This window comes from Alteromonas sp. C1M14, assembly GCF_018860965.1.
GTDB lineage: Bacteria > Pseudomonadota > Gammaproteobacteria > Enterobacterales > Alteromonadaceae > Alteromonas.
This window is the reverse complement of the sequence record NZ_JAHKQF010000002.1, coordinates 230,686-288,356: the sequence shown is the minus strand read 5'-3', so window position 1 is coordinate 288,356 and position 57,671 is coordinate 230,686. Positions and strand designations below refer to the sequence as shown.

Annotated in this window: 55 protein-coding genes (2 of these 55 only partly in view); 36 read left to right on the top strand and 19 right to left on the bottom strand. The window is 45.3% G+C overall.

Going from position 1 to position 57,671, the window contains the following annotated elements:
* Together KO501_RS01820 and KO501_RS01815 are read left to right on the top strand one after the other, a co-directional pair.
* Positions 1–645: the 3' portion of a Nif3-like dinuclear metal center hexameric protein gene (locus KO501_RS01820; protein WP_216027932.1), read on the top strand. Its footprint begins 117 nt before the window's first position; only the last 645 of its 762 coding nucleotides appear in the window; its start codon lies off the left edge, out of view; it ends in the stop codon at positions 643–645.
* 1 nt (position 646) lies between these two features.
* The gene (locus tag KO501_RS01815; protein ID WP_216027931.1) at positions 647–1,402 is read left to right on the top strand and encodes a methyltransferase domain-containing protein; all 756 of its coding nucleotides are present in this window, start codon (positions 647–649) and stop codon (positions 1,400–1,402) included.
* 23 nt (positions 1,403–1,425) lie between these two features.
* Here KO501_RS01815 and KO501_RS01810 read toward each other — a convergent pair whose 3' ends face one another.
* Positions 1,426–2,433: a 2-hydroxyacid dehydrogenase gene (locus tag KO501_RS01810; protein ID WP_252728057.1), complete on the bottom strand. Its 1,008-nt coding sequence runs from the start codon at positions 2,431–2,433 to the stop codon at positions 1,426–1,428.
* A gap of 100 nt (positions 2,434–2,533) precedes the next feature.
* Between KO501_RS01810 and KO501_RS01805 the strand changes: the two genes are divergently transcribed.
* A complete protein-coding gene (locus tag KO501_RS01805) occupies positions 2,534–3,394 on the top strand; it encodes an NAD(P)-dependent oxidoreductase (RefSeq protein ID WP_216027930.1) in 861 nt (286 codons plus the stop codon).
* A 4-nt stretch (positions 3,395–3,398) separates the two neighbouring features.
* Here KO501_RS01805 and KO501_RS01800 read toward each other — a convergent pair whose 3' ends face one another.
* Complete coding sequence (locus KO501_RS01800; RefSeq protein WP_216027929.1) at positions 3,399–5,069, bottom strand: response regulator; 1,671 nt, start codon at positions 5,067–5,069, stop codon at positions 3,399–3,401.
* Between the two features lie 249 nt (positions 5,070–5,318).
* Between KO501_RS01800 and KO501_RS01795 the strand changes: the two genes are divergently transcribed.
* The 3 genes from KO501_RS01795 to KO501_RS01785 all read left to right on the top strand — a co-directional run bounded on the left by KO501_RS01795 (position 5,319) and on the right by KO501_RS01785 (position 8,531).
* The gene (locus tag KO501_RS01795) at positions 5,319–6,473 is read left to right on the top strand and encodes an acyl-CoA dehydrogenase family protein (RefSeq protein ID WP_216027928.1); all 1,155 of its coding nucleotides are present in this window, start codon (positions 5,319–5,321) and stop codon (positions 6,471–6,473) included.
* Positions 6,474–6,516: 43 nt separating this feature from the next.
* Positions 6,517–7,638, top strand: coding sequence for an enoyl-CoA hydratase/isomerase family protein (locus KO501_RS01790; protein WP_216027927.1), 1,122 nt, complete (start codon positions 6,517–6,519; stop codon positions 7,636–7,638).
* A gap of 65 nt (positions 7,639–7,703) precedes the next feature.
* Positions 7,704–8,531 carry a putative RNA methyltransferase gene (locus tag KO501_RS01785; protein WP_216027926.1) on the top strand — a complete coding sequence of 276 codons (828 nt, stop codon included), beginning with the start codon at positions 7,704–7,706 and terminating at the stop codon, positions 8,529–8,531.
* Between the two features lie 3 nt (positions 8,532–8,534).
* Here the strand turns inward: KO501_RS01785 and KO501_RS01780 are convergent, their stop codons facing one another.
* Both KO501_RS01780 and KO501_RS01775 read right to left on the bottom strand, forming a co-directional pair.
* Positions 8,535–10,058, bottom strand: coding sequence for a DUF3413 domain-containing protein (locus tag KO501_RS01780; protein ID WP_216027925.1), 1,524 nt, complete (start codon positions 10,056–10,058; stop codon positions 8,535–8,537).
* A 9-nt stretch (positions 10,059–10,067) separates the two neighbouring features.
* On the bottom strand, positions 10,068–10,283 hold the full coding sequence (locus tag KO501_RS01775) for a DUF1414 domain-containing protein (protein WP_216027924.1): 216 nt from the start codon (positions 10,281–10,283) through the stop codon (positions 10,068–10,070).
* Positions 10,284–10,436: 153 nt separating this feature from the next.
* Here KO501_RS01775 and yejK point away from each other — a divergent pair, with 153 nt between their 5' ends.
* From yejK to KO501_RS01760, 3 genes are all read left to right on the top strand, one after another.
* The gene (yejK, locus tag KO501_RS01770) at positions 10,437–11,492 is read left to right on the top strand and encodes a nucleoid-associated protein YejK (RefSeq protein WP_216027923.1); all 1,056 of its coding nucleotides are present in this window, start codon (positions 10,437–10,439) and stop codon (positions 11,490–11,492) included.
* A 92-nt stretch (positions 11,493–11,584) separates the two neighbouring features.
* Entirely contained in the window at positions 11,585–12,460 is an 876-nt protein-coding gene (locus tag KO501_RS01765) for a 6-carboxytetrahydropterin synthase (RefSeq protein ID WP_216027922.1), read from the top strand.
* Positions 12,451–13,269, top strand: coding sequence for a M23 family metallopeptidase (locus KO501_RS01760; RefSeq protein WP_354667795.1), 819 nt, complete (start codon positions 12,451–12,453; stop codon positions 13,267–13,269). The genes KO501_RS01765 and KO501_RS01760 overlap by 10 nt, the downstream gene beginning before the upstream one ends.
* Before the next feature lie 59 nt (positions 13,270–13,328).
* Here the strand turns inward: KO501_RS01760 and KO501_RS01755 are convergent, their stop codons facing one another.
* A complete protein-coding gene (locus KO501_RS01755) occupies positions 13,329–15,107 on the bottom strand; it encodes a PDZ domain-containing protein (RefSeq protein WP_216027921.1) in 1,779 nt (592 codons plus the stop codon).
* A gap of 114 nt (positions 15,108–15,221) precedes the next feature.
* Between KO501_RS01755 and KO501_RS01750 the strand changes: the two genes are divergently transcribed.
* From KO501_RS01750 to KO501_RS01735, 4 genes are all read left to right on the top strand, one after another.
* Positions 15,222–15,911 carry a PilZ domain-containing protein gene (locus KO501_RS01750; RefSeq protein ID WP_216027920.1) on the top strand — a complete coding sequence of 230 codons (690 nt, stop codon included), beginning with the start codon at positions 15,222–15,224 and terminating at the stop codon, positions 15,909–15,911.
* A 46-nt stretch (positions 15,912–15,957) separates the two neighbouring features.
* The gene (locus KO501_RS01745) at positions 15,958–16,419 is read left to right on the top strand and encodes an Mpo1-like protein (protein WP_216027919.1); all 462 of its coding nucleotides are present in this window, start codon (positions 15,958–15,960) and stop codon (positions 16,417–16,419) included.
* Between the two features lie 116 nt (positions 16,420–16,535).
* Positions 16,536–17,609: a histidine kinase gene (locus KO501_RS01740; RefSeq protein WP_216027918.1), complete on the top strand. Its 1,074-nt coding sequence runs from the start codon at positions 16,536–16,538 to the stop codon at positions 17,607–17,609.
* Between the two features lies 1 nt (position 17,610).
* A complete protein-coding gene (locus tag KO501_RS01735) occupies positions 17,611–18,438 on the top strand; it encodes a LytTR family DNA-binding domain-containing protein (RefSeq protein WP_216027917.1) in 828 nt (275 codons plus the stop codon).
* A gap of 45 nt (positions 18,439–18,483) precedes the next feature.
* Here the strand turns inward: KO501_RS01735 and KO501_RS01730 are convergent, their stop codons facing one another.
* Entirely contained in the window at positions 18,484–19,482 is a 999-nt protein-coding gene (locus KO501_RS01730) for an ATP-dependent 6-phosphofructokinase (RefSeq protein WP_216027916.1), read from the bottom strand.
* A gap of 234 nt (positions 19,483–19,716) precedes the next feature.
* Between KO501_RS01730 and KO501_RS01725 the strand changes: the two genes are divergently transcribed.
* The gene (locus KO501_RS01725) at positions 19,717–20,562 is read left to right on the top strand and encodes a DUF6279 family lipoprotein (RefSeq protein ID WP_216027915.1); all 846 of its coding nucleotides are present in this window, start codon (positions 19,717–19,719) and stop codon (positions 20,560–20,562) included.
* Positions 20,563–20,598: 36 nt separating this feature from the next.
* On the opposite strand, the gene KO501_RS01720 is transcribed toward KO501_RS01725, so the two are convergent.
* Positions 20,599–21,126, bottom strand: coding sequence for a DUF1993 domain-containing protein (locus KO501_RS01720; protein ID WP_216027914.1), 528 nt, complete (start codon positions 21,124–21,126; stop codon positions 20,599–20,601).
* Between the two features lie 90 nt (positions 21,127–21,216).
* Complete coding sequence (locus KO501_RS01715; RefSeq protein ID WP_216027913.1) at positions 21,217–22,854, bottom strand: response regulator; 1,638 nt, start codon at positions 22,852–22,854, stop codon at positions 21,217–21,219.
* 122 nt (positions 22,855–22,976) lie between these two features.
* On the opposite strand from KO501_RS01715, the gene KO501_RS01710 reads away from it, so the two are divergent.
* The 3 genes from KO501_RS01710 to KO501_RS01700 all read left to right on the top strand — a co-directional run bounded on the left by KO501_RS01710 (position 22,977) and on the right by KO501_RS01700 (position 24,882).
* Positions 22,977–23,489 carry a VC2046/SO_2500 family protein gene (locus KO501_RS01710; RefSeq protein ID WP_216027912.1) on the top strand — a complete coding sequence of 171 codons (513 nt, stop codon included), beginning with the start codon at positions 22,977–22,979 and terminating at the stop codon, positions 23,487–23,489.
* 91 nt (positions 23,490–23,580) lie between these two features.
* Entirely contained in the window at positions 23,581–24,579 is a 999-nt protein-coding gene (locus KO501_RS01705; protein WP_216027911.1) for a rhodanese-related sulfurtransferase, read from the top strand.
* A gap of 60 nt (positions 24,580–24,639) precedes the next feature.
* Positions 24,640–24,882, top strand: a complete 243-nt coding sequence (locus KO501_RS01700; RefSeq protein WP_332932983.1) for an EF-hand domain-containing protein — start codon at positions 24,640–24,642, stop codon at positions 24,880–24,882.
* 54 nt (positions 24,883–24,936) lie between these two features.
* On the opposite strand, the gene KO501_RS01695 is transcribed toward KO501_RS01700, so the two are convergent.
* The 3 genes from KO501_RS01695 to KO501_RS01685 all read right to left on the bottom strand — a co-directional run bounded on the left by KO501_RS01695 (position 24,937) and on the right by KO501_RS01685 (position 27,739).
* Positions 24,937–26,262: a DEAD/DEAH box helicase gene (locus KO501_RS01695; protein ID WP_216027909.1), complete on the bottom strand. Its 1,326-nt coding sequence runs from the start codon at positions 26,260–26,262 to the stop codon at positions 24,937–24,939.
* A gap of 110 nt (positions 26,263–26,372) precedes the next feature.
* Entirely contained in the window at positions 26,373–27,029 is a 657-nt protein-coding gene (locus KO501_RS01690) for a CoA transferase subunit B (RefSeq protein ID WP_216027908.1), read from the bottom strand.
* A 2-nt stretch (positions 27,030–27,031) separates the two neighbouring features.
* Positions 27,032–27,739 carry a CoA transferase subunit A gene (locus KO501_RS01685; RefSeq protein ID WP_216027907.1) on the bottom strand — a complete coding sequence of 236 codons (708 nt, stop codon included), beginning with the start codon at positions 27,737–27,739 and terminating at the stop codon, positions 27,032–27,034.
* A 104-nt stretch (positions 27,740–27,843) separates the two neighbouring features.
* Here KO501_RS01685 and KO501_RS01680 point away from each other — a divergent pair, with 104 nt between their 5' ends.
* The gene (locus KO501_RS01680; RefSeq protein ID WP_216027906.1) at positions 27,844–28,731 is read left to right on the top strand and encodes a LysR family transcriptional regulator; all 888 of its coding nucleotides are present in this window, start codon (positions 27,844–27,846) and stop codon (positions 28,729–28,731) included.
* 76 nt (positions 28,732–28,807) lie between these two features.
* On the opposite strand, the gene KO501_RS01675 is transcribed toward KO501_RS01680, so the two are convergent.
* Together KO501_RS01675 and KO501_RS01670 are read right to left on the bottom strand one after the other, a co-directional pair.
* Positions 28,808–29,569, bottom strand: a complete 762-nt coding sequence (locus tag KO501_RS01675; protein ID WP_216027905.1) for a hypothetical protein — start codon at positions 29,567–29,569, stop codon at positions 28,808–28,810.
* A 56-nt stretch (positions 29,570–29,625) separates the two neighbouring features.
* Positions 29,626–30,324 (bottom strand): HAMP domain-containing sensor histidine kinase, encoded by a 699-nt coding sequence (locus KO501_RS01670; protein WP_216027904.1) that lies wholly within the window; start codon positions 30,322–30,324, stop codon positions 29,626–29,628.
* A 203-nt stretch (positions 30,325–30,527) separates the two neighbouring features.
* Between KO501_RS01670 and cysB the strand changes: the two genes are divergently transcribed.
* On the top strand, positions 30,528–31,502 hold the full coding sequence (gene cysB, locus KO501_RS01665) for an HTH-type transcriptional regulator CysB (RefSeq protein ID WP_216027903.1): 975 nt from the start codon (positions 30,528–30,530) through the stop codon (positions 31,500–31,502).
* A 15-nt stretch (positions 31,503–31,517) separates the two neighbouring features.
* Here the strand turns inward: cysB and KO501_RS01660 are convergent, their stop codons facing one another.
* The 3 genes from KO501_RS01660 to pabB all read right to left on the bottom strand — a co-directional run bounded on the left by KO501_RS01660 (position 31,518) and on the right by pabB (position 35,151).
* Positions 31,518–32,891 (bottom strand): L-serine ammonia-lyase, encoded by a 1,374-nt coding sequence (locus KO501_RS01660; RefSeq protein WP_216027902.1) that lies wholly within the window; start codon positions 32,889–32,891, stop codon positions 31,518–31,520.
* Positions 32,892–33,166: 275 nt separating this feature from the next.
* Positions 33,167–33,754, bottom strand: coding sequence for a CoA pyrophosphatase (locus tag KO501_RS01655; protein ID WP_216027901.1), 588 nt, complete (start codon positions 33,752–33,754; stop codon positions 33,167–33,169).
* Positions 33,751–35,151, bottom strand: coding sequence for an aminodeoxychorismate synthase component I (pabB, locus tag KO501_RS01650; RefSeq protein WP_216027900.1), 1,401 nt, complete (start codon positions 35,149–35,151; stop codon positions 33,751–33,753). Before pabB ends, KO501_RS01655 begins: the two co-directional genes overlap by 4 nt.
* Positions 35,152–35,310: 159 nt before the next feature.
* Between pabB and KO501_RS01645 the strand changes: the two genes are divergently transcribed.
* Positions 35,311–36,840, top strand: a complete 1,530-nt coding sequence (locus KO501_RS01645; protein WP_216027899.1) for a fumarate hydratase — start codon at positions 35,311–35,313, stop codon at positions 36,838–36,840.
* 126 nt (positions 36,841–36,966) lie between these two features.
* Here the strand turns inward: KO501_RS01645 and KO501_RS01640 are convergent, their stop codons facing one another.
* Positions 36,967–38,157 (bottom strand): divalent metal cation transporter, encoded by a 1,191-nt coding sequence (locus KO501_RS01640; RefSeq protein ID WP_252728086.1) that lies wholly within the window; start codon positions 38,155–38,157, stop codon positions 36,967–36,969.
* Between the two features lie 403 nt (positions 38,158–38,560).
* On the opposite strand from KO501_RS01640, the gene KO501_RS01635 reads away from it, so the two are divergent.
* The 7 genes from KO501_RS01635 (at position 38,561) to KO501_RS01605 (ending at position 47,482) form a co-directional block, all read left to right on the top strand.
* Complete coding sequence (locus KO501_RS01635; protein ID WP_216027897.1) at positions 38,561–39,745, top strand: thiamine pyrophosphate-dependent dehydrogenase E1 component subunit alpha; 1,185 nt, start codon at positions 38,561–38,563, stop codon at positions 39,743–39,745.
* The gene (locus KO501_RS01630) at positions 39,745–40,722 is read left to right on the top strand and encodes a transketolase C-terminal domain-containing protein (protein WP_216027896.1); all 978 of its coding nucleotides are present in this window, start codon (positions 39,745–39,747) and stop codon (positions 40,720–40,722) included. Before KO501_RS01635 ends, KO501_RS01630 begins: the two co-directional genes overlap by 1 nt.
* Before the next feature lie 11 nt (positions 40,723–40,733).
* Entirely contained in the window at positions 40,734–42,290 is a 1,557-nt protein-coding gene (locus tag KO501_RS01625; RefSeq protein ID WP_216027895.1) for a dihydrolipoyllysine-residue acetyltransferase, read from the top strand.
* A gap of 68 nt (positions 42,291–42,358) precedes the next feature.
* The gene (rlmJ, locus tag KO501_RS01620; RefSeq protein ID WP_252728055.1) at positions 42,359–43,231 is read left to right on the top strand and encodes a 23S rRNA (adenine(2030)-N(6))-methyltransferase RlmJ; all 873 of its coding nucleotides are present in this window, start codon (positions 42,359–42,361) and stop codon (positions 43,229–43,231) included.
* Positions 43,228–45,078, top strand: coding sequence for a phosphotransferase (locus KO501_RS01615; protein WP_216027894.1), 1,851 nt, complete (start codon positions 43,228–43,230; stop codon positions 45,076–45,078). The genes rlmJ and KO501_RS01615 overlap by 4 nt, the downstream gene beginning before the upstream one ends.
* Before the next feature lies 1 nt (position 45,079).
* Positions 45,080–45,943, top strand: a complete 864-nt coding sequence (locus KO501_RS01610) for an acyl-CoA thioesterase II (RefSeq protein ID WP_216027893.1) — start codon at positions 45,080–45,082, stop codon at positions 45,941–45,943.
* Between the two features lie 417 nt (positions 45,944–46,360).
* Positions 46,361–47,482, top strand: a complete 1,122-nt coding sequence (locus KO501_RS01605) for an alanine--glyoxylate aminotransferase family protein (RefSeq protein WP_216027892.1) — start codon at positions 46,361–46,363, stop codon at positions 47,480–47,482.
* Positions 47,483–47,522: 40 nt separating this feature from the next.
* Here the strand turns inward: KO501_RS01605 and KO501_RS01600 are convergent, their stop codons facing one another.
* Positions 47,523–48,248: a DUF3307 domain-containing protein gene (locus tag KO501_RS01600; RefSeq protein ID WP_216027891.1), complete on the bottom strand. Its 726-nt coding sequence runs from the start codon at positions 48,246–48,248 to the stop codon at positions 47,523–47,525.
* 8 nt (positions 48,249–48,256) lie between these two features.
* Positions 48,257–48,877, bottom strand: a complete 621-nt coding sequence (locus KO501_RS01595) for a hypothetical protein (RefSeq protein ID WP_216027890.1) — start codon at positions 48,875–48,877, stop codon at positions 48,257–48,259.
* Positions 48,878–49,087: 210 nt separating this feature from the next.
* Here KO501_RS01595 and KO501_RS01590 point away from each other — a divergent pair, with 210 nt between their 5' ends.
* The 9 genes from KO501_RS01590 to pepN all read left to right on the top strand — a co-directional run.
* Entirely contained in the window at positions 49,088–50,317 is a 1,230-nt protein-coding gene (locus KO501_RS01590) for a nucleoside recognition domain-containing protein (RefSeq protein WP_216027889.1), read from the top strand.
* Between the two features lie 80 nt (positions 50,318–50,397).
* Positions 50,398–51,090, top strand: coding sequence for an SIMPL domain-containing protein (locus KO501_RS01585; RefSeq protein WP_252728054.1), 693 nt, complete (start codon positions 50,398–50,400; stop codon positions 51,088–51,090).
* 19 nt (positions 51,091–51,109) lie between these two features.
* Positions 51,110–51,565, top strand: a complete 456-nt coding sequence (locus KO501_RS01580) for a GAF domain-containing protein (protein WP_289847276.1) — start codon at positions 51,110–51,112, stop codon at positions 51,563–51,565.
* On the top strand, positions 51,562–51,852 hold the full coding sequence (locus KO501_RS01575) for a hypothetical protein (protein ID WP_216027887.1): 291 nt from the start codon (positions 51,562–51,564) through the stop codon (positions 51,850–51,852). Before KO501_RS01580 ends, KO501_RS01575 begins: the two co-directional genes overlap by 4 nt.
* A 17-nt stretch (positions 51,853–51,869) precedes the next feature.
* Complete coding sequence (proQ, locus tag KO501_RS01570) at positions 51,870–52,529, top strand: RNA chaperone ProQ (RefSeq protein WP_216027886.1); 660 nt, start codon at positions 51,870–51,872, stop codon at positions 52,527–52,529.
* Position 52,530: 1 nt separating this feature from the next.
* Positions 52,531–54,570 (top strand): carboxy terminal-processing peptidase, encoded by a 2,040-nt coding sequence (prc, locus tag KO501_RS01565; protein WP_216027885.1) that lies wholly within the window; start codon positions 52,531–52,533, stop codon positions 54,568–54,570.
* Positions 54,571–54,657: 87 nt separating this feature from the next.
* Positions 54,658–55,992: a sodium-dependent transporter gene (locus KO501_RS01560; RefSeq protein WP_216027884.1), complete on the top strand. Its 1,335-nt coding sequence runs from the start codon at positions 54,658–54,660 to the stop codon at positions 55,990–55,992.
* A 13-nt stretch (positions 55,993–56,005) separates the two neighbouring features.
* Positions 56,006–57,481, top strand: a complete 1,476-nt coding sequence (gene nhaC, locus KO501_RS01555) for a Na+/H+ antiporter NhaC (RefSeq protein WP_216027883.1) — start codon at positions 56,006–56,008, stop codon at positions 57,479–57,481.
* Between the two features lie 22 nt (positions 57,482–57,503).
* Positions 57,504–57,671, top strand: the 5' end (the start) of a protein-coding gene (pepN, locus tag KO501_RS01550) for an aminopeptidase N (RefSeq protein ID WP_216027882.1). The gene runs 2,433 nt beyond the window's last position; 168 of the gene's 2,601 nt are visible here — the first part of the coding sequence; the start codon lies at positions 57,504–57,506; its stop codon lies beyond the right edge, outside the window.

Here is a 57,671-nt window from a genome sequence, read left to right as displayed (position 1 = left end):
CTTGTCACTGGGGTGACAGCGTCCCAAGCCCTTATTGATCGTGCAATAAGTGAAAACGCTGACGCTCTATTGGTCCATCATGGGTATTTTTGGAAAGGGGAAAACCCCGCTTTAGTAGGGATAAAAGCCCAGCGTATTCGGCAGCTATTGGGCAACAATATTAACTTAATTGCTTATCATCTTCCTATTGATGTTCACCCTAAACAAGGCAATAACGTGCAATTGGGGGAGTTACTTGGCTTTAAAAATCTCGCGCCGCTACCTTCTCTTAAACCCAATGGCATTGTCTATAGCGCTGACACCGCTAAACCGGTAAGGGCAGGAGAATTACACGCCCATATTGCAACGCAGCTGGGGCGCGCCGTGTTGCACGAAGGTGATAAAAACGCCATTGTTAAAACGGTGGCGTGGTGCACCGGCGGTGGCCAAGGCTATATCGAACAAGCGGCGCAAGCGGGCGTTGATGCCTTTATAACCGGTGAGGTCTCAGAACAGACCATTCATATTGCCAGAGAAATGAACATCCATTTTTATGCTGCAGGGCACCATGCCACAGAGCGATATGGGGTTAAAGCAGTGGGCGAATGGGTGGGGTCGAAATTGCCTGTAACCGTTCAATTTATTGATATTGATAACCCAGCCTAAAATGAAAGAAACCGACCAGATTTTTGATGGCATTGCCGATAAGTTTGTTAAAAATATTTATGGCACCACAAAAGGCAAACTTCGACATCTACTGTTACTTGAAGCCCTCAAAGAAACGGTCGCCACTGCATCGCCCTTGAACATTGCGGATGTAGGAGGGGGCAGTGGGATCATGACCAAAGCCATGGCTGAAGAAGGTCACCATGTTACTTTATTTGATGCGTCCGAAGATATTCTCACCATTGCCCGTGAGTACCTTCAAAATGTACCTAACGTCACCATTACACCGGGTGAAATACAGGCATTAACGACCTTGTCTTCTTTTGATTTATTAATTTGCCATGCAGTACTGGAGTGGTTGGCCGCCCCCTTAGAGGCAATTTCATTATTCTATGACCAGATGCAACCGGGTAGTTACTTAAGTTTAAGTTTCTTTAACAAGGATGCAGCCCTATTTTCTAACGCGCTTTATGGCAATTTTGATTATATCGCCAAGGGGATGAAGGTTAAAAATCAAGTACGACTAAATCCAACTAATCCACTCAAACCCAAGGCGGTTATTGAGCATGCCCAAGGGGCAGGGTTTGTCGTTGAGAAAATGGCGGGCATACGGTGCTTTCATGATTACATGAAAGATAAGTCGTTCGATGATCAGCAGTTTAAGCAACTGGTCGAACTAGAACGACGTTATATGTTCCAAGCGCCTTATTACTGGCTGGGCAAGTACTTCTACTTATTGTTAAAGAAACCGGGTTAGTCCCATGGTAATTGCCTGTCCTATTACGGGTTAGGTAAGACTAAAAACGTACTTTGGCTGGCCGTGCCATCATGCCATTGTTTAATATTTAACAGCGTGGTCGTCGCAATTTGGGCGAGGGCTTCTTTTGTAAAAAAACCTTGATGACCGGTAATCAGGACATTGTGAAAAGACGATAATCGCTCAAACACATCATCTTGAATAATTTCAAAAGAATGATCCTTAAAAAACAGTTCAGATTCCATCTCATACACATCTAAACCAAGGTAGCCAATTTTGTGGGTTTTAAGCCCGGTAATCAGTGCTTGGGTATCCACTAGTCCGCCGCGAGAGGTGTTGATTAGCATTACCCCTTTTTGCATCTGCGCGATGGCGTCAGCGTCGATGAGGTGATAGCTATCATTATTTAGTGGACAATGTAACGAGATGATATGAGATTGGCTTAACAAAGCCGCCATATCTACGTATTTTACGCCCGCATCTATGAGTTCTTGATTAGGGTAGGGATCTACACATAACACGTGACAGCCAAAACCCAGTAAAATTTTTGCTGTGGCTTGGCCAATTTGTCCTGTTCCCACTATGCCCACGGTTTTACCCGCCATATTAAAGCCTAATAATCCATCCAGATTAAAATTGCCATCACGCACCCGATTGTAAGCTTTATGCATACGACGATTTAACGTGAGCATCAGGGCAACGGCATGCTCGGCAACCGCTTCAGGCCCGTATGAGGGAACATGGGAAATCGCGATATTGTGTTTTTTAGCCGCCTCGATATCTACGTTATTGTAACCTGCACAACGCATGGCTATATGGGACACGCCTTGTGCGGCAAGCTTGGCAATGACGTCTTCGCTGATATCGTCATTCACAAAGGCACATACCGCATCTAACCCCTGACAAACAGGCACTGTTTGCAGGTTGAGGTGAGCAGAAAAATAACTTAGCTCAACCTCTTCATTTGCTTGCTCGCCTATCGAGCTTTCATCATAGGGATTACTACTAAACACACCGATTTTAATAGCCATGGTAATTCCTTTTTGACGTCGATAAATAGACCAATTAAAAGAGATACTTTGATAAGATAGCAGATATTTGATGTCTTTAATGTGATTTGAAAGGAAGAAGATGAAACCAACGAATGTGGCGTTTCTTGGACTCGGCGTTATGGGCTTTCCCATGGCAGGCCATCTGCAAAAAGCAGGGTACAGTGTTACGGTTTATAATCGCAGTCATGAAAAAGCCTTGCGATGGCATAACACGTATCAAGGACAACACGCATCAACCATCGAATCTGCGGTAAAGACTGCAGACGTGGTATTCATGTGTGTTGGAAACGATAATGACGTGTTAGATGTGGCGAAAAAAGCATTACCTGCCATGAAGCCCGGTGCGGTGCTAGTGGATCACACCACCGCGTCGGCCACCGTAGCGAGACAACTACAACAAGAGGCGACGCAACAAAAGATAGACTTTCTTGATGCCCCTGTCTCTGGTGGTGAAGCGGGGGCTGTTAATGGGCAATTGACTATTATGGTAGGCGGAGAGGCTGCCGTGTTTGACGCCATCAAACCGGTGATGGATGCCTATGCCCGACATAGTCAACGATTAGGGCCCACAGGAAGTGGCCAATTAGCAAAAATGATGAATCAAATTTGTATTGCCGGTATTGTCCAAGGCTTGGCGGAAGCTTTGCATTTTGGTGAGCAAGCCGGCCTTGACTGTAACGCTGTTATTGATGTTATTTCCAAAGGCGCGGCACAATCATGGCAAATGGAAAATCGCGCCACCACGATGATCAACGGCGAATACGACTTTGGCTTTGCGGTGGATTGGATGCGCAAAGATTTAGCGATTGCGTTGGATGAAGGGCGCAGAAATGGCTCTACGTTGGCCTTAACTGCGTTGGTGGATCAGTATTATGCTGATGTACAAAAATCTGGCGGCGGGCGCTGGGATACGTCGAGTCTGTTAACGCGCTTGTCGTGATGCCTCAAATTTGATTACCGCTTGCGGTTACTTTTTGGAAGAAAGCACGGTTTATTGGTGTAACAGATAAAAAGTAATCTGTGTCTTTCTCTGCTAATGCAATGAGATGATCTAAGCGGGCTTGATTTCTTGCGCTAAGGTCACAGGACTGTATTTTTTTAATTAATGTAGCGACGGTAAACGTGCGGTAACTCGGGTGGCGAGACTCAAGCATACATTGCAATAAATTTAGGCCAAAAGCTGAGGTGGTGAACATCAGTCGGTATGCTTGATAAAAGTAATACATGGCTTGCACATATTGCCCTGTCACAAACAATTTGGTGCCGGTTTCATTCAGGTCAATGGCTCGGTCCTCTGCCACTCCCATGGTTTTCTCTGCCACGGTTAAGCGATTTTCATTCATAGTTTGGGCAGACAAGTCCATGTCGTTTTGATTACGTTCATGGGCCATGGCGAGTAGTTCTTTTGCCTTTGATTTTCGGCCCATACCGTTAAATGTTTTTGCTGCTATGATCAAAGTGGCAGGGTCGGTGCGAAGAAGCATTTCCATGTGATCCTGAGCTAAATAATGTTCAGCTCTGTCGCTGTCTCCTTCAAGCACCGACGCGTAACTTAATAAATAATCTTTCTTTTGCAGCAGTTGTTGATCTGCTTGCCCTCTACCGGCAATACCGACGAGTCGTTTGGCTTGATTTAAACTTTCCCATCGATTGGCTTTAGGTTGATGCTCTGCAATGGACAAATAAAATTCAGCGAGTTCGAAGGTAAATTCATTAAATCGTTCCCGAGCACTGCGATTATAATCGCGCTTCTTTTGCAGTAACTCGAGCCCATCCACAATTTTATTTTGTTTTTGATACGTCAGCGATTTTAGGCGAGCTGCCGGTACCGATAAATCACTGATTTTGATGTGATCAAGATAAAACTCCGCTTGGGACCAGGCTTCTTGTTCAAAGCAAAGGCATGCTAACCATTCAAAAGCTTTGTCTCTGGCTAGGTTGTTATTAACCAATTCTGTGAGTTCGTTTTTACAGTGGGACCAATTTCCAGCTAAGTATTCACATTTGATTTTACCCCATTGTGCCCACAGCACGCCGGCGGCATTTTGCAATACGGAATCATAAAGCTGCTGCGCTTGACGAATCTTGCCATTATCAAATAATAACCGGGCATGGAGTTTTAATACGTCACTTTTAATCTTCGATGGCATGGCTTTTTTGGATAACGCCTCCACCATCGTTAACGCTTCGCTTGGCTGTTGGTTGTCTAACACCGTGAGCACTTCACCCACAAATTGGCGATAATGTAAGTAGTGAGCGATGTTCTTTCGTAATGTGGCAATATTGTAGGGTTTGATGATCAGAAGATCAGGTTGAATATCGATAATTTTGCCAATGGTTTGAGGAAGGCGATCTGCGGTAATAAAAATAATACCTGTGCTAGGACGAATATACTGCCCCTGTCTTAGCAACTTTATCCACTCAACACCATTTTTATCCTGACCAAGATGAAAATCCATGAAAATGATTTCAAAATGCTGTCTTCGCAGGGCAGCCTTTAGCTCGTTTCCGTTACTAAAACTGCTGATTTCAAAGTCACCGGCAGGCAACAAATGACTACGAAGGGCACTTCGGGCAGTGGCGTTATCTTCAACAATTGCTAAACGGTAGGGCATGCAATACACCGATAAATAAAATGCAAATAAGCATTTAAATGACTATTTGTATTGATAATAGCATAACAGTGGTTTTTCTTTTCGTCACCTAGGTAAGGTCACTCCCATTGTCTTATCCAGATATAAACAAGTATTTTACATTTAGACTCGTCTTGCTTTATAGTTTACGTTAACGTAAACGTATTGGCGGATAAGGCGTGAAGGTTTGGTGTGTATATTTCGCTCAATAGACATTTATCGGAGGCTAAATTGAATTTTTCATTGAATGAAGATCAGACAGCTTATGTAGACACGGCCCGACAATTTGCACTACATGCATTCGCTCCTAATGCTGCAAAGTGGGATAAAACTCATTACTTTCCTATTGAGGCTATTCGGCAAGCCGGCGAGTTAGGCTTTTGTGGTTTATATTCTCCGGTCGAGGCGGGTGGGTTAGGGTTAAGTCGACTAGATGCATCGCTCATATTTGAACAATTAGCGATGGGGTGTACTACCACTACCGCCATGCTCACCATTCACAACATGGCCACTTGGATGATTTCCACCTGGGGCAGCACTGAAGTGAAAGATAGATGGTGCCAAGATTTGGTTACCGGGCAAAAATTAGCGTCTTATTGTTTAACCGAACCAGGGGCGGGTTCTGATGCTGCATCATTAAAAACAACAGCACAAATTGAAGGCGATGGGTATAGGTTAAATGGCAGTAAAGTCTTTATCTCTGGTGCGGGTAGTACCGACGTGCTGGTCGTGATGGCCCGTACTGGCGGCGCAGGTGCCAAAGGGATCAGCGCATTTGCTATTCCAGCCGACGCAAATGGCATTAGCTACGGAAAATTAGAAGAAAAAATGGGCTGGAACGCCCAACCCACACGCATGATAACCTTTGACGATGTAAAGGTAGAAAAAGCATGGCGTCTTGGCGACGAAGGAGAGGGCTTTACTTTGGCCATGAAAGGTTTAGATGGCGGACGGGTGAACATTGCTACCTGCTCAATTGGAACGGCACAATTTGCTCTTGAAATGGCGCAAAAATACATGCAGGAACGGGAGCAATTTGGTACGCCGTTGGCGTCATTTCAGGGGTTACAGTTTAAATTAGCAGATATGGCCACCGAATTGGTTGCTGCACGCCAATTGGTGCGTTTAGCTGCCAGTAAATTAGATGATAATGACGCTGATAAAACCACTTATTGTGCGATGGCAAAACGATTTGCAACGGATGTTGGATTTCGGGTTTGCAATGATGCATTACAAATTTTTGGTGGCTATGGCTATATTAAGGAGTTTTCTCTAGAGCGGCATGTGCGAGATGTACGAGTACACCAGATTCTAGAAGGCAGCAACGAAATTATGCGGGTCATTATCGCTAAACGTATACTTAGGTCTACTACGGCACTGTTATAACACCGGTAGCAAAAAGAACGCCTTTACATTATGAGGAATACGGATGGAAAGTCAGTCAACCCCTAAAATCATCATTAGTGAACATGAGACAGCGTGTGGCAAGCGGTTTGGACAGTTAACATTGAATAACCCGTCATCCCTTAATGCCTTAGATTTGGATATGGCCGTGATCATGAGCGATACCCTAAAACGTTGGCAGACTCGGGAGGAGATGCTTTTTGTGGTAATCGATAGTGTGGGAGGCAAAGCGTTTTGTGCCGGCGGAGATATTGTGTCTATGTATAAGGCCATGTCAGATCAGGTATCAGGAACCCCGAAGTTTATTGAGCAATTTTTCTCGGTAGAATACGAATTAGATTATCTGTTACATACATACCCTATGCCTGTTGTTGTTTGGGGGCAGGGGATTGTGATGGGCGGAGGGATGGGGATTTTTGCCGGCGGGAGCCATCGAGTAACAACCGAAACCACACGCATTGCAATGCCAGAAATCACCATCGGGCTTTTCCCGGATGTGGGAGGGAGTTATTTTTTACCCCGTTTACCTGATAACGTGGGGTTGTTCTTGGGCCTCACCGCGGCGCAATTAAACGGTTGGGAGGCCCAGTCTCTTGGATTGGCTGATTTTGTTTGTGCGTCTGATAGCATTACGCCACTGTTAAGACAATGGCAGGACGCAAGGTGGTCAAAGGATGTGGCGGTGCAAATTTCTCAAAGCTTACATGACTGCTGCGGTGTGCCTACATCTGCAAAAAATCGTGTTGCACCTTGGCGTTCGCTTATCAACAAAGCCTGTAATGGCGACTCAATAGTCGAAGTCGCCAATGGCATACTCGCCATTGATGCTGGAGACTGTGAGTGGATGGTTCGGGCACAATCGACGTTAGCTGCCGGCTCCCCCCTTACTGCTAATGTGTTTTTTAAGCAATATCATATTGGTAAACAATTACCTTTACATGCTTGTTTTCAAATGGAACTGGATCTTGCCTGTCGCAGCAGCGTTTATGGAGAACTACAAGAAGGGATCCGGGCATTACTTATCGAAAAAGACAAATCCCCTAAATGGCGTTTTAGTGCCATCGATAAGGTGCCTGATGAGGTAATATCCCATTTTTTCACCTCGCCTTGGTCAACGTCGGCCCATCCATTAGCGCATCTTGGTTAAATGACACTTGATTGTTATTGGTCTTTTGGTACATTGCCGGCTTTCATCCCTATAGAGTCCTAAATATGTGGTTATGTCCGCTGTGTAAATCGCCATTGTCTGAGGATGGACCTTGGTGTTGTGACAAAGGTCACAGTTTTGATGTATCCCGCAGCGGTTACGTTAATTTATTGCCGGTACAAAAAAAGAAAAGCAAGCAACCCGGTGACAATAAAGACATGATTGCCGCGCGACAGCAGTTCCATCAGCGTGCAGGGTTTCTTCCGTTAATGGAAAATATGGGGGCCTTAATCGATGCCCATGTGTCTGCACGTTCAGTAACACTTTTTGATGCTGGCTGTGGTGAAGGAACATATCTTTCCTCTTTACAGTCGCAGTTGCAAAAAAAAGGGACAACCGTACAAGCGGCCGGGAGTGATATCTCTAAAGCCGCCATCGATATAGCCTCTAAGCAGTATAAAAATGCCCAATTCGTGGTGGCAAGTAGTTTCGATCTTCCTGTTGCAACAGCATCTATCGATATTTTACTGCAGGTGTTTGCACCGGGCGACGATAAAACCTTGGCACGGGTTTTAAAAGATGATGGGATGTTGCTGCATGTGGCGCCCGGGCCTGATCATTTAATGGCGTTAAAAAAAGAGGCTTATGCGACCCCGCGGCCCCACCAATTACCTGAGGAAACTCGAACAGGATTAACCCTAGTACAGCGAGAAAGATTAGCCTTCCCCATTAATTTGACGGACCCAGAAATGACGATGGCGTTGGTGAATATGACCCCGTTTACGTGGAAGTTTAATGACGAACAACGTAATCGACTAGTACAGGATATGAAGACGGTACATGCAGACTTTATTCTCTCCGTTTGGAAAAAATCGTCTGCTGTACCGGTGTAACGGTTATTTTGATTTTGAAAAGTGCGTGAGGTGTTTAATGGCTCTACTTAGTAGATCCACATTAAGCGGTTCGTTGCTACGCTCTTTTGTGGTGGCGTCGGTGATTTCATAGCTACCATTGCTTAGCACTTCGATGATTTTATTTTCATGGGCAACAATCACTTTTTCCCCGGATGTACTGACTAACCAGTTACGTTGGGGCGACAGTAAATTCTGCCCGGTGGAATAGAATCGTGCCGGTGCATGACAACCGAGGGCATTGAGAACCGTTGGGGCGAGATCTTCTGTACTAGCTAGGTCACCCTGTATGTTCAATGAGGTATAGAGTTTACCCATATGCGTGCCACCTTCAGGATCAAAGCCTGTGGCAATGATGATGTCGCTGTCAGCAAACTCAGGTTTTTGCAAAAACTCAGTAATTTCACCGGCAGAAAGAAATCCAATATGTAATCCTTCATGGGTGTTGCTTAGAGGCTGCTTATAGCCACTGAGTACCTTGGAGGGGAGATTCTCGTCTAGATGAACAGATACCGGCATGCCTAGTCCCACGGGCAATGCTAATAAAACGGGACGTTTATTCTTTAGCGTATCTTGATAAATTTCAGGCACACCAAACAGCGTAGTCATGATCAATGCATCAAGGGACGACGCGGTGGTAATATAGTCATCGAGTTCCCGTAAATCAAATTGGGCGATAGGCGGCAGCGGCGCGGTATCTGTTTGCACAATTAACACCAGCGTTTGCTCTGTATCCACTGCACAGTACACAGGTTCTGTGGGGTAGGATACTTGATGGATTTGCGGGTCGAATTGCAATTGCTCCCGTTCTCGGTAGCGATCAAGATCCAGTAAACCATAACGAGACATGGTGGTTTTCGCTGTGGCAGGATAAGAAAGCGGGAACATATTGTCTTGCTTAATAATGGGCTGATAGAGTTCGGCATCTGCCCATACATGAATGGCATGACTGGCCACAAAACAGGTAAGGAAAAACGACGTAACTGGGGTGCCAATTTTGTGTTGTTGTAATCGCTCCACCCGTTTCCATATGGCGTTAGCCAATACAAGTTGGAAGCCCATCCAAACAATAAACAAGACTAAAAGGTACATCCATTGCTGCACCCCAAATTCACTTATTTGAGTATGAGCTTCATTTTTAAGCAAGTTGGCGGAACTAAAGCTTAAATGGAAACCTGTGCGATTAAATAACAGTGCGTCAAAAGCCATTAGGGCGAGCCCAATGGCGGCAATAGACGAACCTGCAACTTTAATAAGCGTGGGCTTGGTGGCCAAATAACATAACGGCAGGACAAAAATTACAAAGCCGGAAAATGTCATAAAACCGATATGGCCAAACCAGTTAAACACCATGTAGAGTGTGCCTAACGCGGTATCCGGAGATGGCGAAGAAAAAATAAATACCGTTGCGATAACCATGGCAATGGCAATATTGGCTAATGCAAACCAATGCCCCCAATTTACCAACCGTGTTACCCGCTGACGGCGGGGAGACTCACCTAATATCATTGTATTGAATTATCCGTCGACACTTTTTACTAAAACCGATGCAAATTGTTCTGCGATGGCCTTACGACTGGCCGCAGGCACTTGTGTATTGAGTATGTGTGTGATGGCATTGCCTAACACCATGAGTTGAAGATCTCTGGTGGCGTTGTTTTCTTCTAAGGTTAAAATAACCTTATTCATTAGCGCTTCGAAATCGGAATCCGAGTAACGGCTCTGTTGGGGCATTGTGTCGCCTCTATATTTCGGTATTCTTAATTAAAAAAAGAATGGAATTTAGTTTTAAATGATTATAATCGTTGTCTGAATGATCACAATCATTCATTCACAAATCCCGCAAATCTGCTGTAAATTTTTAACCAACAGGACGAGTTTTCTTTTATGAGTGCATTGATTCACCATTTCGTCGTGCATCGACTGATTGTTACTAACGATGGAAAGCTGTCGTTAATCCCCCGCAACAAATGCTTAGATATCACGCCCGAAATAGAATCACTTGCTGTTCAGATTAACCAGAGTTTTAACGGCAAACCGGGTAAAGGGGTTGGGCATTTTTCTACACCGGAACAAGATGACACCTCATCGCCCACTTTTGAGCATTTGCTATCGGCGTTTTCGCAGGTAAAAGCAAACAATGAAGGGGATCCCAACGATGCTTTTCATGATTTTAGCATGCATGCCGCACAAAAGCTGATCAAAGCCCTGACCGACACGGGCACGGCAGAAGCCGGATTTCTCGTGTTCTGTCAATATGAGTTCCTGGCTACCCAATATTTGATGATCACGCTGTTAAACACCCAATCCCATGTTGAGGTGAACCAAGCCCTTGAGTTGACAGCGAAGGAACACTTAGACCTCGCAAAAATGCAACTGGCGGTTCGAATCGACCTAACCCAACTTGATATCCAACCTGAACAAAAACGGTATATCAGTTTTATCAAAGGGCGGATGGGCAGAAAAGTGTCGGACTTTTTTATGGACTTCATTGGGTGTGAAGAATTAGTTGACGTTAAACAGCAAAATAAACAGCTGATTACGTCTGTGGATGCTTACCTCGCTAGCGAAAACCTTGATAGAGAAGAGCAGGAGCAGCATCGTGAAGAGGTTAAATCCTATTTTAAGGAAAAAATAGACAGTGGAGAAAGCCTTAGTGTGCACGAATTATCCGATGTCTTGCCCACAGATGAAACCAATAATCAAACGTTTGCGGCTTACACCCAAACGCTAGAATCGCCTTTAGAGGAAACCTTCCAGCCAGATCCTGCAGCGTTACGTCAATTAGCAAAATTTTCTGGGCAAGGGGGCGGGGTTTCATTAAGTTTTGAACGAAAATTGTTAGGTGAGCGGGTGGTATATGATCCAACGACCGACACGTTGACAATAAAAGGCATACCACCAAACTTAAAAGATCAGCTTAATCGTCAGTCTGGACGATAGTTGTCTTAATATATCGGGCAGGAAAGCCTGTCCGCCTCTTTTTTATATCGTATAATACCCACGGTTTCTATTTCCTGTTGTTAAGGCTAAAAATGCAATTATTTGTTAATGATCTCACTGTCATGGATTTTTCTTATCTTTGTCCCGAAAGGGGGATGGTAGGAGAAAGCTGGATTGTGGATGTGGTGTTAACCGGCGATCTGAATGATGAAAGTATGATCCAAGATTTCGGTAAAGTGAAAAAGAACCTTAAACGGCTCATCGACGACTATGTAGATCATAAACTTTTAGTACCCGCCGATCACGGCCCCCTGGCTATCGTTCACAGTACCGATAGCGAGCAGGTGGATGTTCGTTTTACCTGTAATGATGGTGGTGTTATTCAATTGTATTGCCCAGCAGAAGCCTATGCGTTTATTTATGGCGAAACGGTAACGATGGCGTCGGTAGGGCGTTACTTACGTGAAGTTATTGCTACTCATTTACCGGAAAATGTCGATAACCTTGCCCTTAATTTACGTACAGAACAAATCTGCACCCCTTTTTATCATTATACCCATGGCCTAAAAAAGCATGACGGTAATTGTCAGCGTATTGCCCACGGGCATCGCTCTAAAATCGACATAATTATAAACGATGCGCACAGTGTCGAACGTGAACAGTATTGGGCTGACCGTTGGCAGGATATATACATTGCCTCAACGGAAGACGAGATCTCGTTACAACAACGCCGAGCACAAGGTGAGGTTCCTTCCGACCAAGCTTATCGTAGTTTTGCTTATGTGGCGTCCCAAGGTTACTTTGAAATACTGTTACCGGATAAGTGCTGTGAAGTTATTACCACCGATTCCACGGTGGAATGTCTAACCCAATTTATTTTTAATGAAGAAAAACGTCATCACACCGGAGAACGGGTGAAGGTCCTCGCCTATGAAGGGGTAGGTAAAGGAGCATTGATGTGCGATTAGCGCTACTGTCGGTTTTATTTATTGGGTTGGTGATTTCAGGCGCTGTTAGGGCGCAGTCTGAAAATCAATTAGTTCTCAACGGCGCGTTTACCCAGGGTAGCTTGTTTCGAGGCCAACTGCCGCAAGGAAGTCAGGTGTGGCTTGATGAAAAACCATTAACGGTTAATGAGCAGGGCAAGTTTGTGTTTGGGTTTGCCAGGCAAGGGGCTTTGTCCCATGTATTGTCTTGGTCTTTACCTGATGGCACTAAAGGCACGCGGGAAATCACATTAGCTAAAAGAGAGTATGCTATTCAGCGTATAGATGGGCTGGATTCAGCCATGGTTACGCCGCCGGCGTCTACCTTAGCACGTATTCGCAATGATGCGGTTCGGGTGGCAAAAGCGCGCTCTGCTGTTACTCAATTCGATGGGGTTTTCACCAAATTTATTTGGCCCGCTGATGGACCGATTACCGGCGTTTATGGCAGTCAACGTGTGTTAAACGGCAAGCCGAAAACGCCACATTATGGTGTGGATGTGGGTGCGCCCACAGGAACCCTTGTGATCGCCCCTGCAGCGGGCACGATTACCCTCGCTGAAGACCTTTACTATAGTGGCAATACGGTGATTTTAGACCACGGTATGGGCGTTTTTTCTACCTTCTTACATCTTGACTCAATGGCGGTTAAACCCGGTGACACCCTAAGCCAAGGTGAGGTCATTGGTGCCATTGGCGCCACGGGAAGAGCCACTGGCCCCCATTTAGACTGGCGCTTAAATGTGGGAAAAACCCGGGTAGATCCAGCGCTGTTAGTACCTAAACGCTAGCGCTTATATATTGGTGAGTGCCAGTACCTCACTGTTAGCGAGTGACTGGCAACTCGTTTTTAAGCGCTCGTCGGCGGTTTAAGCCAAGCCGTTAATTTCTCTTCATTATCAATGGTGAAATAGCAGGCTTCGTCTTGTTCAGGGAGGACGGGCAGAGTTAGATTAAGCAGGCGACCGTCCCGTAACACAGTGAGGGCCACAGATGATGCCTTGGTTTGGTTAAGTAACCGTTGTAACAGTACGTCGTTTATCACCCAGTCATTCATTGCAATAATGCGGTCATTCACTTGAAGACCGGCTTGGCATGCTGCACCATCTTCTAGTACCACTAAAACAGTGACGCCGGTTTCGGCATTTTTTATCATCGCCCCTAAGGGATGTTTTTGATACGCCGAGGCGGGGGGCGTTCCGCCTTTGTCGGCAAGGCCGTTTTTCGGGCGAGTATGTAAACTCACGCCTATTTGCTCTAACCAATCACTGAGAGGCACATCAAACGTGCCATAAACAACCTTATTGATAAAATCAGTAATGTCGATATTAAACGTGTCTTTGCACACCGTTTCGATTACCGCATCTTCAGTGCCCAACTCATCTTGACCAAATTGCGCCCATAACGCTTGCATGAGGTGATCTAGGGTAACCTTACCGTCACTTTTTTCCCGTAAAAGTAAATCAAGACCAAACGCAATAATGCCACCCTTGGTGTAATAACTAACAATGTTATTTGGTGCACTGGCGTCTTGTTTGTAAAATTTCGTCCATGCATCAAAGCTAGAACTGGCCACCGATTGTTTCTTACGTCCGGCGGTTACTTGAAGTCGCGTGAGGTTTTGCCCCACAATTTCAAGGTACTTGCGAGGAGAAATTAAGCCGGTTCTTGCTAACGTTAGGTCGTCATAAAAGCTGGTAAAGCCTTCATAAATCCATAACTGGGGCGTGTAAACTTCCTGACTAAGATCAGGGGACAACAGTACCTTGGGACGAAGACGTTTGACGTGCCACGTATGGAATAATTCATGGCAACACAAACTTAAAAACGTAATGTACGAGTCAGTTCGTTTTCCACCTTCACGCTGCAACGGTAAATCAAACCGAGGATAAAGCAGGGCGGTTGAGCTGCGGTGTTCAAGGCCGCCAAAGCCCGTATCACTGAGTAAGGTCATAAAAACATAACGGCTAATTGGCGCCGGTTCACCGAATAATGTTAGATGATGCTCGCAGATGGGGATCATATCCTGACAAATGCGTTGGGTGTTTACCGGGGTGTGGCCGCTATATAAAAATACAAATTCAACCCCTTTTACCGTAATAGCATCGGTAACACATTCGCCCATAAATACCGGGTGATCAATAAGCTCTTCATAATTGGCGCTAATATAGTGGCCTGCGTCGTGGCGAGGCATGCTGGTTTCTATGTGCCAGTGTGCGTGGCTTTGGGGTAACGAAACGGTAAGTTCACAGGCCAATTGGGGGAATTCTTGTACCTGTAAAAAGGCACTGGTTCCGTTTACAAAGCCGTATTCATCGTTAAGAAACGCGGTGCGCACGGAAAGATCAAAGGCATAGACAGTATAAGATAGCGTTACCCCAGCCCCATGGTTTTCAATCTGCCAGGTTTGCTTGTCTGTTTTCGTCGCTAATAACGTTTTTCCATCGCTAGCGGTTGCCTGCAAGGTGATGAGGTTTTTAGCGAAGTCTCGAATCATATAACTGCCGGGGATCCAGCTAGGAAGGGTTAACGTCAGCGTATTGTGATTGGACGGTGGTATAGTTAATGTTACGGCGAACAGATGTTCCGCACTTGATTGTACAGACAGTGCATAATGCAGGCAGTTCATTGGCGATCCAGTTTGAAAACACGGTTTATTATGATGCCGTAAAAATGGCATTTTGTCAGTATGTACAAAGTGTGGTTATATTAAGGTTAGAACAGTTAGCGGAATTAGACGTATATGGCAAATAAGGCAGCACCAGCGTTAAATAAACAAGACATCGCAATATTGCAAACGCTGGCACCGGGAACGGTGGTTGACTTACAAATCGACACCCCCACCGCCCCTCAACGATTAAAAACCTTCTATGTGGGTATGGATATTCCCAATGGTTTTATTTTTCAGGTACCCAATAGCCATAAGTGGGCCAATATCCGTGATCAGCTTGTTACCGGAAACAGTGTGGTAGTGCGCTTCGTTATCGAAGGAGAGTTTGGACAGGTTATTGCGTTTAAAGTCGATATTCTAAAATGCTTTAGCAAGCCCATTAGTATTCTTATTACCGATTTTCCCAGTACGATACAAAGCCGTGGACTACGTGCAGAAAAACGTTCGCAACCCGGTATTCCGGTTAGCGTTTTAATTGACGAAGGCCAAGCCGCTTCGGATAAAAGCAAAATAAAAGGCTTAATTGTGGATGTGTCGAAAAAAGGCTGCAAGCTTGCGATAACAAAAGAATCCGAAGCCGTGGCATTAAGTGTTAACAAAAATATAACATTAGGCTGTAAACTTGACGGTGAAACCATTAAGATAGAAGCGCTGGTAAAAAATATTACTGAAGATAAACGTTACCGGTATCACGGTATTCAGTTTAGTGATGAGCAAGGTTCGGTGGATGTTCTGCTAGAACGGCACATCTTACTTGGATAACCATAAGCGCCGATAATAAGGCATACAGGGTAAATTGGGATACACCATGAGACAAATTGATCGCTTACTGGCGCTATATGGTGAAAGCCATCAAAACCGTACCAATGTAGCGATCCACACGGTTGCGGTGCCAGCGATTTACCTTGTTACCATCGGTTTGCTTTGGAGCTTGCCGGTACCTGAGTTTTTTGCTCGAACGGATGTCACTTGGGCTCATATTGTTGTGCTACCGGTGTTGTATTATTACTTTCGCCTTTCTGGACCAATCGGTGCTGCCATGACCCTGCTAACTATCGCTAGTTTCGCAGTGATTGAGCTCATTGCCCTGTCACCCATTCCTGTATGGCAATGTTGTTTTCTGTTGTTTGTTGTGATGTGGGTATTGCAATTTGTCGGGCACAAAATTGAAGGCAAAAAACCCTCATTTTTTGATGATATTCGATTTCTCCTCGTCGGGCCTGCGTGGTGGTGGACTCACTGGCTTAAACGCCTCAATATTGCCTATTAGGACATGGATTAACCCAGTTAACTGCGACCAGCCGTATACGATGCACGACTAAGTTGGACACGTCTTGGCACTAACTGCGTATAATTAATTTTACTATTTGATTTTACGGTACAAATGTGACTCGTTGGCAAAAGGTCTATGAAAGTAACGAACGTCTCTTCTGGACTCTCCATAGTGGAGGGTGGGCCGGATTTGCGTTGGTTTATTATATTGGATCATTTCTTCATGATGTTCGCCCTATCTGGGTATTTATTATTATGCTTAATGCTTACGCAGGTTGGTTGCTTACCATTCCTTTGCGTTACGTATTTCGCTGGGCCCGTACCTTATCACCGCTAAAAATGATTTTTGTGGTGGTGTTAGCCTGTTATGTTGTCGCCCTTGTTTGGGCGGTGGTTAAAAATATCAATTACTGGGAAATTTATAAGCACGGTTATCGACCTGATGCCTGGTACTTGTATTTTACCAACACCATTAATTCACTCATTATGGTGGGATGCTGGAGCGGCGTCTATTTTGGTATTAAAAATTTCCAGATGCTGCAGAAAGAAAAGCAAAACGCATTAAAAGCCAGTACCATGGCCCATCAAGCTCATATTAAAATGCTTAGGTATCAGCTTAATCCGCACTTTTTGTTTAATACCCTTAATGCGATTTCTACCCTTATTTTGCTTAAAGAGAACGATATCGCTGAAGCTATGGTGTCTCGACTAAGTGACTTTTTGCGTTATTCGTTAGATAACGATCCCATCAAGCGGGTGTCGCTAGGTGAGGAAATGAAAGTACTGCGCCTGTATTTAGAAATCGAAAAAGTTCGGTTTGATGATAGATTAGAAGTCGTTTGGGATATCGAAGAGAAGTGCGAGGGCGCGCTAGTCCCGAGCATGATTTTGCAACCCCTCATTGAAAATGCAATAAAACACGCCATTTCTAAAATGGAAGATGGTGGTCAGATTTGTATTACTGCAAGACAATTTGGTAATGACCTATTAATCGATGTGGCGGATAATGGACCTGGAGCTGAAATAAAAGATGGACAGTTGCGCCGTGAAAACGGGGTGGGTTTAGTTAACATTAAGGAACGTTTGCAATCATTGTATCAACGAAATTTCGCATTTTCAGTTGAGCATAATCAACCCTCCGGTGTGAGGATACGATTGCGCATCCCTTACGAAGTAAAAGACGTTTAACATGAATGAACTAAAGATAAAAACCATTGTAGTGGACGATGAGCCATTAGCGAGAAAAGGGTTGCGTGCCCGTTTAGAGCGCCACTCAGACATCGAGATTATTGCTGAATGCCAAAATGGCCTCGATGCCGTTAGTACCATTTCAAAAAATCGCCCCGATCTGGTCTTTCTAGATATTCAAATGCCTGGGCTCAATGGTTTTCAAGTGATCCATAAGCTTCGAGAACTCAATCAACCCATACCCATGATTGTATTTGTCACGGCTTATGACAGTTATGCCATCAAAGCCTTTGACATCCACGCCGTGGATTATTTGCTAAAACCTGCCGATGATAATCGCTTGGCGGCGGCGCTAAGCAAAGTTCGGGATTACTGCGTCAACCAACATCAAGACGAACAATCACGTAAATTGGTGAATCTGGTGGCAGAGTTAACCGGCGATGATTGCGAAGAGATACTACGCAAATTGGCCAGTGGTGAGAGTATTGAAACCAATCCGTATCCTGAAGTGCTGGCCATTAAAGATGGTTCTGAAGTAACCCGGGTTGCGGTGCAAGATATTCAGTGGATAGACGCAGCAGGGGATTACATGTGTGTTCACGCCCTTGATGGTATGCATATTATGCGTAAAACCATGAAAGAGCTTGAACAAGAGTTAAATCCTCAATGGTTTGTGCGGGTTCACCGCTCTGCTATTGCGAACATACGTTTTGTTAAAAAATTAGTTAGCCATATCAGCGGTGAATACCACCTCATTTTGCAAAATGATACCGAGCTTAAAGTCAGTCGTAGTCATCGGGATAAAGTAAAAGCCGCCATGAAGATGTAACCTTGGTTTTAACGGGCCGGATAACTTTCCGGCCTGCTTAAATGGTTACGCGTAACGGTTATTCATCAGCAACCGCATGGTTTCTACCGACAGGGTGTCTAAGGGCTTGTTTGTCGCCCAAGTACTACTGAGTGGCACTGCCACCGCTTGACCATTTTGTTCCCCAATCATTACCCCAGTGACCGGTTTTCCAACCAAGGTAGCGGCATATGCGCCTAGCTTCAAGGCAAGCAGTCTGTCTTGTGACACCGGAGAACCGCCGCGTTGCACATGACCTAGAATAACGGGACGAACTTCGGTTTTGGTTCGCGCCTCAATTTTTTCTGCTAAATCTGCAATACCAGCAGGCCAAACATTTTCTGCCAGTATGATGATGTAACTGACGTCGCCTCGTTGCTCTCTGCGCTCACCGAGTTGGTCTAAAATGTCACCTAGGGTGCTGTCTTCATTTTCAAATAATTCAGGCAAAATGACATAATCGGCGGCAGAGGCGAGTGCGCCGTTGAGACCGAGAAACCCGGCGTGCCTGCCCATCACTTCAACCAGAAAGATTCGTTCAAAAGCATCGGCGGTATCTCGGACTTTATCTACGGATTCCACTGCCGTTTCGATGGCAGTGAAATAACCGATAGTGGCATCAGTGCCGGCAATATCGTTATCGATGGTACCGGGTAAGCCGATAATTTGGCCATCCCAGAAACGACCAAGGTGTTGTGCGCCGCGAAAAGAGCCATCACCACCGATAACAAAAAGCGTATCAATGCCTAATGCTTGTAAATTGTCAGCCGCCTGCTGACCAGATACATCTTCTTTAAATTCTAAACAACGGGCACTGTGTAAAATGGTGCCGCCACGCTGGGCTAGATTATGGACCTTAGCGGCACAAAGTTTGGTGTATTCCTGCTTTAATAAACCGTTGTAGCCCCGCTTGTAACCAAAAACGTCGAAACCTGAACGCTCACAAACCAGCACAATAGCGCGGATACAGGCATTCATACCTGGCGCATCACCGCCAGAAGTGAGTATTGCGATTTTTTTCGTCACACCATATCCTTAACTGTTCTACCCAAATAAATAGTCGCACGGTGGCTGCGAAAGAACAAGATAGCGCCTTTGATGGCAACCGATTTTATGTTGTAGATCAAACTTTTTTACAGTCAGTTCAATGAGTGAGCAGGGCGGGCACGCTATATTTACATAGCTGCTTACATTTAATTCGCTGCATTACGAGACAAGAGTCGACAGACTATACAAGTGCTTTATTTAGCAGAGGTCGAAATGAAAAAATATGTAGTCATGGCTTTAGTGGTTTTGTTGGCAGGTTGCAGCAGTAAATTGGCGTATAACAATATTGACTGGCTAGTATATTGGTATATGGATGATTATATCGAGCTGGATAATCAACAAGAAGCCATCTTTGATGCTCAACTGGGGCGATGGATAGATTGGCATCGCAGTGAAGAGTTACCCAAGTATATTGACCATTTGAAGCAGGTTCGTAACGATGTTGCCCAAAGTCGGTTAAGCGAGCGCCGATTATTGGCCCACTATGAATTGGCCAAGGAACACTGGGATCGGTTTCGCCGGGAAATTAGCCCACCTTTAGTGGACATAGCCACAAGCCTCAGCGACGAACAAGTAATTCACCTATTTGCTGCCTTAGAGGCAGAAAATAAAGAACGGGAAGAAAAAATTGCTAAGCGACATGGCTTACCTGCTCAAGCCCAAATGGATAAGCGCATTGAAGGTATCGTTGATGATATGGAGTCACGAATCGGTTCCCTTACTGCTCAACAACAACAAATTGTCATGGATTACGCTCCGTCGTTCAGGTCTAGCTCCCAATTATGGTTAGACTATCGTCGAGACTTACAACAAAGAGCAAGACGGCTTTTTGCGACCCGAAATAGCCGTGATGATTTTGCAACAAATTTATTAGCGTTGTTAATGGATCCTGAACAATATCGGAGTGAAGAGTTTGTCACTGTCTGGAAACAAAACAGTCTTGCACAAGCCCGTTTAGCTGCGGATATTGCGAAAACCCTAACTGAGCAGCAGCAACAAAAGTTATTAAACGATATCGATGAGATGATTGATGATCTTACGGCGCTTACTGAACAGTAAACGCCGTTTACTAAGGACATGGGTTTGAAGGTGGGGTTATTCTGCAATACCTATTTTCATGTTGCCTAAGTAATCTTTCTTACCAAGTGGTACACCCTGCATTCGTAACATGTCATAAATGGTCGTGGTATGAAAATACACATTGGGGGCAGCGAAAGACATAATGAAGTTTTCGCTAGTAAAAGGCACGGTATTACCACCTGCTTTAAAATATAAAGGTTTACCAAAACAGCCGTTAACCTCTTCGGCGCTAAAGGTATTTAAGGTTGCTAGAGCGGATTTGAAATGGGCGATTAGGCCTTGATAATCCAAGCCGTCTAAGGACACCTGCGGTGGTGTGAACTCACCGTCTAGCATGGCTTGTACGCCACCTGCGGCATTGTGCGCGGCAATATTAACCTGTGCACTGAACGGCAACATGTCATCGGCTAAGCGCAGGTTAACGATAGCATTCAGATCAATATTTTGAGCAGTGAGAAACGCCTCACCTTTTGTCATCACGTCAATGCAGGCTTCTAGGTTACGGGAAAAATTAATAACGGTTATTTCGTACAAACTCAGCATTCAATGTGCCTTTTTAAAAGAGTTAAGATTCATGCTGAATATTGCCCCAGAAATAGGGCTGTGTCTAAGCTTTAATTGATTTCAATATGATTATGCCGCTTTACCAATAAAGCCTTTGATTTCTTTTTTCAAATCATCAAATTTTTGCTGGTAGTGGGTTTTCATTGGCATGCCACCAAGCAGGGCATTTAAACGCCGACATTCGTTGAGTAAACCGGGTTCCCGTGTGGTGTTTTTACTAATGAGCTTAAGAATACACTGCAGTAGATTCAATGCTACGCCGGTATTTACCGGCGCAAAATGAAGGGCTTGGCCGAAAGATAAGTAGGCGGCATCGAAATCACCGGCTTGATAGTGTTCAATTCCTTCTTTGTTGTGAAGCATATATTGACGCTGGTTCTCGCTGGCATTCAATTTGTCGGTCTGGATCAACGTATTTTCAATGGCATAGTGATTGTCATTAACTAGACGCAGCAGGGTATCGGCCTCATCATATTCTCCGAGGTCGAAAAATACTTTAATACTGTCGGGGGCATAAAAAACCGGGTAAGCATCGTATTTTTGTTCAATGGCGTCTTGGCTGCTAACAATAGAGCGTTTGGCGTCGGCTAATTTACCGTCAAGGGAATAAACTCTGGCATTGATGATCTGTTCGTAAATCAGAAAGTCAAAGTTGTCATTGTTACGACACAGGTACTCATCAAACTTTCCTCGTTGCATGGCCAGCAAGGCTTCTTGTTGATAGCGGTTTTTAGTTCGTTTATCTTCGGCATGTTCCGCCACATCAAGAATACTGCGTATATACTCACACCAAATATTGGCGTGTTGCTGTAGGGTTTTACGTGACAGTTGCCAAATGGCTTGAGCGCTTTCACTTGCCAGCACGAAGTCTTTATATTTACGTGCAATTTTGCAGGCAGTAACGTGCCGGTGCACACAGTAAGGGGAGATTTTTATCGCCTGACGAATGGTTTTTAATGCCGGTTCCCCTTCATTGGCGAGGTGTTGGCATTCCGCTAAAATGTCATGGGCTTCAGCACTAAATCGATTTTTTACCAGTACCGATTCAGCCATGGCCTTGGCTTCATCTAGTTTTACCATCTTCAGCAGGTTTTTTGCTTGATAAATACGGATCCATAGAACGTGGCGATCTTTATCAAACTGAGCAAGTAATTCGTTTACCTTAGCGTATTGTTTATTCTTCCAGTAAATCTCAATGAGTATTTGCGCTAAGGTTCCCCGATAATGGGTATTGGCGGTAAATAAGGCCTCGGCTTGCTGCTGCGCCCGTTGCTCGTTTTCATCATGGAGAGCTTGAAACACAGGCAAGAGTTGCTGGCGCTTGTTCCATGCTCGGTTAAGGCGGGCTTTGATTTGTGCTTGAGAAAAAGGCTTTATTAAGTAGTCATCTGGTGAACGGTCGATGGAGCCTAAAACGATGGGCCGGGTACTGTCAGCGCTGATCAGCATGAAAATAGAAGTGGCCTTAAGAAGCTTCTTACCTCGTAATTCTTCTATAAATTCAAAACCGTTTTTCTTGTCACTGCCTAAATGCAAATCGGAAATGATAATATCGAATTTACGCTTTCTACACAGCGACAAGGCTTGCTCTGCTGAAGGTTTAGTCACCACTTCGGTGGCGCCCATATCGTGGAGTAAGCCTCGCAAAACGAGCAGGAAAGGGCGCTGATCTTCAACAATCAGTACTCTTTTGTCTGCATAGTCCATACTTGAGGTATCCCCATCGTTCTACTTTAGATTAATGATCGGTGCTAGACGGTAAAAATACAAGTATTCAATATAGTACGTATTGGGCTTTAGTTATTCGATACGTTGCCGATAGCGTTATTATGACTGATGATCTCTTAAATCCAAGTACGGCCGCACCGGCCAGCCCCAAGTTAACTGATTTTGAATGGTCGGGTCGGTTATCCCAGGCTACGCCTAGCCGAGCGTTGTTTTCCTTGTATCTTGCCATGCATTGTCAGCCGGGCAATACCGCTATTCGTATTGAAGATCCTAGTCACTCCGCTTCTGTGGATGATGACTTTTTAGCACGGCTAAATCATTACCCTAAGGCGTCTTTATCGCCCAATAAAAGCGACCTGGAGGCACTGAGAGTCAGTGCTAAGTTAGCCCAAAATGGCCAAGTGTCTGATCTTGCCCTTTGGCACACCATGCATCCGGCACCACTTAGCGCGTATAATGACCCTCATTATCTGTCCGACGACATTAAAACAAATTGTAGTTACGCCACACAGCAAAAGCTCAAGTCATCGTGTGATAACGAGGCTGTACTCAACGCTGATCCTACCCAATTAGATGACCTGATAGCCCGTGCTTCGGCGTTTATTACCGCCTAAGGGGAATTGGCAACCCTCGGCAAATCTGGTATATTGCGCGCCGCATTTTGCACTGGTTTTACGTTCCAATCAGCAAAGGTAACAATCTATTATGTCTAATTATATCGTTTGTGCGATGTACAAATTTGTGGCGCTTGATGACTTTGAAGCCATGCGCCAACCGCTTTTAGCAACCATGGAAGCGCAGGGAATAAAAGGCACACTGTTGTTGGCCAAAGAAGGCATTAACGGCACGGTGTCAGGTTCCCGAGAAGGTATCGACAATTTACTTGCCTATCTAAATAGCGATAGCAGAATAAACCCCATCTCTACCAAAGAGTCATTACACGAAGAACAGCCCTTTTACCGCACCAAGGTAAAGCTGAAAAAAGAAATCGTGACTATGGGTGTCGAGGGAATCGACCCGCGCCACACGGTGGGAACCTATGTTAAACCCTCCGATTGGAATGCACTTATCAGCGATCCTGACGTGCTTGTTATCGACACCCGCAATGATTATGAAATTGAAATTGGCACCTTTAAACATGCCGTCGATCCACAGACCAAAACATTTAGGGAATTTCCCGAGTATGTGAAAGAGAATATGGATCCGAAGCAGCATAAAAAAGTGGCCATGTTCTGCACGGGAGGGATCCGCTGTGAGAAATCCACCGCTTATTTAAAAGAGCAAGGGTTTGACGAGGTGTATCACCTAGAAGGCGGTATCTTGCAATACCTGCAAGATGTACCTAAAGAGGAATCTTTGTGGGAAGGTGATTGCTTTGTTTTTGATAATCGGGTTGCGGTTAATCACGATTTAGAAAAAAGCCACTATGAAGCTTGCTATGCCTGTCGCTTACCCATTACCGACGAAGATAAACAATCTGATAAGTACGAGCCAGGCGTGAGTTGTCCGCATTGTTACGGCACCCATTCTGAAGATCAGATAGCTCGCTTTCGCGAACGGGAAAAGCAAGTACAATTAGCCAAAGCGCGAGCAGAAGAACACGTCGGCAGCGATGCCCGATTGGCCATGGAAAAACGGCGAAAAGAAAAAGCGGCGGCACAGCGAAAAAGGGCACTAGAAGCGAAACAAAAAGCCTCACAGTAGACACTGGGAAAGTTGAACGTTACACTGCCAACATTGTATGCAATGTTTTTAGGATTTTTAGTGAGCACGCAACTTTCAGAAGAAAAAATCGCGGAAATTAAGAAAGATTTTAGTTTTTTCGACCAAGATGGTAACGGTCAAATCGATCTTACCGAATTTATCGAATTACTCACTGTTCTTTCGCCCAAAACTAAAGCCAGTCATGTGGAAGAAGGCTTTAAACTTATCGATAGCAATAACGATGGATTTATTGATTTTGATGAGTTTCTTCAGTGGTGGCAAGAAGCTTGGTGGGAATACTAACCCGCGGTAAAACTTAAAAAAAAGGCGGATGATGCTAACATCATCCGCCTTTTTTTATTCTTCCTCGTCAATAATATCAGAGCGTCTTTTCTTCTTGATAGGTACGTTGCCGATATCTTCACCTTCCATGGTGTTGACGCGCCTTATAGTGGCGGTAGGCTTTGCGCCTGTCTGTGCGCGAGTGTGTTTTTGTGCATCGGTTTTGTTGCGCTTTTCTTTGGCTAAGGCTTTACCACGGAATTTGGCTGGAAATTCATCGTGGGAACAGCATGCAAGGGGGTAACTTACATGTTCACTAATGGCCAGATAGCTTGTCCAGTCTCGAGGACCAACTAAAGAAATGGCAACGCCTTTATCACCGGCTCGGCCTGTACGACCAATACGGTGAATGTATTCATCCGCTTGTTTGGGTAAATCAAAGTTAATTACCAAACCCACTTTTCGTAAATCCAACCCTCTGGAGGCCAAGTCTGTGGTAACCAGCACACTGTATTGACCACGACTAAAATCGTTCATGATCGCGGCTCGTGAGTGTTGGGGCAGATCCCCACGCAAGGCAATGGCTTCTTTGTGGGTTTCATTAAGTAAAGCAGCCAACCGATCGGTGTCTTGTCGAGTGGCAGTAAATACCACCGCTTGGTTGTAATCTTGCTCTGTCAGTAAGGTAGTTAGCAGGATATCTTTATGTTCAATGTTATCAGCGAAATACAGGGTCTGGGTAATATCCTGATGGGCTTCTGTGGCGTTACCGATGGCAACACGTACCGGAGATTTTAGCAATTGAGAAGTAAGATGATCCAGGGCTAGGTTGTCCAGCGTGGCGGAGAACAACATAGTTTGGCGTTTTCGATGATCAGCATACTGATTAATAAGGTTTAACTGTTCAGCAAAACCCAAATCCATCATTCTGTCGGCTTCATCAAAAATAAGCACTTCTAGACCGTTAATAAAAAATGACTTACCTTCTAAATGATCTGCCACACGGCCTGCGGTGCCCACGATAATGTGAGGGCTACGTCTTAACACCTTCGTTTGGTCATTGAAGTTTTCGCCGCCGACAATGAGAGCACATTGAATGCCCACGGGAGTCGCTAAACTGCGAAGTTCACTGAATACCTGCTTTGCTAATTCCCGAGTGGGAGCCAAAATTAGGGCCCGGGGATCTTGTTTACTCAATGCCCTTGTTGTCATTAATCGATGCACAAGGGGAATAAGAAACGCCAGCGTTTTACCCGAACCGGTCTTTGAAGACGCCATAATATCCTTACCCTGCAACGCGGGCAGGATAGTACGCTGCTGAATGTCCGTGAGTGTTTCTAACCCTTTATCGGTCAGCCGTTGGATAATTTTGTGGTGTACGGGTAGATCTGCAATTTGCAAAGGTGTGCCTCATGAATAACGTTGGTTGTATTATCCATGATTGTTTTATGAAGTGAAAGAAAAGGGGCCTAAATTAGGCCCCTTATTTTTGTCTAGATTCACATTTTCCGTTAAAAACGCATTTCCGGTACATTGTCAGGCACCACTAGCTTGCCGGCTGTTTTTTGTTGAATTTCTTCCACAGACACGCCCGGAGCACGCTCCTGTAGATGGAAAGCGCCATCGGCCACTTCCAGCACCGCTAAATCAGTAATGATACGGGTAATACAATTCACCCCGGTTAGTGGAAGCGTGCAGGACTGAAGCAGTTTGGAATTACCACGTTTGTCTGCGTGGGTCATAGTGACAATGATATTTTTCGCACCCGCCACCAGATCCATGGCCCCGCCCATGCCTTTAATTAATTTACCGGGTATCATCCAACTGGCAATGTTACCTTCTACATCCACTTCAAAGGCGCCCAGTACGGTGAAATCCACATGCCCGCCTCGGATCATGGCAAAGCTTTCTGCTGAACTGAAGATGGATGCGCCGGTGATAGCCGTTACGGTTTCTTTACCTGCGTTAATCATATCCGCATCCATTTCCTCTTCGGTAGGATACCGGCCCATTCCCAATAAGCCATTTTCTGATTGCAACATAACCTCAATGCCATCAGGCACGTAATTAGCGGCAAGGGTAGGGATACCAATGCCTAAATTAACATAATTGCCGTCTTGGAATTCTTGGGCCACGCGCATTGCAATTTGGTCTCTTGTTAAAGCCATGATTACGCCTCCTGTTTCGCGGTAACTTTTCGTTCAATGCGCTTTTCAAAAGTGCCTTTGATAACGCGATCCACATAAATCCCTGGCGTGTGGATCTGCTCCGGAGGCAATTCACCGGGCTCCACAATCTCTTCTACTTCAACAATGGTAATTTTACCCGCCGTTGCCACCATAGGATTGAAGTTTTGTGCAGTATGACGATAGATGCAATTGCCGTAACGGTCTGCTTTCCACGCTTTAACAATGGCAAAATCGCCGGTGATAGATTCTTCAAGAATGTAAGGACGGCCGTCAAAGGTTTTAACTTCTTTACCTTCGCCTACGGGGGTGCCGTAACCGGTTGCGGTATAGAACGCAGGAATACCGGCGCCGCCAGCCCGCAGTTTTTCTGCAAGGGTTCCTTGGGGGGTCAATTCGACTTCCAGCTCGCCATCTAAGAGTTGTTTTTCAAACAGCGCATTTTCACCCACATAAGATGAAACCATTTTTTTAATTTGTCGATCTTCGAGCAAAATGCCCAAGCCAAATCCGTCGACCCCACAGTTATTAGACACCACAGTCAGGCCACTAACGCCCAGTGATTTTATTTGCGCTATCAAGCCTTCTGGAATACCACATAGGCCAAACCCGCCAGCCACAATGGTCATATCATTAGATAAGCCTTCTAATGCTGCTTCATAACTGGTAACGACTTTATCGAAACCTGACATATGAATCTCCTGTTCATGTTTTATAGGTCAGAAAAGAGTATCAGCGAAGGCTAAAATTTTGTAAAATTAATTTTATATCAATATTAATAAAATAATTTAATACTATGGCGGTATCATATCGAAACATGCAGGCTTTTATCTGCGTTGCAGAATCAGCCACCTTTGCAGAAGCAGCAGAAAAGCTGCATTTAACACAACCTGCGTTATCCAGTTCCATCAAGAAAATGGAAGAACAACTTGGCGGCAAACTGTTCAGCCGCAGCACGCGTCGGGTGTCTCTCACGCCAGAAGGACAAACCCTCCTACCCAAGGCAAAGCGCTTGATGAATGAGTGGGATGAAGCCTGTCATGATATGCAAAATTTATTTGCCATGAAACAGGGGAAGTTAACCGTATCTGCCATGCCGTCTTTTGCAGAAAGCCGTTTGCCAGGCTTGTTAAACACCTACCATAGTCAATTTCCTAATATTCGTATTCGGGTGCTCGATGTGGTGATGGAAGCCACCATCGAAAATGTGATAAGTGGTAATGCCGAGCTAGGGTTTACCTTTGAACCTGAAATAAAAGACGGGCTAAATTATACCCCTTTATTTCAAGACGATTTTGTGGCGGTGGTGCACCCAGGCCATGCTCTAGAAGATGTGCCCAGTGTGCCTTGGACCGCGTTGTTAGCTTATCCGTTTATTGCCATGAATAGAGGTTCTGCGGTTCGGCGTTGGACGGAAGCGGCGGCACAAGGCAGGGGGAAGTTAAATATCATCGCAGAAACCGGTCAGCTAGGTTCAGTGGGGCAATTTATATCGCAAAAGATGGGGATTTCTGTGGTTCCCTCGTTGTGTACCCGGCAAATGACAATGAAGGGACTGATCTGCAAACCTATTCAGAATAATCCTTTATCTAAATCTGTGGGGATAATACGGAGTCAACGAGGCGGACTTTCTGTGGCCGCAGAGGAGTTCTGGGCGTTGTGTATAAAATGCAGTAAAGGGTGAGGGACGTTAGATGGCATAAGCCAGCGGGTGTTGCGCCCGCTGGAAACGTCTAAGGAGTAACGCCAAAGGTGGGCGGTTACCATTTTTTCTTTGGCGCAAACAATTCGTCGAGCTCGTCTCGCTCTTCTTCTTGTTTTCTTGCGCGGTCTTCCGCATTAGATTGCTTTAGATCGTCTTGAATGGTTTTTAGCCATTCTTTTAGCGTTTTAGAGCGGCTTACAATATATTCGTCAGGCTGCGTCTGATTATCCAGGGCAGTAATGGCTTTTTCAAAATACTGGCGGGCTGAGCCTAGCATGTCTGATTGCATGGCACTGCGTCCACGTTTCACCAAGGTTTCCACATTGACTTTGAGCTGCAGTCGTTCAAGCAACTTATCTTCTTCAGCAAAAACTTTACTGCTGATTTTTCCCTTAGAATGCTCAGAGCGAAGCAGGACTCGTAGTTTTTTCACCGCCTGAATGTATTGAATAATGAGTTTGTCATTATCGGGTAAAGAAAAATCATTCAGAGAGGCTGGACCTGCGCTTTCCGCACTGAGGATATTTTTTTCAGCGTCTATGATCCGTTGCTTTATCGTTGCATTGCCAGCGCCTAATTCATTCAACCCTTTTAAAGCGGCTAATACTCGGCTTTGAAGGATCCCCATTAACCGTTCAGAGATGGGCATATTTACACTGGCCATGATGACTTTTTCTGTATCATCAATAATGGTTCTGTGCTTAGAGATTTCTATACGCCGATCGGCTTCTTGTTTAGCGCGATGTTGTTGCCAAGCGTTGATAATAATGGCAGCAACAATGAGCACCACAATCAATATTATTATTATGGTAAACATGTTTGGGATTCCAATTAAGTGACTTCGTTGCCTTTATCGACTAATGCGAGAAAATTTTAAGGCAATCTTACTTCAAAAACACTGCCGCCTAGCGTACCACCATTGGTTAACGAAATCTCGCCGATTCGCAGGCCTTTACTGTGAGCATTGGCAATTAAGCGGGCAAAATATAACCCCAAACCTGTCCGTCCCTGGCTAACATGAAAATCGCTCAGTTCCTCTGTACTTCGTGCCAGCATTGCAGGGGGGTAACCTGGGCCATCATCTTCTACTCGTAAGATTAGAAAATCATCAACCACCTCAGCACTTACGTGAAGGCGAGAGGTGCCATAGCGCATGGCGTTAATGACCACATCGTTAACCAGCAAAAAGATTAATTCTCGGTCTAAATACCAGCTTATTACGCCGTCTATGCAAGAGGTCACTTTAAGTTGCTTTTGTTCACTGTAAATACGTACCGAAGAAAGTACATCTTCGAACAGATCATCAACAAAACACTCATCAACGGTAATAGGCAATTTATCGAGTTCCGCTCGATAAAGAGAAAGGATCTGCACCAGGTTGGTATTGAGACGACTGGCCTCGTAATGCACATTCGCTACTTGTTCAATTGCCGTACCGTTATCTGGCGGTATTTGCTCGGTTAATGACTCGATAGATTGGATAAGTAGGCAGAGCGAATTTTTCATATCGTGTACAGCAGCAGCAAGTACTGAAGAAAAGTCGATAGTGTGAGAAGGAATATTATCAGCCATGAAATTTCTGCTCTCTAAAATTCAGTTTAATTTGGGTTGCCATCATTATGTTAGGTAAAACAACCGGTAAAACTCCAACAAACTCCGGTGTTTTTGTGTTTTAATCTGTCACTATAACAAAATCGACTATAGCAATAATTGCTGGTTTTAGTTATAACGTTAGTCAGTTAATAAAAAAGTTCCAGCCGGTGAGGGACAGAAGAATGAAACTACAGCAACTTCGCTATATAGTAGAAGTTCAAAACAACAACTTGAATGTATCCGCAACTGCAGAAAGTCTTTTCACCTCACAACCTGGGATAAGCAAGCAAGTTCGCATGCTTGAAGACGAACTTGGCGTGCAGATATTCGGTCGTAGTGGTAAGCACCTGACTCATGTCACCGATGCGGGTACAGACGTGATCAATATTGCCCGTCAGATACTTGCAAAAGTTGAGAGTATTAAATCTGTCGCCCGTGAACATACGCTGCCGGATCAAGGTAAGCTTAATATTGCCACCACTCACACGCAAGCCCGATATGCATTACCTGACGTTATTCAGGGGTTTATGAATAAATACCCTAAAGTATCGCTGCATATGCATCAAGGTACGCCATCGCAAATTTCTGATTTAGCCGCAAAGGGCGAGGCTGACTTCGCCATCGCCACAGAGGCTTTGCATCTGTATAACGATTTGGTTATGTTGCCATGTTACCACTGGAATCGCAGTGTTATTGTTAACAAAGATCATCCGTTGTCGAAAAAAGGTTCCATCGATATCGCGGATATTGCCCAATATCCATTGGTGACCTATGTATTTGGCTTTACCGGGCGCTCAGAGTTAGATCAGGCATTTGAACGGGCGGGATTAACACCGAAAATTGTGTTCACAGCCACGGACGCTGACGTGATAAAGACGTACGTGAGACTTGGGGTGGGTATTGGCGTGATTGCCTCGATGGCGGTCAGTGATGAACTCGACGATGATCTTGTCAAAATTGATGCATCTCATTTATTCGATTACAGCACCACCAAAATTGGTTTTAGAAAAGGCTCGTTCTTAAGAACTTATATGTTTGATTTTATAGAACGCTTCGCCCCACACCTAACCAAAGATAAGGTTGAAAAAGCCATGATGCTGAAAAATAACGATGAGGTGGAAAAGATGTTTCGTGGGATCACCTTACCGGTCAAGTAACCCCACTTACGGGTATTAGCATTCGATTATATTCACTGCCAGACCACCTCTGGCGGTTTCTTTATATTTGGTTTTCATGTCGTTACCGGTATCACGCATGGTTTTAATTACCTTATCAAGGGAAACTTTGTGCTCACCAGACCCACGTAATGCTAAGCGACTGGCATTAATCGCCTTGATGGCGCCCATGGCATTACGTTCGATACAGGGTACCTGAACTAACCCTCCCACAGGATCGCAGGTTAGACCAAGGTTATGTTCCATACCAATTTCCGCTGCGTTCTCGACCGTAGAAACGGTTCCGCCCATAATTTCTGCTAATGCGCCAGCAGCCATGGAACAAGCCACACCCACTTCGCCCTGGCAACCTACTTCAGCGCCAGATATTGAGGCATTTTCTTTATATAATATCCCTATGGCACCGGCAGTAAGGAGAAACCGCGCCGCCGTTTCTTCATCCATGGGACGAATAAACTTATCAAAATACGCCATCACCGCAGGAATAATACCCGCAGCACCATTTGTGGGTGCAGTGACCACCCGGCCACCGGCAGCATTTTCTTCATTGACCGCTAACGCGAATAAGTTTACCCAATCCATGGTTTGCATCGGATCGGCAGAGCGTTCCGATTGCAAACGACGATACAAGCCTGGAGCACGACGCACCACTTTTAAACCGCCGGGCAAGATCCCTTCATTTTCAATCCCGCGTTCGATACAGGCTTTCATCGTTAACCATATATCAAATAGTTTTTGTTTCACTTCAGCCACTGAGTGGCGGACGCTCTCGTTTTTTAACATTAACGAACTAATGCGCAAGCCGTTAATATCGCATTGTCGGCAAAGTTCTTCTGCGGTTTTGTAAGGGAAGGGCACAGATACCTGATTGGTCATAGCCAGTGTTTTGGCGGCATCAAAATCTTCGTCTTTGATAATGAAACCACCACCAATACTGTAATAGGTTTGCGAACAGACCAACTGTTCGTCGTGGTTATAGCCGTAAAAAGTAAGGGCGTTAGCATGTTTAGGGAGTGTTTTTCGCCGATGAAATACAATGGCGTTCTTATTGGGAAATTTGATTTGTTGTTCGCCATGTAAATCAAGACGCTGACTTACTTGTACCTGGTCTAGGTACTGTTCAATTTTATCTATATCAACGGTTTCTGGATGCTTACCTAACAACCCTAGGATCACCGCTTTACCTGTGCCGTGACCTTTGCCAGTTTGACCTAACGAGCCGAATAGTTCCACCCTAACAGCGGCGATATCTTTAAGCTGATCGGTGTTCGCTAAGGCAGCGGCGAACTCGGCTCCCGCGCGCATTGGGCCGACGGTGTGTGAGCTTGAAGGACCTATCCCAACGCTAAACATATCGAAAACACTGATCATTTAATTCTGTACTCTTATTATTGTGTGAATTGCAAATGTAAACCGGCGTCACATCCTTATTGTGAAGCGCTGATCTTAACGTAGCATCGCACAGCGAGATGTAAAGCCTCGCCCGCATAGCTAGGGAAAAATAAGGGATGATCTTGCATAGGATTGGCTGTAACTACAATATAGAAATGCTAATAGCAGGATAAACAATGCTAATGAAATCGATTCAAAAACTACCGGATGGTTATCCAGAGGCCTAGGGTGTGCTTTAAAACATGAAAAGTGGTTTACAGAACACCCACTGGCGAATGCAAATGGTGGGATAAGTTACGAATAATGGCAGCGGTTGCTCCCCAAATCATTTTATCTTGCCAGGGCATAAAATAAATGGGGAAGGGCGTCTGGGTATTCGTGGAGTGGTGAATCAGGTGGTTTCGTCTATCTATTAAAAATGATAGTGGCACTTCAAAGGCACTGTCGACTTCGTTTTTGTCTAAGGTAAGGGCTACGCCGGCTCGAACTACGCCTACGATAGGCGTCATCGAATAACCGCTGATGGTTCGATAAGGAGGCAGTGCGCCGATAACCTCAATATTTTCGCTGGGTATGCCTACTTCTTCTTGGGTTTCCCGCAACGCGGTTTCCACTAAAGAACGGTCGGTGTGTTCTTCTCCGCCGCCAGGAAAGCTGATCTCTCCGGGGTGATGACGCAAATGTTTTGCCCGTTGTGTGAATAAAACTTGTAGTCCATTAGGGTAGTCCACCAAGGGAACCAACACCGCAGCATTACGGGTAGGGGTTGTTACTGAAAAATCCGCCTCGGGACGTACGGAACGAAGATGATGAAAGCGCTGAAGGAACTCGCTTTTTGTCATGATAACCTCTCAAGAACGGGCAGAATTCTTGCCACTTTATCTAATGTCTCTTGGTATTCTTCCTGGGGCACCGAGTCAAGAACAATACCGCCGCCCGCCCAGCAGTGTAGGGTGCCATTTTCAGCAAGTAATGTGCGGATCAAAATGCTTGAATCCATATCTTGACGATAACCGCAGTAAAACAAACTACCACAGTATACGTTACGTCTATGGGGTTCGAGTTCCTCTATAATTTCCATTGCCCTTATTTTAGGCGCGCCTGTAATAGAGCCACCGGGAAAAGCCCCTGCTAATAGGTCAAAAGGGCTTGCATCCGGTTTAAGCTGACCGACCACCGTACTTACCATATGGTGCACCGCCGCATAGCTTTCAAGGGCGAATAAAGCCGGCACTTGTACGCTGTGAGGTAGGCAATGTTTACTCAGGTCATTTCTTAATAGATCAACAATCATTAAATTTTCAGCGCGATCTTTTTCAGCTTGAAGCAACGATTCGGCCGCTAAGCGATCGGTTTCTATGTCGTCACTTCGCGGGCGTGTTCCTTTAATCGGCCGTGTTTCTACTTGTTTATTACGAACGGCAATAAAGCGCTCCGGTGAAATACTCATTACACAAGCTGTAGGTAATCGCATAAAGGCGGAAAAGGGCGCTTCATTTGCCTCACTTAGGGCTTGAAACCCTTGCCATTCATCACCGTTATATTGGGCACTAAAACGTTGGGCCATGTTAACTTGATAACAGTCGCCGGCGCGTAAATAGTGATGAACAGCGTCTAATGCCTGGAGATAATCCTGTTTCGATAAATTGGATTGCCAAGGTGAGGTTAAAGCAAAGGGAGCAGCTGAAGGCAAAGGTGCGTCTACTAACCAAGAAATGTTTGGCCGATGGGATAATCGGCAACTATAAATGCTTCCCGTTTTCGTATCTTGAATCAGTGATTGTTCATAAAGCCCGACCGCAAAATCAGGGCAGGCGTATTGGTGCGCGGCTTGGGATGGCAGTTGTTCATAAAATCGACCGCTGTCATAGCCTGCAAGGCCAGCGGTGCCTATAAGAAAAGGTAGTGCAGCGATAGTGTCAGCGGCTACCTGCGACTCAATGTCAATGCTATCTAGGGCCGGATGTTGCAGGTGCTTTACGGCCTCAAAAGGTGTCATGTCCAGACGGCTTTTGCTACCACTGCTGTGTTCAATTAACGCGGTCTCACCCGCTTTACATTCCACACTGAAAACTGGATCGAAAACCATGATTTTAAAGCGACCTAATTCGCCATATTCACCGGCAGAATCAAACAGCAGAGCGTATGGTTGATGGGCAACACGGGCAAAAATTGCCGAAAAAGGTAAATCGGTTTTAACCGTTTCGATAAGAAGTGTTGTCGATTGCGGTGAATACATACGAAAATGGTTACCTGCGTACAGCAAAAGCCTTTATAATCAATATTACAAGTGACACCAAAGTCGCACGTGTAAAGCGTGGTGCACCATATGAAGATGCGCTAGTATACGCTTTTTCCATTCCTTAACACCACAAAGGCTATAAGAAAAGAGGACGCCATGACCGTTATTTGTCAACAAGACTTCATCGATAGTATAGAAGATGCGCTACAGTTCATTTCTTACTATCATCCCTTGGATTACGTAAAAGCGGTGGAAAAAGCCTATTTACGGGAGCAAAGCCAGGCTGCAAAAGATGCCATGGCGCAAATTCTGATTAATTCTCGTATGTCTGCTGAAGGCAAACGTCCACTGTGCCAGGATACCGGCATCGTAACCTGTTTCGTTAAAATCGGTATGGCCGTTAGCTGGGATAAAACCGACATGACGGTCCAGCAGATGGTAGATGAAGGCACCCGGCGCGCATACACCAACCCCGATAACCCTTTGCGTGCCTCCATTGTGGCCGATCCAGCTGGTGCCCGTAAAAATACCAAAGACAACACCCCGTCAGTGGTGCATATCGATATGGTGCCAGGGGATAAAATTGAAGTCATGATTGCAGCCAAAGGTGGCGGCTCCGAGAACAAATCCAAAATGGTCATGCTTAACCCTTCTGACGATATTGTGGAATGGGTGGTAAAAACCTTACCAACCATGGGGGCTGGTTGGTGCCCACCGGGTATGTTGGGGCTTGGAATTGGTGGTACGGCTGAGAAAGCGGCGGTACTTGCAAAAGAAAGCCTGATGGACCCAGTAGATATTCAAGAACTCATTGATCGAGGCCCTGAAACTACTGACGAAAAACTTCGTGTGGATATTTTCAATGCGGTAAATAAACTTGGTATTGGTGCCCAAGGGTTAGGCGGTTTAACCACGGTAGTGGATGTTAAAATTAAATCGGTTGCCACCCACGCAGCGTCCAAACCTGTTGCCATGATCCCTAACTGCGCGGCTACCCGTCATGCTCATTTTTATCTTGATGGCAGCGGCCCTGCAGATTTAAAAGCGCCTAAATTAGAAGAATGGCCAGAAGTGACTTGGGAAGTCAGTGAAAACACCCGCCGCGTGAACATGGATGAAGTTACAAAAGAAGACATCCAAGAATGGAAAGTGGGCGAGACCGTTTTATTATCGGGTAAAATGCTAACCGGTCGTGATGCGGCCCATAAGCGTTTACAAACAATGATAGAAAATGGTGAAGGTTTGCCTGAAGGGGTGGACTTAAACGGCAAATTTATTTACTACGTAGGCCCTGTAGATGCAGTGGGCGACGAAGTGGTTGGACCGGCTGGCCCTACTACCGCTACGCGGATGGATAAGTTCACCGACATGATGTTGGAAAAAACCGGTATTGCCGGCATGATTGGTAAAGCCGAGCGTGGACCGGCCACTGTGGATTCTATCGCCAAACACAAATCCGTGTATTTGATGGCAGTAGGTGGCGCCGCCTACTTAGTGTCAAAAGCCATCAAAAAGGCACGTGTCGTGGCGTTTGAAGATCTTGGTATGGAAGCCATTTACGAATTTGAAGTGGAAGATATGCCGGTTACCGTTGCTGTAGACAGTACGGGTGCGAATGCCCACAAAACTGGCCCAGCAATCTGGAAAGCCAAAATTGAAGAGTTAGATAACGCGTTATCAAAGTAACAGGATAAGTGAACAAAAGGGTACCTTTAAGGTACCCTTTTTTTATCTTTAATATTCGGCTAATGCTCGGCCAAATGGGGGGGTGGTAATGCCACTTATACATGGCTTCTATCGCCGCGGAAATGACTAAAGAAACCACTTCCAAATAATAAACAAAAATAGAAATCCAAATAAATAGAGCAAGCCTAAATAGCTAACCACGGTAAGCCATTTACCTGAATGGATTTGATTGGTCTGTTTTAACCTATTTACAAGCTTATGGTTTAACCAAGCAAAAATGGGCGTGGTGGTAAAAGCCAGTGTCATGGCAAAGCCTAGCATGGCTAATAGGGCTGATTTAAAAAACAGCACAATAATAAAGCTAACCGCGGCGACAGCGCATAAGGTAACCATAAAGACACTACCCGGGGTGTCACTTTTACCCCGTAATAGCATAACGGCTTCGGCCACCGCCCGTGAATAGCCATCATATACTGTCAGTGCTGAGCCAAAAATACACAAAAAGGCGATGATGGCAATCAGACCACGTGCCCATTCGCCAATCGTATGGGCGTAAAGATCCACCAGTTGTTTAGAAAAACCAATGCCCCCTGTGGCGAGCTTTTCACCGCTACCATGCAAAACTAAAGCGCCAAGGGCAAGAAATACCAGTGCCAGTAGCAGGGTAGTAATATAACCTAAATTAAAATCAAACAACGCCGAGCGCATTGTGACAGACTTTTCTTGCCGTTGTCTTTTTAACCACAACGATGTGATCCCTGAAATCTCGATGGGCGCGGGCATCCACCCCATGGTAACTACCAAAAATCCAATGGCTGCCAGTGTCCAGGGCGATGGACTGACAAAGTGTTCATCTGCTACTGGGCCATTTTGCCACGCCGCAATGGCAGCCGTTACCGTGGCAATGACGAGCACCACCATAATGATTTTCGATACTGTATCTAAGGCCTGATAATGGCCGGCCAATAAAATAAATAGAATGATCGCAAGTATAATGCCGGCCATCACAGGAATGGGCACAGCCATGGGTATAAAGTAACTTAGCAAACTAGCGGCAAACATAAGCAGCGCCGCAGCATTGACCACAGACGCCACAGCGTTAAGACCCAACGCAAGTAATAAGTACGGCTTGCCCAGTTGCATATAGCCGTGTTGTAAGGTTTCCCCAGTACTTAACGTATAGGATACCGCTGCACGAAAAAACGGGTATTTGAAAATGTTGACTAACAGGACCAGTAACGCCAGTTGCCAGCCATATTGGGCGCCAGCTTGGGTCGATGCGACTAAATGGCTGCCACCAACCGCTGCCGTGGCCATTAATACACCGGGGCCAAGTAAGTTGATAATTTGTTTAACGTTACCGAAGGATGAGAGGGCTGATTTCAACTCTGTGTTCCTGCTACAGATTCAATATGGGTAAATAGGGCGACGTATTCTATCACCAATGGTATGGAACAATCAGGTCAGTGTTTTAAAAAAAGACACTCATTAACGAATAAAAGCTGTCCCAAAGAATCAAATGTTAACAAATGTGATGTTCTATATAAATATAATGTTATTTGAGTAGGATGAAGTTTGCGCATGATCGAGGCATAAAGAAATAACTGTTTCCAATTACTTGTCCACTTTCCCTTTTTAGCAACGTCTACCCCACCAGAAACCTTTAGCATGAACCCTATTCATTGCTTAACGGCAAAACGGTTTGCCAAAGGGGTACGTTGTGCAAGACAGAAATCATGTCGCCAGTGTTTCTACGACTCACCAAGTGCGTATTATTGAAAATGGGTTACTTGAGATCCCCATGCTTCAAATCTTGTCACCTGACGGGGTTATTCAAGGCCAAGACGAGCCCACTATTGATGAATCCACGGCGCAGCGAATATTGGAAACGATGTTGTTTACTCGCATTCTAGATGAACGCATGGTAAGTGCCCAGCGACAAGGCAGGATCAGCTTTTACCTTGCATCCACTGGCGAGGAGGCCGCTTCCGTTGCCAGTGCAGCGGCAATATCAGACCAAGACATGATCATGTCACAATATCGGGAGCAGGGGGCGTTAGCGTGGCGAGGATATACGCCGGCACAATTTATGGATCAGATGTTTAGTAATCATAATGACCCAAATAAAGGTCGTCAGATGCCTATTCACTATGGCGACAAACCCCTGAATTTCATGACCATTTCTTCGCCCTTAGCCACTCAAATTCCACAAGCTGCTGGCTTTGCTTATGGTCAGAAAATGGCGGGACTTGATGCCATTACCTTATGTTATTTTGGCGAAGGCGCAGCATCAGAAGGGGATTTTCACGCCGGTCTAAATATGGCCGCGGTATTAGCTTGCCCAGTCATTTTCTTATGTCGAAATAACGGATATGCCATTTCGACCCCGGCAGAAGAACAATTTGCTGGAGATGGCATTGCCTCTCGTGGGATTGGGTATGGGATAAAAACCATTCGCGTAGATGGTAATGATCCTCTGGCGGTCTACGCTGCAACAGCCCATGCTAGAGATATTGCCATTAAACATGCCTGTCCGGTACTTATTGAGGCCATGACCTATCGATTAGCAGCCCATTCTACGTCAGATGATCCCAGTGGCTATCGCTCTAAAAAAGAAGAGGCAAATTGGCAGCGTAAAGATCCTATCGTTCGCTTTACTGCGTGGCTTAAACGTAAAGGCTGGCTAGACGAAGACAGCTTGGCCAAGAACGAAAGTGCGATGCGACAGACAGTGCTTACGGCACTAAAAGCGGCTGAGAAAGAACCCATTAACCCTATCGATGATTTGGTGACAGATGTGTTTGATCATGTGCCATGGCATTTAAAAGAACAAATTACGGCGTTAAAACACCATATACAAAAATACCCAGATGCCTATCCTAAAACCGCAGAGAGGCAACAATAATGGCTCAAATGAATCTGTTACAAGCGGTTAATCATGGGCTTATTACTGCCATGTCAGACAACCAAAAAGTGATGGTGTTTGGCGAAGATGTGGGGCAGTTTGGCGGCGTGTTTCGTGCCACAAGTCATTTACAGGAAAAGTTTGGTAAGCAACGTTGCTTCAACACCCCCCTTACTGAACAAGGGATCATTGGTTTTGCGAATGGGTTAGCCAGCCAAGGTGCCTACGCCGTTGCTGAAATTCAATTTGGTGATTACATTTTTCCGGCTTTCGACCAAATTGTGAACGAGACGGCGAAGTTTCGCTATCGTTCCGGGGGCCAATTCACCTGTGGCACATTAACCATTCGTACGCCCTATGGCGGCGGTATTGCCGGAGGCCATTATCACAGCCAATCGCCAGAAGCCTTCTTCGCACACTGTCCGGGGCTGCGCATTGTGGTACCGCGTAACCCATATCAAGCTAAAGGACTGCTCCTTGCTTCTATTCGAGATGATAACCCAGTGCTATTTTTAGAGCCGAAGCGACTATATCGTGCTTCGGTGTGTGAGGTGCCCGAAGACGATTATCAATTGCCATTAGGTAAGGCTGAAATCGTTCAACAAGGCACTGATATCACGTTGGTGGCGTGGGGGGCTCAAGTGGAAATTGTGCAACAAGCCGCCCTTAGCGCGTTGGAAGATGGCATCTCGTGCGAAATTATCGACTTACGAAGTATCGCCCCTTGGGACGCAGAAACCGTCGCCAACTCGGTTATGAAAACGGGACGTTTGTTGATTAATCACGAAGCCCCGTTAACCGGTGGGTTTGCCAGTGAAATTGCGGCAACAATCCAAGATAAGTGCTTTTTGTCTTTAGAGTCTCCCATTTTACGGGTGTGTGGGTTAGATACGCCGTTTCCGCTGGCCCATGAAAAAGAATACATGCCAGATGAACTGAAAACCTACGAAGGCATTCTTCGTACAATGCATTACTAAGAGGCACCAAGATGACTAAAGAATTTGTCTTGCCCGATATCGGCGAAGGGATCGTAGAATGTGAATTGTTGTGCTGGCTAGTCAACGAGGGTGATACCGTGGCAGAAGATCAACCCGTAGCCGAAGTTATGACGGATAAAGCAACGGTACAAATTCCGGCCGTTGATCCGGGAAAAATCGTTAAACTCCATTATCAACAAGGTGATATAGCTCGGGTTCATTCCCCCCTGTACACCATTGCTACTGTCGATGAAAATAAGCATGAAGCAATCCCTCATAAGGACGAAAAGCAAACCAGCCAACCAGTAAACAGGGATAAGGATACAGAGGTTGTATCGCCCGTAGTTGTGGATGATGTGTTTAAATTGCCTGACATCGGTGAAGGGATTGTGGAATGTGAAATTGTAAAATGGCACGTTGCCGAAGGAGAGACAGTGGCTGAAGATCAGGTCATTGTGGATGTTATGACAGATAAAGCGGTGGTAGAAATTCCCGCTAAGCATGACGCTGTGATAACCAAATTGTTCTATCAGCAAGGTGATATTGCCAAAGTACATGCGCCATTATTTTCGTTAACCAGAACCGACGTTGAAGTAGAAAAAGCGGTTTCATCAACGAAAAATGCTACAACTGCCTTAATCAAACCTCAAAAGACCATGGAACAAATACCACGCACCGCAGCGGTAAAAGTGTTGGCAAGTCCTGCCGTGCGGCGCATTGCACGGGAAAATAATCTGGACTTGAGTACGGTAAAAGGAAGCGGTAAAAAAGGACGTATATTAAAAGAGGATATTTGTAGCACCACGGCCCCTCCAAAATATGATGAAACGGCGCACACCTTGGCATCTGATCCGTCTCAGCACAGGGGCAAAATCGTACCTTTACGTGGCGTCCAGGCCGCCATGGCAAAGCACATGGCAGCATCGGCACAAACGATTCCACATTTTTCCGTAAGCGATGAAGTGGAAATGGACGCGCTGATTGCACTGCGCCAAGCTTTAAAGCCAGCGTTTGAACAAGAAAACGTGAAACTGAGTTTTATGCCCTTTTTTGTTAAAGCGTTATCCTTGGCACTTAGTGCCTTTCCTATTGTAAACAGCCAACTCAATGACGCTGGGGATGCGCTCCACTATTTTGACGATCATAATATTGGTTTTGCCGTCGACAGCAAGGTGGGACTGCTGGTTCCAAATATCAAACAAGTTCAACAATGCAGCCTTTTTGAAATTGCCACACAAATGCAAAATATCATTGCGCAGGCGCGGGCAGGCAAACTCGCCACTGAAACATTAGCCGGTGGCACCATCACATTGTCGAATATCGGTGTAATCGGGGGAATAACAGCCACGCCTATTATTAATAAGCCCCAAGTTGCCATTGCTGCTATTGGCAAAATGCAAAAACTCCCTCGCTATAATGAAGACAATGAGGTTGTGCCGAAACACATTTTACAAGTGAGTTGGTCAGCGGATCACCGCATTATCGATGGCGCCACCATGGTCAAGTTTAATAATTTGTGGCGACGTTATTTGCAATCCCCCAGTGAAATGTTGATGTACCTGCGCTAAGGCATTGTTTCGCGAATGGCAAATGCTGTTAGCCATTTCATTTGCGCGGTACAATAGGGTTTTAAGCGATGGTAAGGTCTATTGTGCTAAGTTATAAACACGCCTTTCATGCCGGTAATCATGCTGATGTTATCAAGCATCTGTGCTGGATAGGGGTTATTGATTACCTCAAGAATAAAAACAAACCTTTCACTGTGTTTGACACCCACGCTGGCGCAGGGTGTTATTCACTGAATGATGAACAGGTGCAAAAAAACAAAGAATATCAATCTGGTTTTGATCCGCTAGCCAATGTCACGCCTCAAAGCCAACTACTGCAGCGTTATATCGAAACCCTCGTACCGTATTGGCAAGTACAGCAATATGCTGGTTCGCCGCTAATTGGGGCATCAGCCCTTCGCGATCAAGACAGTGGTCACTTTATGGAGCTGCATCCTAGTGAAGCCCAAACTTTGGCGCAGGTGATCAAAGACACCCATGCCCGTGGCGCCCATGTGCATCATCGTGACGGCTTAGAAGGTTTACGCGCCTTAACGCCTCCTAAACCTAATCGGGGGGCCGTGTTGATTGACCCCCCATATGAACGTTACGACGAATACAAAGAAATAGAAACGGCCATCTCGGGCTTGTATAAACGCTGGAACAACGCCCAGGTTGTGTTGTGGTATCCCTTGTTGTCTGACCGAGCTGGCGTCAAAGCCGGTGCTAGCGAAAAGCTCATTGAAGGGCTCAAAGACACCGCAAAAACGGCTTTTATCGCCGAGTTGCATGTGGCTTGTGCGCGAGACGATACCGGAATGTATGGCTCTGGGGTAATGGTGCTAAATCCACCTTGGCAACTTGATGTGCGCATGGACGAGGCACTTAAAGAAGTATGTACTATTCTTCAAGGCCAGTCGCATCATCGTATAAGCTGGGTTAAAACTGAGGAAAGTCAGTGAGTTACCCTACGCAGCTTAAGCATTTTTATATCCCCGAAGATCAATCTGTTTATCTTCTATCACATAAAGATGCGCAAAAGTTGCGTGATTGGGTGCAATTGTGCATTCAACAATTAGTCACACTAGGTTACCAGCAGGTCAGTTTGATTGGCAAAGGCGCTTTTGGGTTTGTGTTTGCTGGGGTGGGAGCCAATGGCACAGAGCAGGTATTCAAGTTTTCAAGGATCAATCTACCACGCCATGTGCAGGAAAGGTTAGAAGAAGAAGCCCATATGCTCGCCCAGGTATCCCATCCTTTTGTTCCTAAACTGATTGATTTTCAGCACGTGGGTAAACAAGCGATCTTAGTGATGCAACGGGCCAACGGTCAAGATCTTGAGCAGGTCAGTTTACAACAAGGGCCACTTTGTGCCCGTATCATCGTAAAAATCGCGGTGCAGTTAGGGGCTATTTTACTGGCATTGCGTAACAACCAGATAAAGGGAAGTCCCAAGCCGATTGTTCACGGCGACATCAAGCCATCAAACCTCGTTTGGGACGCTCCCACAGAGTGTATTGGACTGATAGATTGGGGCTCATCGGTGTTTGCTCAATTAGATTGGCAGCAACAATTTGTAGACAATAACGTAATGGATCTTATGTCCGGCGATCTTCAACATACCAATGCCCGACTAGGAGATGTGTATTTTATTGGTGAAGAGCAATTAAATGGTGCCTTGTCATCCCCGCGTTTTGATGAACAAGGGTTGGCCAGCACCTTATACGCACTCGCTTCAGGACAGTCCAGTCGATTTGGCAGGAAAGTTATTACCCCTTTGTCTTTGGGTTTACCTAAGATGCTGGCCAATGTACTTGATTATATGCTCAGTGATGAATTAGACAAACAAAGGCAGGGAGGCGATTATTTTTTTAACCACCTTCATGTGTTTAAAAACATGGTGTTTGCCGGTGACCCATCGAATGAGATAAAGCCCATGATCCCTTGCTGGGTGGCCCATGAACCCAAAGATATTGATACTGTTGTATATAGCTCACGAAAATCTTTCCTATTAGAAAATTCTGCTGCTATTGACGAAGAACTCAACCATATCGATGATGCTCAGTTTGACCGCTATTATAAAAACTTCCTCCATGGCATGGGAGAAACCGAAAAAGGGTTTCTCGCAGCCATTTCCAGGTTAGGGCATTATCCTGTGGTTGGTGGCATGGTTATTCGGTGGATGCCTGAAGGGATCTACGTAGATTCCAGTTTGCACATTCATGATCCAGCGTTGAAAACGGGTTTTGAGCATGGGGTAAATAATGTTATTGCATTGGCGCGGGCCATTCATCGTAAGGGCGTGTTTAAGTGCTGTTTATTTAATGCCAAAGATACCTTGCATATCGAGCGCGACGATCCCCACAGTCCATTTCTGCCCGATCCTTCTTGTATTATTCCTTTTGAAGTATCAGGTACGCCTCTTGTCGCCGATAATCAGCGCTCCCACTCCTATTTTGAAGATGGGGAAGATCCGGATGAACAATTAACGCTGCCTGCCCGTATTATGGCGATACTGCAAGACCTTAATACCATTCATCATACCGGTTGTGTTATTTTTGAAGCACTGCCGACCCATTTGAAGGTACACAGTTACTACACCTTGCTTGATAGTTGCCAAAGCCACCGCTTTCGTGAATTACTCGACGCATTGGTTGCGGCAATCCCAGACATTACCGGGGTCGGACTGTCTGGGTTTATGAAGTTACCGTATAAAAGTACGCGTTATTTTGAACACCAAGCACAATCACCAGAAAAATATTATCCTCGAAACCCTAATCGATGTGATACACAAGGAGCACTTAGCTGAAATGACAGACGTAAAACTTGCATCATTAATGACATTGGATACCGTTGAAGACGGTGTTTACCAAGCTCAAAGTTGGGATTTAGGTTTTCGCGCATTATTTGGTGGCCAGGTACTCGGGCAGGCACTTGCCGCTGCATATAAAACCGTGGGGCCAGAAAGGGTTGCGCATTCTTTTCATTCTTATTTTTTGCTGCCTGGCGACGCGAAAAAGCCGGTGATATACGATGTCGAAATAGTGCGTGATGGAAGAAGTTTTTGTACTCGCCGAATCAAGGCCATTCAAGATGGAAAGGCAATTTTCTTTATGATGGCCTCTTTTCAATTGCCTGAAGCGGGTATGACACACCAATATGCCACCATGCCAGACGTGCTGTCTCCTGAAAGTATTACCTCTGATATTGAATTTTACGAAGCCAATTACGATAAATTAGCGCGCCCTATGCGAGAAGCCCTGAGTTATCACAAACCCATTGATATTCGAACCATTGACGCGGTTAATTCTTTTGCAGCAAGAAAGCGCGATCCACAACGAAATATCTGGTTGCGCGCCCGGGAATCTATGCCCACAGAAAATATCGCGCTTAATCAGGCGGCGTTGGCTTATGCTTCTGACTATCACTTTTTAAGTACCTCGTTGCAACCTCATGGCGTAGCCATAACTGATAAAAATTTGCGTATTGCCACCATTGATCATGCTATGTGGTTTCATAGACCCGTAGCCTTTAATGATTGGTTGCTTTATGTGACACAAAGCCCCTTTAGTGGCAATGCGCGGGGGATCGTAAAAGGGCAGATTTTCAATCAAAAAGGCGAGCTGGTGGCGTCCACCATGCAAGAAGGGCTGATGCGAAAGATTGATAGTTAGCGGATTTCTTTGACCCATAAAAAAATGCCCAGAACTTTCGTTCCGGGCCTAGGGGAATGGCTCATTGCTGAGCCGTGCGCTAACTTTTACAAGACAGTGATAAAAAACTCACTTAGATAAATACTATAGTCTAAAAACGCTCACTTTATAAACAAAATTCAAAAAAAATTTTGGGCACCGTCATTTTTGATACCCAAACAGTAGCATTAATTGATAAAAATCAGAGAGGTAAATCTGATCAGACCAGGGCCGCTTCACTCTCAGTTTATGTGGAGTCGGGGTGTTTTACCTACTGATTCGTGAATGAAAATCCCACTTTACCATTCATATTATTTATATCGGGAATGGCTAATTGTTCGTACTTGTCGATAGTGTCACAATGGTTTTACATTTTGTTTGCAGTTAAAGGACATCTCAATGACAGCTAATACCACTTTTATTCCACCCGAGCGCACGTTAATGGGCCCAGGGCCATCAGACGTGGCACCTCGTGTCCTCAATGCAATGTCCCGCTCTACCTTGGGGCACCTTGATCCTCTTTTTATTGAGTTGATGGATGAAACAAAATCTCTTTTACAGTACGCATTTCGTACTAAAAATGCTCTCACCATGCCGATTTCAGCGCCGGGATCTGCCGGTATGGAAGCCTGCTTTGTCAACCTGCTAGAACCGGGTGATAAAGCCATCGTCTGTATTAACGGTGTATTCGGTCAGCGTATGGTAGAAAACGTTACCCGCTGTGGCGCAGAAGCGGTGGTTATCGAAGATACGTGGGGCCAGCAAACCGATCTGAATAAAGTAGAAGATGCTTTTAAGGCTCACCCTGACGCAAAAGTGTTGGCGTTTGTGCATGCTGAAACATCAACGGGTGTACGCAATGATGCACAAGCTTTATGTGCATTGGCTCAGCAACATGATTGCTTAATCATTGTGGACGCCGTGACCTCCCTTGGCGGTATTGACGTCAACGTAGACGGTTGGGGTATCGATGCTATTTATTCAGGTTCGCAAAAATGCTTAAGTTGCGTGCCGGGTTTGTCACCGGTTTCTTTTAGTGATAGAGCCGTTGAAGTGATCCAACAGCGCAAACAACCTGTGCAAAGTTGGTTTTTGGATATGAACTTAATTGTGGGCTATTGGGGGCAAGGCGGCAAACGGGCCTACCACCATACTGCGCCAGTCAATAGCATATATGCTTTGCATGAATCTTTGCTAATGCTAAAAGAAGAAGGGCTGGAAAACGCTTGGACTCGACATCAGCAGGGGCATCAAAAATTGGTGCAAGGGTTAGCCAATATAGGGCTTTCGATGGCGGTAGATGAAGATTATCGCTTACCGCAATTAAATGCCGTTGCTATTCCTGAGGGCGTGGATGATGCCAAGGTGCGCAACCAGTTACTCAACGACTTTAATTTAGAAATTGGTGCAGGGTTAGGTGCGCTGGCGGGCAAAGTTTGGCGTATCGGCCTAATGGGTTATGCCTGTAAAGACCGTAATATCGACCACTGTGTCGCTAGCCTTGGCAAGATACTACGCTAATGCATGGGCTAACAGTATCCGGCTAACTGGCCGGTTACTGTTAGCGACTTACCGCCACCACAGTCCAACCAACGATAAGGGCAGCGGCAAAACTCATCAAGGTGCCTAGCATCATATACTCTGTTAATCGCATATCTCGTTGTCGTGATAAATCACCGACACGGAACACTGTTTTGGTTGCCACTAGAAAACCCAGTCCCGTATATTCGTCCACTAAGATAAAAGATAACGCTAAGAGCCGTTCTACGTAGCCAATCCATTTGCCTGCGTTACCAAGGCTTTCTCCTTCAGCCCCATTTAATTGGGATGTGTATTGGGCCAGTAACTGAGCAATAATAATACTCGCAGGCTTAAAGATTAGTAGATACGCCACCACGTATAACAAAGTGTCGCTACTGATATTGGTAAGGTGCCCATTTACTATCTCCCATAAAGGCTGAGGGTGAAAGGACAAACTGACGAGAATAATAATGAGAACATGGGCCAATTGATCTATGGCAAATGCCAGAGGACTGCGTTTCCCAGCTTTAACCCAGTCGATAAGAAAGTGAGAAACGGTAATAACAGCACCGGCCACTAACCCTTTGTATAAACCAACATCGGCTAGGTACAGCGCTATTAAGGCCAGCACGCAATGCACCGCTGCGTGAAAATAAAGGGCAGGGGATCGCAGCCCATATTGGTGACGACACGCTATCCATCTGTCAGGCTGAAGATAAAAATCACCAATAAAATGTGCGCCAAGCAGCAATAGAAAAATGGTCATGGATGACTCTACTTATTAATACGTTGGTTAATGTAATGAATAAAAGGCTTAAGCAGATCAGCACCTGCTGCTCGTAATCGTTCGCTGATATTTTGTCTGGTCGTGCCTTCGTTGTCCGCCAAAACTTGGTGTAGCGGAAAGTCGAGTACGAGATATTGATAGACCAGTTTACATTGCTTTTTACTTAATCGGTTAATGATGTAACTTAACTGATGGCACATAATATCCACGCCTTCCTGGCTGTCGTCATTGGGCATACTGAAGGTAAACTCTCCGCTTTTTACATCCTCAAGCCTGCGGCCAGAGCGAATGAATACATCACCAGAGGATATACCCGGGTTGCCCTTAGTATGGGTTCCTTCACCGTAAGCGAGGGATTGGGTGCAGTCTACCTGCAAACCGTCTAACTGGCTGTTTAAAAAAAGCTTTAATTGTAATAGGTGGGCTGCCGCGTAGGTTGGATCGGTGAACACAATTTGATACCCATCCCCCCGGTATAAGGCGAAATCGCACAAGGTTGTGGTACCAATAGTCTCAAGGTAACCTGTTAAGGTCGAAATGGTATATTGATACTGCTCAGTTGACAGCTTGGTCGAGTTAACCAGATCGCCGGTTATCACCGCTAGCATTCGTTTATTCTCCCTGCTCACTTAATCTAAGCAAGCCTTTATACTTGAAATGTATAAAGCAAGCATAGACTCTTGCTTTTTAATAAGCAAGCTTTAAAGATTGCTTGACTTGCTTGTCATCCTATCCATATTGCGGCTTGTCAAAAAAGCCCTCACGATGAAATCATTTTCCGGTAAACTGCGCCCACAAATCAAAAAAAATTATTATATATGCTGCATAGAATTTGGTTATCTTTTATCGTCTGCGCTTTTTTTGCCACCGTTTGGCAAGGTTTTATCGGTGATAATCCCGAAGGATTTCAAGCGGTCATGCAAGCTGTTACCAGCATGGCACAACTAAGTGTAGATATTGCTATTGGTTTGATAGGGGTGCTCGCCTTTTGGTTAGGTATCTTTGAAGTTGCTGAAAAAGCGGGGCTTATCGCGAAGTTTTCTAAAGTCCTAGCCCCTTTATTGTGCCGTATTATGCCGGACATTCCTCGCAACCACCCCGCGTTAGGCAGCATTACCATGAACATGTCTGCCAATGTGTTAGGGTTAGACAATGCTGCTACCCCCTTCGGTATAAAGGCCATGCAGGATATGCAAACCTTGGCACCGAAAAAAGATACCCTAACCAACAGTCAAATTCTGTTTCTCGTGATGAATACCTCATCGGTTACCTTGTTTCCCATTGCTGTCTTTTTGTATCGGGCAGAACAAGGTGCGGCCCAGCCCACCGATGTATTTATCCCAATTCTGCTGGCCACCAGTGCTTCAACCCTTGCAGGGTTGTTCATTACCTGCCTTGTACAAAAAGTGAATTTATTTAACCGTGTCGTGGTGCTGTACCTTGTGGGTATTTTTGGTTTACTTGGTGCCGTGATCGTTTATTTTTCTCACCTCGCCGCCAATGAACTGGCGTCTCAATCCGCTGTGGTGGCTAACTTTCTATTATTCACATTTATTGTTGTGGTATTAGTTGCAGGTTGGCGTAAACACCTTAACACCTATGAATTGTTCATCGATGGTGCTAAAAAAGGGTTTGATGTGGCGGTGTCCCTGATTCCATTTTTATTGGCCATGCTTATTGCCATTGGTATGTTAAGGGCCAGTGGTATCTTGGATATGGTGGTAAATGGCGTAGGCTATATCGTCACCTTTTTTGGTGGCGACCCGCGCTTTGTGGAAGGACTCCCCACCGCCATAATGAAACCATTAAGTGGAAGCGGCGCAAGAGCACTCATGATTGAAACCATGCAACACCATGGCGCAGATTCCTTCGCCGGACGATTGGCTTCGGTGTTACAAGGGTCGACGGAAACCACTTTTTATGTCCTTGCCGTGTATTTGGGCGCAGTGGGCATTAAGCATTCTCGTTATGCCGTGGCCTGTTGCTTAGCGGCAGATTTTGCCGGTATTTTGGCAGCGATATTCGTAAGCTATTGGTTTTTCGGTTAACTATTCAGCGGTAATTCATCTGTTGTTCAGCGAATAACCGCATAATTTAGTACCTGAACCAAGACATAAGGAAAATGAATATGCGAGTGAAGCACCTAATAACGATGACAGGTCTATTAGCGCTCATGATGGCAGCGCCAAGTTTCGCCCAAACAGACACATCGGCTATTGATGTATCGGGTAAAGGGGTGGTTAGCGTCGTCCCCGATGCTTATAGATTAACGTTGGTAATGGAAGAGAAGGGGGCCACAGTCGCGAAACTGAATGGGAACATGCAATCGCAAATGCAAAGCGTGCTGGCCTTCTTACTTAAAAATGGTATTGAAGAAAAGCACATTCAATCTATGCAGGTGAACCTGAGCCCTTACTATGAATCGACGCCAGAAGGACGTAAACAAGCGGGTTTTATGCTTAGTAGAAGCATCAAAATAACCGACCATAATATCGACAATTATGACAAGATAATTGATGGCGCGTTAGCTCGGGGAGTTGACGGTATTCAAGGTTTTCAATTTGTGGCAAGTGAACAAGATGAGGCATATAAAAAAGCCTTGATAAATGCAGTAAAAGACGCAAAATTACGAGCCGAACTGTTAGCCAGCGAACTAAATGTTAAGGTTGGAAAGGTGGTTAACGTTTCAGTGGGAGGCAGCAGTTACCCCATGCCGATGATGCACAGAGAAATGGCCGTTAAAGCCGACAGTTTTTCTACTGCGTTGCCCGGAGAACAACAGGTTGAAGCCCACGTAAATGTACGCTTTACCATAGAGTAATGATAAGACTGAGGCAAAATTGAACAGTAATGAATATACCCGCCTAGTGGCGCAAGCAAAAAGCCTGATGCAAGGTGAAAAAGATATTATTGCCAATATGGCGAATTTAAGTGCCTTGATATTTAACAATATGGAAAATATTAACTGGGCGGGCTTTTACCTCTACAAAGAAGAGCAACTGGTTCTTGGGCCATTTCAGGGACAGCCTGCTTGCATTCGTATTCCAATGGGCCGAGGAGTATGTGGTACCGCGGCAAGTGAACGCCAGACGATGATGGTGGCTGATGTTCATGAATTTGCCGGGCATATCGCATGTGATGCCGCGTCTAATTCGGAAATTGTCGTTCCACTTATTGTTAACGACAAACTCCTTGGCGTTCTGGATATCGACAGTCCCCTTAAAAATCGTTTTAACGATAGCGACAAGCAAGGGGTTGAATCTTTGGCCGCGACTTTAATTGAAGCATTATCATGAAAGACAATGTGGATATTCATGTGGTATTGGCCACACCGGAGGATATGGAAGATAAATATGAAGAGCCTGATGAGGCTGCGGAACGATTAAATTTTATACTGCACTGTATTTATGACCGTGCAGAAGAGGACGCAGAAACCCATTGGCTTGAACGTTTATTGCACTATACTTGGGAAACATGGCATCAAAGTGGAAATTTATTGGACATTGAGGACGATGAATTACTCGATTGGGTTGACCACACGCTGGCAACTTGGGATGATGCGGACAATGACGACTACTATTAACTGCACGTAAAGAATTGATGGAATCACCAGAGAAGTTTTCAAACAGCAAAGATGTTATCGCCTTTTTGGCTGAATCGTTCCCCAACTGTTTTTCTACAGAAGGCGAAGCCCGTCCACTGAAAATAGGTATTTTTCAGGACTTAGCAGCCCGACTGGAAAACGATGAACGTATTAGTAAAACGTTATTACGTTCTACCTTACGTCATTACACAAACAGTTGGCGTTACCTTCACAGTATCAAAGAAGGGGCTTATCGGGTGGATCTTGATGGTAATCAAGATGCACAAATCGAAAAAGAGCACGCAGATCACGCCAAGCTGCAACTGGACGAAAGTAAAGCCAAAGCCGCCGAGAAACGCAAAGCAAAACAAAAAGCACAGGGAGACAAACGCCCTGCGCCGAAGAAACCCCGTACTGAAGGTGGAAATTTGCCACCTCAGCGAGGGAAAAAGGGAACTAAACCTAAATCCGATAGACCAATAAAGACACCTCCTGCGAAACTGACTGAATCTGACATTCAGGAAGGCACAGCTGTTACCGTTAAACTGGGCAAAGCGCCAATGCATGCAGTGATCACTGATGTTTCCAAAGATGGCATTCATGTTCAGTTAGACTCAGGTATGGTGGTAAAAGTCAGCGCAGACGCTTTACGTTTGGCGAATTCCAAGAGGTCGTAATATGAAAGAAATCCTTCGCATTTCCATTGCCAGTGCTTTTTTGTCAGTCAGTATTGGCGCGGGTGCAATCACAGCCACTGAAGATGTTGAAGATCTTCCTGTTCTACAGCAAGAAACCCAACATAGTGTGGCTGCAAAACGGGTCAGTGCGCTCTTTACCCGAGCTCACTACAAGGAAATCGCGTTGGATGATGCCTTGTCTGAGAAAATTTATGATCGTTTTTTACGGTCCTTAGACAGCAGTAAACAAATCTTTTTAAAATCTGATATCGCAGGTTTTGAAGCGTATAAAGACAGCTTTGACGAAGCCCTTGCCCGAGGCAATCTATCCATCGCATACGATATGTACAACCTTAGCGCGAAACGCCGCGCCGAGCGTTACGAGTATGCTTTGAGTTTGCTAGATGAGCCTTTTAATTTCGAAAAAGAAGACGATAAATTTTACTATGATCGTGAAGACGCTGAATGGCCAGCGTCAGAAGATGAGCTTGATGAACTATGGCGTCAGCGCGTTAAATATGATGCGCTAAATCTTATCTTAGCGGACAAAACTTGGGATGAAGCCAAAGAACTTCTGACTAAGCGTTATACCCGTGCTATCAAACGTCTAAACCAAGCAGAAAGTGAAGATGTTTTTCAAACCGTCATGAATTCTTTTGCACGTAGCGTAGAAGCCCATACCAGTTACTTGTCTCCCCGTAATGCCGATCGTTTCCAAATGGAAATGAATTTGTCATTCGAAGGCATTGGGGCGGTATTACAAAGCGAAGATGATTTTACTGTAATCAAAAGCGTGGTTCCCGGTGGTCCCGCAGACAAATCCAATGCGTTAAAGCCAGAAGATAAAATTATTGGTGTGGCCCAAGACGACGATGAATTTGTTGATGTGGTTGGTTGGCGCCTTGATGAAGTCGTCGACTTAATTAAAGGACCGAAAGGCAGCACCGTTAGACTGCAAATTCAAAAAGGCGCAACGGAAAGTAAAGCCATGTCCGTTGTTAGCTTGACCCGCGATAAAATTAAATTGGAAGATAGAGCCGCTAAATCCGAAGTGTACGAGCCGAAAAGTGGTAATTACGCAGGTGAAAAGTTAGGTGTCATCACGATTCCAAGTTTTTATAACAACCTGCATGCAGACGTGAAAAAAGAGTTAGATGCACTGAAAGCCCAAGATGTGAAAGGGGTGATCGTGGATCTACGGGGTAACGGAGGCGGCTCGTTAACAGAAGCCACATTACTTACTGGTCTCTTTATCGAAAAAGGCCCTGTGGTACAAATTCGTTACGGTGAAGGCAAAGTCAGTGTGAATCGTGATACCGACGGTGTGGTAACCTATGATGGCCCGCTTACGGTATTGGTGGATCGCTACAGTGCTTCGGCATCGGAAATCTTTGCCGCTGCTATGCAGGATTATCATCGGGCGCTCATTGTCGGTGAACAAACCTTTGGTAAAGGCACGGTGCAACAGCACAGAGGGTTAGGGCGCATTTATGATTTGTATGATAACCCGTTAGGCAGTGTACAGTTTACCATTGCTAAGTTTTACCGTATCGACGGTGGCAGTACTCAACATAAAGGCGTAGTGCCAGATATTCTGTATCCATCACCTATCGATCCGGCTGACTGGGGTGAAAGCCAAGAAGAAAATGCCCTTCCGTGGGATAGCATTAACCGGGCTAACTACACGACCTTTGGTGACAGCCAAGGAGCGTTAGATATTTTAGCGGCCAAACATAATGCCCGTGTACTTAAAGATCCTGAGTTTAAATATCTGGCAGAAGATATTCAGGAGTATCGCAAAAACAAAGATAAAAAATATATTTCGTTAGTGAAATCCGAACGGGAAGCCAAGAAAGAAGAGGCGTTAGACGAAGAGTTAAAGCGGGCTAATGAACGCTTGGTTCGTATGGGCAAAGAGCCTGTAGAATCATTGGATGATTTACCCGAAGAGCTTGAAGAGTTAGATCCGTTTCTTGATGAAGCTGCGAATATTACCTTTGATATGCTAGATACTGGAAAGTACGCCATTCACCATCAATAACACCTAAATTACAGGGCTGGTGCCAATAGCCAGCCCTTTTTTTATGGTGCAGTAACATAATAAAACAATAATAAAAGGACGACCTTCATGGCAATGCGAGGAGAGTTTTCTTCACGGATAGGTTTTATACTTGCCGCAGCCGGCTCTGCTGTAGGATTGGGGAATATTTGGGGCTTCCCCACCCAAGTTGCCACTAACGGCGGCGCAGCGTTTGTATTGGTCTATCTTATTCTTGCGTTTTTACTTGCTTATCCAGTTCTGATGGCTGAGTTAATTATTGGTCGTTCTAATCGATCAAATATGGTGGAAGCGCTAACTAAAATTTCTGGCAGCAGCATTGGTACCCTCACCGGGCTATGGGGCTGTATTACCGTCTCCCTCATACTTGCTTTCTACGCCATTGTTGGCGGATGGATGCTGGCCTATTTCACTGATGCCTTGATGCAAATAATACAAGTGGATGGCGCATCGAGTTGGCTGCTAGGCTTTTCCGATGGCCGTAATCTACTGTTTTGCGCACTATTTATGGTACTGACTGCCTGTATTGTGTTAGGGGGAGTAAAGTCCGGCATAGAAAAATGGTCAGTACGTCTTATGCCCACTTTGGTCATTATTATTGTGGCACTGATTATCTATGTAAGCTTCCAACCTGGTGCCAGTGATGGCTGGAAAGCTTATCTGTTACCCGATTTTAGCCGTATTTGGGACCCTGACTTGCTCATTAGTGCAATGGGGCAGGCTTTTTTCTCCATGTCATTGGGGGTAGGGACCATGTTGGTTTATGGGTCATACCTGTCAAAACAAGAAAACCTTCCATCTATCGGGGCGTCAGTGGCGTTAGTTGACATTGGTGTTGCCATTATTGCTGGCATGCTGATTATTCCTGCCATGTATGTGGCTCTCCACAATGGGGTCGAAATTTTCACCGCAGATGGCGCGTTAATCGAAGGCGACCAACTGATATTCAACGTGTTACCCGCTCTATTTAACTCCATTGGTCCTGTCGGTATTGTGGTGGCATTTGCATTTTTTGCTTTAATGGCGATTGCCGCCGTTACCTCATCGATTTCTATGTTAGAAGTTCCCGTGGCTTATTTGGTTGAAAATCAGCAGCAAAAACGTTCTCGTGCTGTGTGGATCATGACCGCGATTATTTTTGTGTGCAGTAGTATCATCATTTTCAACTTCGATAGCTTATTTGGTCTAGTGATTGCCGCAACCACGCAATACAGTCAACCTTTACTGGGGCTAGCCCTGTGTTTGTTTGCTGGTTGGGTATGGCGACGAGATGTGATACTGGCCGAAATTAAGCAAGGTTACGAGCATGCCGAGAACAGCCTATTTTGGAAAATTTGGCCTTGGTATGTGCGATTTGTTTGTCCGGTGGTTATCCTCTTAATGTTTATCCGGTCTGTAATATAAGAGTCAAAATAAAATGAATAAAACAATAAAAGACCCGTCGTTACTTGATGCCCTTATTCCCATTGTCGCCTTGGTAATAATGATGGGGGGGGCAGTTTACCTTTTTTCCGATGATTCCTCCTTCGGTCCTAATCAAATCGCATTGCTACTGGGCACTGGTCTAGCGGCAATAATTGGCATGAAGAACGGCCACCGCTGGAAAGACATCGAAAGTGGTATCGTCAAAGGGATCTCCATGTCATTGGGGGCGTGTTTGATACTGCTTGCTGTGGGCTCATTAATTGGTACATGGATGTTATCCGGTACTGTCCCTACGCTTATTTATTATGGTTTAGAGCTACTTAATCCGTCGTTTTTTTACGCTGCCAGTTGTTTGATCTGTGCCGTGGTCGCTATGAGTATCGGCAGTTCATGGACAACAGCAGCAACGGTGGGTGTCGCGCTGATGGGTGTGGCAACGGGAATGGATATGTCAGCGGCAGTCACCGCCGGCGCTGTGGTCTCAGGGGCCTATTTTGGCGATAAAATTTCGCCATTATCTGAGACAACGAACCTTGCTCCCGCCGTCGCTGGAACGGATTTATTTGACCATATCCGTTATATGCTTTGGACCACGATCCCGAGCTTCGTTATCGCCCTGATTCTTTTTATGGTAATTGGTTTTAGTGAAGTAAAAACCGCGTCGGTAGAGCGCATTGAACAAATGCAGCAATTGCTTGGCAATTCGTTCCATTTGGGCTGGCACTTATTAATTCCACTGGTGGTATTACTTACCTTAGCGGTACGCAAAATGCCGGCATTTCCCGCCGTTTCTATCGGTGCACTGTTAGGTGGGCTATGGGCCGTGTTGTTTCAAGGCGACGTTGTTTCATCGTTAGCTGCGGATGGGGATTCTCACGCCGTCGGTACCTTGAAAGTGGTATGGACCGCCTTATTCAATGGCGTTAGCTTTTCCACCCCTGACGAAAACCTCAACGCGCTATTAAGTCGTGGCGGCATGTCTTCTATGTTAAATACCATCTGGTTAATTATTTGCGCTATGTCATTTGGTGCCGTTTTAGAGCGCGTTGGTTTGCTTAAACGTGCAGTGAGTACGATTTTGCATGGGGCCCGTTCGGCAGGAGATATGATAAGCCGCACCATTTTAACCTGTATCGGTACAAACCTGGTGACCGCAGACCAATATATGTCCATTGTGATGCCTGGTCGCATGTATAAAAAAGAATTTGAAAAGCGGGGCCTTAATCAGCTCAACCTTTCCCGCAGTCTAGAGGATGGCGGCACATTAACTTCACCATTAATTCCTTGGAATACCTGTGGCGCGTATATGCAAGGTGTACTGATGGTGCATCCATTTGAGTATATATTCTATACTTTCTTCAATGTGATCAATCCTATCCTCGCTGTTATCTATGCGTATCTTGGTATTAAAATTCTTCGCTTGGAACCACCGTTTCCAGTGGCTGAGGATGAGGAAGAACGCACCTAGTTTTTAATTTAAAGGGGTACTCATGAGTGTAAATATTAAACGTCGGCTAGACTATCAGGCGCCGGCTTTCACCATTACGCACGTAGGTATGCACGTGTGCCTCCATCCCACACAGACTCGTGTTACTTGTAAAACAACGGTCACCCGAATGGGTGACCACGAACTTCCCCTTACCCTTGATGGTGAACAA

What these genes read in the sequence shown, in the direction of transcription:
- KO501_RS01815 (WP_216027931.1), top strand. Translation starts at nt 647, where the DNA reads ATGAAAGAAACCGACCAGATTTTTGATGGCATTGCCGATAAGTTTGTT.
- KO501_RS01810 (WP_252728057.1), bottom strand. Translation starts at nt 2,433, where the DNA reads ATGGCTATTAAAATCGGTGTGTTTAGTAGTAATCCCTATGATGAAAGC.
- KO501_RS01805 (WP_216027930.1), top strand. Translation starts at nt 2,534, where the DNA reads ATGAAACCAACGAATGTGGCGTTTCTTGGACTCGGCGTTATGGGCTTT.
- KO501_RS01800 (WP_216027929.1), bottom strand. Translation starts at nt 5,069, where the DNA reads ATGCCCTACCGTTTAGCAATTGTTGAAGATAACGCCACTGCCCGAAGT.
- KO501_RS01790 (WP_216027927.1), top strand. Translation starts at nt 6,517, where the DNA reads ATGGAAAGTCAGTCAACCCCTAAAATCATCATTAGTGAACATGAGACA.
- KO501_RS01785 (WP_216027926.1), top strand. Translation starts at nt 7,704, where the DNA reads ATGTGGTTATGTCCGCTGTGTAAATCGCCATTGTCTGAGGATGGACCT.
- KO501_RS01780 (WP_216027925.1), bottom strand. Translation starts at nt 10,058, where the DNA reads ATGATATTAGGTGAGTCTCCCCGCCGTCAGCGGGTAACACGGTTGGTA.
- KO501_RS01775 (WP_216027924.1), bottom strand. Translation starts at nt 10,283, where the DNA reads ATGCCCCAACAGAGCCGTTACTCGGATTCCGATTTCGAAGCGCTAATG.
- yejK (WP_216027923.1), top strand. Translation starts at nt 10,437, where the DNA reads ATGAGTGCATTGATTCACCATTTCGTCGTGCATCGACTGATTGTTACT.
- KO501_RS01765 (WP_216027922.1), top strand. Translation starts at nt 11,585, where the DNA reads ATGCAATTATTTGTTAATGATCTCACTGTCATGGATTTTTCTTATCTT.
- KO501_RS01755 (WP_216027921.1), bottom strand. Translation starts at nt 15,107, where the DNA reads ATGAACTGCCTGCATTATGCACTGTCTGTACAATCAAGTGCGGAACAT.
- KO501_RS01750 (WP_216027920.1), top strand. Translation starts at nt 15,222, where the DNA reads ATGGCAAATAAGGCAGCACCAGCGTTAAATAAACAAGACATCGCAATA.
- KO501_RS01745 (WP_216027919.1), top strand. Translation starts at nt 15,958, where the DNA reads ATGAGACAAATTGATCGCTTACTGGCGCTATATGGTGAAAGCCATCAA.
- KO501_RS01735 (WP_216027917.1), top strand. Translation starts at nt 17,611, where the DNA reads ATGAATGAACTAAAGATAAAAACCATTGTAGTGGACGATGAGCCATTA.
- KO501_RS01725 (WP_216027915.1), top strand. Translation starts at nt 19,717, where the DNA reads ATGAAAAAATATGTAGTCATGGCTTTAGTGGTTTTGTTGGCAGGTTGC.
- KO501_RS01720 (WP_216027914.1), bottom strand. Translation starts at nt 21,126, where the DNA reads ATGCTGAGTTTGTACGAAATAACCGTTATTAATTTTTCCCGTAACCTA.
- KO501_RS01715 (WP_216027913.1), bottom strand. Translation starts at nt 22,854, where the DNA reads ATGGACTATGCAGACAAAAGAGTACTGATTGTTGAAGATCAGCGCCCT.
- KO501_RS01710 (WP_216027912.1), top strand. Translation starts at nt 22,977, where the DNA reads ATGACTGATGATCTCTTAAATCCAAGTACGGCCGCACCGGCCAGCCCC.
- KO501_RS01705 (WP_216027911.1), top strand. Translation starts at nt 23,581, where the DNA reads ATGTCTAATTATATCGTTTGTGCGATGTACAAATTTGTGGCGCTTGAT.
- KO501_RS01690 (WP_216027908.1), bottom strand. Translation starts at nt 27,029, where the DNA reads ATGGCTTTAACAAGAGACCAAATTGCAATGCGCGTGGCCCAAGAATTC.
- KO501_RS01685 (WP_216027907.1), bottom strand. Translation starts at nt 27,739, where the DNA reads ATGTCAGGTTTCGATAAAGTCGTTACCAGTTATGAAGCAGCATTAGAA.
- KO501_RS01680 (WP_216027906.1), top strand. Translation starts at nt 27,844, where the DNA reads ATGGCGGTATCATATCGAAACATGCAGGCTTTTATCTGCGTTGCAGAA.
- KO501_RS01675 (WP_216027905.1), bottom strand. Translation starts at nt 29,569, where the DNA reads ATGTTTACCATAATAATAATATTGATTGTGGTGCTCATTGTTGCTGCC.
- KO501_RS01670 (WP_216027904.1), bottom strand. Translation starts at nt 30,324, where the DNA reads ATGGCTGATAATATTCCTTCTCACACTATCGACTTTTCTTCAGTACTT.
- cysB (WP_216027903.1), top strand. Translation starts at nt 30,528, where the DNA reads ATGAAACTACAGCAACTTCGCTATATAGTAGAAGTTCAAAACAACAAC.
- KO501_RS01660 (WP_216027902.1), bottom strand. Translation starts at nt 32,891, where the DNA reads ATGATCAGTGTTTTCGATATGTTTAGCGTTGGGATAGGTCCTTCAAGC.
- KO501_RS01655 (WP_216027901.1), bottom strand. Translation starts at nt 33,754, where the DNA reads ATGACAAAAAGCGAGTTCCTTCAGCGCTTTCATCATCTTCGTTCCGTA.
- pabB (WP_216027900.1), bottom strand. Translation starts at nt 35,151, where the DNA reads ATGTATTCACCGCAATCGACAACACTTCTTATCGAAACGGTTAAAACC.
- KO501_RS01645 (WP_216027899.1), top strand. Translation starts at nt 35,311, where the DNA reads ATGACCGTTATTTGTCAACAAGACTTCATCGATAGTATAGAAGATGCG.
- KO501_RS01640 (WP_252728086.1), bottom strand. Translation starts at nt 38,157, where the DNA reads ATGGCCACGGCAGCGGTTGGTGGCAGCCATTTAGTCGCATCGACCCAA.
- KO501_RS01630 (WP_216027896.1), top strand. Translation starts at nt 39,745, where the DNA reads ATGGCTCAAATGAATCTGTTACAAGCGGTTAATCATGGGCTTATTACT.
- KO501_RS01625 (WP_216027895.1), top strand. Translation starts at nt 40,734, where the DNA reads ATGACTAAAGAATTTGTCTTGCCCGATATCGGCGAAGGGATCGTAGAA.
- rlmJ (WP_252728055.1), top strand. Translation starts at nt 42,359, where the DNA reads ATGGTAAGGTCTATTGTGCTAAGTTATAAACACGCCTTTCATGCCGGT.
- KO501_RS01610 (WP_216027893.1), top strand. Translation starts at nt 45,080, where the DNA reads ATGACAGACGTAAAACTTGCATCATTAATGACATTGGATACCGTTGAA.
- KO501_RS01605 (WP_216027892.1), top strand. Translation starts at nt 46,361, where the DNA reads ATGACAGCTAATACCACTTTTATTCCACCCGAGCGCACGTTAATGGGC.
- KO501_RS01600 (WP_216027891.1), bottom strand. Translation starts at nt 48,248, where the DNA reads ATGACCATTTTTCTATTGCTGCTTGGCGCACATTTTATTGGTGATTTT.
- KO501_RS01595 (WP_216027890.1), bottom strand. Translation starts at nt 48,877, where the DNA reads ATGCTAGCGGTGATAACCGGCGATCTGGTTAACTCGACCAAGCTGTCA.
- KO501_RS01590 (WP_216027889.1), top strand. Translation starts at nt 49,088, where the DNA reads ATGCTGCATAGAATTTGGTTATCTTTTATCGTCTGCGCTTTTTTTGCC.
- KO501_RS01585 (WP_252728054.1), top strand. Translation starts at nt 50,398, where the DNA reads ATGCGAGTGAAGCACCTAATAACGATGACAGGTCTATTAGCGCTCATG.
- KO501_RS01575 (WP_216027887.1), top strand. Translation starts at nt 51,562, where the DNA reads ATGAAAGACAATGTGGATATTCATGTGGTATTGGCCACACCGGAGGAT.
- proQ (WP_216027886.1), top strand. Translation starts at nt 51,870, where the DNA reads ATGGAATCACCAGAGAAGTTTTCAAACAGCAAAGATGTTATCGCCTTT.
- prc (WP_216027885.1), top strand. Translation starts at nt 52,531, where the DNA reads ATGAAAGAAATCCTTCGCATTTCCATTGCCAGTGCTTTTTTGTCAGTC.
- KO501_RS01560 (WP_216027884.1), top strand. Translation starts at nt 54,658, where the DNA reads ATGGCAATGCGAGGAGAGTTTTCTTCACGGATAGGTTTTATACTTGCC.
- nhaC (WP_216027883.1), top strand. Translation starts at nt 56,006, where the DNA reads ATGAATAAAACAATAAAAGACCCGTCGTTACTTGATGCCCTTATTCCC.